The 56,248-nt window shown below is 73.1% G+C and carries 52 protein-coding genes and 1 riboswitch (2 of these 53 only partly in view); of the genes, 22 read left to right on the forward strand and 30 right to left on the reverse strand.

Annotated elements, in window-relative coordinates:
- The 3 genes from ACZ7LY_RS11665 to rsmH form a co-directional block, all read right to left on the reverse strand.
- Positions 1-706, reverse strand: the start of a protein-coding gene (locus tag ACZ7LY_RS11665; RefSeq protein ID WP_471624346.1) for a peptidoglycan D,D-transpeptidase FtsI family protein. It extends 1,259 nt beyond the left edge of the window; the window shows 706 of its 1,965 coding nt (coding positions 1-706); the start codon lies at positions 704-706; its stop codon lies beyond the left edge, outside the window.
- A gap of 4 nt (positions 707-710) precedes the next feature.
- Complete coding sequence (gene ftsL / locus ACZ7LY_RS11670) at positions 711-1,565, reverse strand: cell division protein FtsL (RefSeq protein ID WP_471624347.1); 855 nt, start codon at positions 1,563-1,565, stop codon at positions 711-713.
- Between the two features lie 111 nt (positions 1,566-1,676).
- Entirely contained in the window at positions 1,677-2,633 is a 957-nt protein-coding gene (rsmH, locus tag ACZ7LY_RS11675; RefSeq protein ID WP_471624348.1) for a 16S rRNA (cytosine(1402)-N(4))-methyltransferase RsmH, read from the reverse strand.
- A gap of 418 nt (positions 2,634-3,051) precedes the next feature.
- Between rsmH and ACZ7LY_RS11680 the strand changes: the two genes are divergently transcribed.
- The 4 genes from ACZ7LY_RS11680 (at position 3,052) to ACZ7LY_RS11695 (ending at position 8,661) form a co-directional block, all read left to right on the forward strand.
- Complete coding sequence (locus ACZ7LY_RS11680; RefSeq protein ID WP_471624349.1) at positions 3,052-3,624, forward strand: beta-class carbonic anhydrase; 573 nt, start codon at positions 3,052-3,054, stop codon at positions 3,622-3,624.
- Positions 3,625-3,845: 221 nt separating this feature from the next.
- Positions 3,846-4,892, forward strand: coding sequence for an AAA family ATPase (locus ACZ7LY_RS11685; protein ID WP_471624350.1), 1,047 nt, complete (start codon positions 3,846-3,848; stop codon positions 4,890-4,892).
- Positions 4,892-6,298: a DUF58 domain-containing protein gene (locus ACZ7LY_RS11690; RefSeq protein ID WP_471624351.1), complete on the forward strand. Its 1,407-nt coding sequence runs from the start codon at positions 4,892-4,894 to the stop codon at positions 6,296-6,298. Before ACZ7LY_RS11685 ends, ACZ7LY_RS11690 begins: the two co-directional genes overlap by 1 nt.
- Positions 6,298-8,661, forward strand: coding sequence for a transglutaminase TgpA family protein (locus ACZ7LY_RS11695; RefSeq protein WP_471624352.1), 2,364 nt, complete (start codon positions 6,298-6,300; stop codon positions 8,659-8,661). Before ACZ7LY_RS11690 ends, ACZ7LY_RS11695 begins: the two co-directional genes overlap by 1 nt.
- 202 nt (positions 8,662-8,863) lie before the next feature.
- Here ACZ7LY_RS11695 and ACZ7LY_RS11700 read toward each other — a convergent pair whose 3' ends face one another.
- From ACZ7LY_RS11700 to ACZ7LY_RS11710, 3 genes are all read right to left on the reverse strand, one after another.
- Positions 8,864-9,277: a DUF3040 domain-containing protein gene (locus tag ACZ7LY_RS11700; RefSeq protein WP_471624353.1), complete on the reverse strand. Its 414-nt coding sequence runs from the start codon at positions 9,275-9,277 to the stop codon at positions 8,864-8,866.
- Between the two features lie 347 nt (positions 9,278-9,624).
- Positions 9,625-10,395 carry a methyltransferase gene (locus ACZ7LY_RS11705; RefSeq protein ID WP_471624354.1) on the reverse strand — a complete coding sequence of 257 codons (771 nt, stop codon included), beginning with the start codon at positions 10,393-10,395 and terminating at the stop codon, positions 9,625-9,627.
- 123 nt (positions 10,396-10,518) lie between these two features.
- Positions 10,519-11,085, reverse strand: coding sequence for an SAV_6107 family HEPN domain-containing protein (locus tag ACZ7LY_RS11710; protein WP_471624355.1), 567 nt, complete (start codon positions 11,083-11,085; stop codon positions 10,519-10,521).
- Positions 11,086-11,268: 183 nt separating this feature from the next.
- Here ACZ7LY_RS11710 and ACZ7LY_RS11715 point away from each other — a divergent pair, with 183 nt between their 5' ends.
- The 5 genes from ACZ7LY_RS11715 to ACZ7LY_RS11735 all read left to right on the forward strand — a co-directional run bounded on the left by ACZ7LY_RS11715 (position 11,269) and on the right by ACZ7LY_RS11735 (position 17,452).
- A complete protein-coding gene (locus ACZ7LY_RS11715) occupies positions 11,269-12,243 on the forward strand; it encodes an ATP-binding cassette domain-containing protein (protein WP_471624356.1) in 975 nt (324 codons plus the stop codon).
- Positions 12,215-14,299, forward strand: a complete 2,085-nt coding sequence (locus ACZ7LY_RS11720) for a YhgE/Pip family protein (RefSeq protein WP_471624357.1) — start codon at positions 12,215-12,217, stop codon at positions 14,297-14,299. The genes ACZ7LY_RS11715 and ACZ7LY_RS11720 overlap by 29 nt, the downstream gene beginning before the upstream one ends.
- Positions 14,300-14,334: 35 nt before the next feature.
- A complete protein-coding gene (locus tag ACZ7LY_RS11725) occupies positions 14,335-14,961 on the forward strand; it encodes a TetR/AcrR family transcriptional regulator (RefSeq protein WP_471624358.1) in 627 nt (208 codons plus the stop codon).
- A 342-nt stretch (positions 14,962-15,303) separates the two neighbouring features.
- Positions 15,304-15,912: a DUF4126 domain-containing protein gene (locus tag ACZ7LY_RS11730; RefSeq protein ID WP_471624359.1), complete on the forward strand. Its 609-nt coding sequence runs from the start codon at positions 15,304-15,306 to the stop codon at positions 15,910-15,912.
- Positions 15,913-15,955: 43 nt separating this feature from the next.
- The gene (locus tag ACZ7LY_RS11735) at positions 15,956-17,452 is read left to right on the forward strand and encodes a phytoene desaturase family protein (protein WP_471624360.1); all 1,497 of its coding nucleotides are present in this window, start codon (positions 15,956-15,958) and stop codon (positions 17,450-17,452) included.
- 7 nt (positions 17,453-17,459) lie between these two features.
- Here ACZ7LY_RS11735 and ACZ7LY_RS11740 read toward each other — a convergent pair whose 3' ends face one another.
- The 5 genes from ACZ7LY_RS11740 to ACZ7LY_RS11760 all read right to left on the reverse strand — a co-directional run bounded on the left by ACZ7LY_RS11740 (position 17,460) and on the right by ACZ7LY_RS11760 (position 21,918).
- Entirely contained in the window at positions 17,460-18,374 is a 915-nt protein-coding gene (locus ACZ7LY_RS11740; protein ID WP_471624361.1) for a hypothetical protein, read from the reverse strand.
- A 45-nt stretch (positions 18,375-18,419) separates the two neighbouring features.
- The gene (gene metF / locus ACZ7LY_RS11745) at positions 18,420-19,340 is read right to left on the reverse strand and encodes a methylenetetrahydrofolate reductase [NAD(P)H] (RefSeq protein ID WP_471624362.1); all 921 of its coding nucleotides are present in this window, start codon (positions 19,338-19,340) and stop codon (positions 18,420-18,422) included.
- Between the two features lie 144 nt (positions 19,341-19,484).
- The gene (gene thiE / locus ACZ7LY_RS11750) at positions 19,485-20,132 is read right to left on the reverse strand and encodes a thiamine phosphate synthase (RefSeq protein ID WP_471624363.1); all 648 of its coding nucleotides are present in this window, start codon (positions 20,130-20,132) and stop codon (positions 19,485-19,487) included.
- 81 nt (positions 20,133-20,213) lie between these two features.
- Positions 20,214-20,579 carry an Rv2175c family DNA-binding protein gene (locus tag ACZ7LY_RS11755; protein ID WP_471624364.1) on the reverse strand — a complete coding sequence of 122 codons (366 nt, stop codon included), beginning with the start codon at positions 20,577-20,579 and terminating at the stop codon, positions 20,214-20,216.
- Between the two features lie 97 nt (positions 20,580-20,676).
- Positions 20,677-21,918 carry an NAD(P)/FAD-dependent oxidoreductase gene (locus ACZ7LY_RS11760; RefSeq protein ID WP_471624365.1) on the reverse strand — a complete coding sequence of 414 codons (1,242 nt, stop codon included), beginning with the start codon at positions 21,916-21,918 and terminating at the stop codon, positions 20,677-20,679.
- 168 nt (positions 21,919-22,086) lie between these two features.
- Positions 22,087-22,200, forward strand: a riboswitch (TPP riboswitch).
- On the opposite strand from ACZ7LY_RS11760, the gene thiO reads away from it, so the two are divergent.
- The 6 genes from thiO to ACZ7LY_RS11790 all read left to right on the forward strand — a co-directional run bounded on the left by thiO (position 22,198) and on the right by ACZ7LY_RS11790 (position 28,352).
- Complete coding sequence (gene thiO / locus ACZ7LY_RS11765) at positions 22,198-23,376, forward strand: glycine oxidase ThiO (protein WP_471624366.1); 1,179 nt, start codon at positions 22,198-22,200, stop codon at positions 23,374-23,376. (Overlaps the previous riboswitch by 3 nt.)
- Positions 23,373-23,588 (forward strand): sulfur carrier protein ThiS, encoded by a 216-nt coding sequence (gene thiS / locus ACZ7LY_RS11770; RefSeq protein ID WP_471624367.1) that lies wholly within the window; start codon positions 23,373-23,375, stop codon positions 23,586-23,588. Before thiO ends, thiS begins: the two co-directional genes overlap by 4 nt.
- A 3-nt stretch (positions 23,589-23,591) precedes the next feature.
- On the forward strand, positions 23,592-24,386 hold the full coding sequence (locus ACZ7LY_RS11775; RefSeq protein WP_471624368.1) for a thiazole synthase: 795 nt from the start codon (positions 23,592-23,594) through the stop codon (positions 24,384-24,386).
- Positions 24,387-24,469: 83 nt separating this feature from the next.
- On the forward strand, positions 24,470-26,455 hold the full coding sequence (pknB, locus tag ACZ7LY_RS11780) for a Stk1 family PASTA domain-containing Ser/Thr kinase (protein ID WP_471624369.1): 1,986 nt from the start codon (positions 24,470-24,472) through the stop codon (positions 26,453-26,455).
- Positions 26,456-26,795: 340 nt separating this feature from the next.
- On the forward strand, positions 26,796-27,665 hold the full coding sequence (locus tag ACZ7LY_RS11785) for a deoxyribonuclease IV (RefSeq protein ID WP_471624457.1): 870 nt from the start codon (positions 26,796-26,798) through the stop codon (positions 27,663-27,665).
- A gap of 75 nt (positions 27,666-27,740) precedes the next feature.
- On the forward strand, positions 27,741-28,352 hold the full coding sequence (locus ACZ7LY_RS11790; RefSeq protein ID WP_471624370.1) for a DUF4396 domain-containing protein: 612 nt from the start codon (positions 27,741-27,743) through the stop codon (positions 28,350-28,352).
- Positions 28,353-28,442: 90 nt separating this feature from the next.
- Here the strand turns inward: ACZ7LY_RS11790 and ACZ7LY_RS11795 are convergent, their stop codons facing one another.
- The gene (locus ACZ7LY_RS11795) at positions 28,443-29,075 is read right to left on the reverse strand and encodes a sulfite oxidase-like oxidoreductase (RefSeq protein ID WP_471624371.1); all 633 of its coding nucleotides are present in this window, start codon (positions 29,073-29,075) and stop codon (positions 28,443-28,445) included.
- A gap of 174 nt (positions 29,076-29,249) precedes the next feature.
- On the opposite strand from ACZ7LY_RS11795, the gene bfr reads away from it, so the two are divergent.
- Positions 29,250-29,729, forward strand: a complete 480-nt coding sequence (gene bfr, locus ACZ7LY_RS11800) for a bacterioferritin (protein WP_471624372.1) — start codon at positions 29,250-29,252, stop codon at positions 29,727-29,729.
- Between the two features lie 16 nt (positions 29,730-29,745).
- Here the strand turns inward: bfr and ACZ7LY_RS11805 are convergent, their stop codons facing one another.
- Complete coding sequence (locus tag ACZ7LY_RS11805; RefSeq protein WP_471624373.1) at positions 29,746-29,991, reverse strand: (2Fe-2S)-binding protein; 246 nt, start codon at positions 29,989-29,991, stop codon at positions 29,746-29,748.
- 186 nt (positions 29,992-30,177) lie between these two features.
- Positions 30,178-31,530, reverse strand: coding sequence for a class II 3-deoxy-7-phosphoheptulonate synthase (locus ACZ7LY_RS11810; protein WP_471624374.1), 1,353 nt, complete (start codon positions 31,528-31,530; stop codon positions 30,178-30,180).
- 274 nt (positions 31,531-31,804) lie between these two features.
- Here ACZ7LY_RS11810 and ACZ7LY_RS11815 point away from each other — a divergent pair, with 274 nt between their 5' ends.
- Positions 31,805-33,733 carry an anthranilate synthase family protein gene (locus tag ACZ7LY_RS11815; RefSeq protein ID WP_471624375.1) on the forward strand — a complete coding sequence of 643 codons (1,929 nt, stop codon included), beginning with the start codon at positions 31,805-31,807 and terminating at the stop codon, positions 33,731-33,733.
- Here ACZ7LY_RS11815 and ACZ7LY_RS11820 read toward each other — a convergent pair.
- The 4 genes from ACZ7LY_RS11820 to ACZ7LY_RS11835 all read right to left on the reverse strand — a co-directional run bounded on the left by ACZ7LY_RS11820 (position 33,658) and on the right by ACZ7LY_RS11835 (position 38,057).
- Positions 33,658-34,680: a 2-hydroxyacid dehydrogenase gene (locus ACZ7LY_RS11820; RefSeq protein ID WP_471624376.1), complete on the reverse strand. Its 1,023-nt coding sequence runs from the start codon at positions 34,678-34,680 to the stop codon at positions 33,658-33,660. The genes ACZ7LY_RS11815 and ACZ7LY_RS11820 overlap by 76 nt on opposite strands.
- 513 nt (positions 34,681-35,193) lie before the next feature.
- Complete coding sequence (locus ACZ7LY_RS11825) at positions 35,194-35,910, reverse strand: response regulator (RefSeq protein WP_471624377.1); 717 nt, start codon at positions 35,908-35,910, stop codon at positions 35,194-35,196.
- Between the two features lie 38 nt (positions 35,911-35,948).
- The gene (gene macS / locus ACZ7LY_RS11830; RefSeq protein WP_471624378.1) at positions 35,949-37,268 is read right to left on the reverse strand and encodes a MacS family sensor histidine kinase; all 1,320 of its coding nucleotides are present in this window, start codon (positions 37,266-37,268) and stop codon (positions 35,949-35,951) included.
- A 42-nt stretch (positions 37,269-37,310) separates the two neighbouring features.
- Positions 37,311-38,057, reverse strand: a complete 747-nt coding sequence (locus ACZ7LY_RS11835; RefSeq protein ID WP_471624458.1) for a lysophospholipid acyltransferase family protein — start codon at positions 38,055-38,057, stop codon at positions 37,311-37,313.
- A 169-nt stretch (positions 38,058-38,226) separates the two neighbouring features.
- Here ACZ7LY_RS11835 and ACZ7LY_RS11840 point away from each other — a divergent pair, with 169 nt between their 5' ends.
- On the forward strand, positions 38,227-39,024 hold the full coding sequence (locus ACZ7LY_RS11840; protein ID WP_471624379.1) for an alpha/beta hydrolase: 798 nt from the start codon (positions 38,227-38,229) through the stop codon (positions 39,022-39,024).
- Positions 39,017-39,661 (forward strand): hypothetical protein, encoded by a 645-nt coding sequence (locus ACZ7LY_RS11845; protein WP_471624380.1) that lies wholly within the window; start codon positions 39,017-39,019, stop codon positions 39,659-39,661. Before ACZ7LY_RS11840 ends, ACZ7LY_RS11845 begins: the two co-directional genes overlap by 8 nt.
- Before the next feature lie 132 nt (positions 39,662-39,793).
- Here the strand turns inward: ACZ7LY_RS11845 and ACZ7LY_RS11850 are convergent, their stop codons facing one another.
- From ACZ7LY_RS11850 to ACZ7LY_RS11875, 6 genes are all read right to left on the reverse strand, one after another.
- Complete coding sequence (locus tag ACZ7LY_RS11850; protein ID WP_471624381.1) at positions 39,794-40,555, reverse strand: endonuclease/exonuclease/phosphatase family protein; 762 nt, start codon at positions 40,553-40,555, stop codon at positions 39,794-39,796.
- A 72-nt stretch (positions 40,556-40,627) separates the two neighbouring features.
- Positions 40,628-41,581, reverse strand: coding sequence for an ROK family glucokinase (locus ACZ7LY_RS11855; RefSeq protein ID WP_471624382.1), 954 nt, complete (start codon positions 41,579-41,581; stop codon positions 40,628-40,630).
- Positions 41,582-41,634: 53 nt separating this feature from the next.
- Positions 41,635-42,126, reverse strand: a complete 492-nt coding sequence (locus tag ACZ7LY_RS11860) for a DUF5304 domain-containing protein (protein ID WP_471624383.1) — start codon at positions 42,124-42,126, stop codon at positions 41,635-41,637.
- Positions 42,127-42,200: 74 nt separating this feature from the next.
- Positions 42,201-43,331, reverse strand: coding sequence for an ArsA family ATPase (locus ACZ7LY_RS11865; protein ID WP_471624384.1), 1,131 nt, complete (start codon positions 43,329-43,331; stop codon positions 42,201-42,203).
- Between the two features lie 105 nt (positions 43,332-43,436).
- Positions 43,437-43,874: an SRPBCC family protein gene (locus tag ACZ7LY_RS11870; protein ID WP_471624385.1), complete on the reverse strand. Its 438-nt coding sequence runs from the start codon at positions 43,872-43,874 to the stop codon at positions 43,437-43,439.
- 91 nt (positions 43,875-43,965) lie between these two features.
- Positions 43,966-44,727 carry a metallophosphoesterase family protein gene (locus ACZ7LY_RS11875; RefSeq protein ID WP_471624386.1) on the reverse strand — a complete coding sequence of 254 codons (762 nt, stop codon included), beginning with the start codon at positions 44,725-44,727 and terminating at the stop codon, positions 43,966-43,968.
- A gap of 291 nt (positions 44,728-45,018) precedes the next feature.
- On the opposite strand from ACZ7LY_RS11875, the gene ACZ7LY_RS11880 reads away from it, so the two are divergent.
- Positions 45,019-46,815 (forward strand): AMP-dependent synthetase/ligase, encoded by a 1,797-nt coding sequence (locus tag ACZ7LY_RS11880; protein WP_471624387.1) that lies wholly within the window; start codon positions 45,019-45,021, stop codon positions 46,813-46,815.
- Between the two features lie 328 nt (positions 46,816-47,143).
- On the opposite strand, the gene ACZ7LY_RS11885 is transcribed toward ACZ7LY_RS11880, so the two are convergent.
- Entirely contained in the window at positions 47,144-48,286 is a 1,143-nt protein-coding gene (locus tag ACZ7LY_RS11885) for a glycosyltransferase family 4 protein (protein ID WP_471624388.1), read from the reverse strand.
- A gap of 97 nt (positions 48,287-48,383) precedes the next feature.
- Here ACZ7LY_RS11885 and ACZ7LY_RS11890 point away from each other — a divergent pair, with 97 nt between their 5' ends.
- A complete protein-coding gene (locus ACZ7LY_RS11890; RefSeq protein ID WP_471624389.1) occupies positions 48,384-49,628 on the forward strand; it encodes a glycosyltransferase 87 family protein in 1,245 nt (414 codons plus the stop codon).
- Here the strand turns inward: ACZ7LY_RS11890 and ACZ7LY_RS11895 are convergent.
- Positions 49,589-50,917 carry an MATE family efflux transporter gene (locus tag ACZ7LY_RS11895; RefSeq protein ID WP_471624390.1) on the reverse strand — a complete coding sequence of 443 codons (1,329 nt, stop codon included), beginning with the start codon at positions 50,915-50,917 and terminating at the stop codon, positions 49,589-49,591. The genes ACZ7LY_RS11890 and ACZ7LY_RS11895 overlap by 40 nt on opposite strands.
- Positions 50,918-51,022: 105 nt before the next feature.
- Here ACZ7LY_RS11895 and ACZ7LY_RS11900 point away from each other — a divergent pair, with 105 nt between their 5' ends.
- Positions 51,023-51,553, forward strand: a complete 531-nt coding sequence (locus ACZ7LY_RS11900) for a PadR family transcriptional regulator (protein ID WP_471624391.1) — start codon at positions 51,023-51,025, stop codon at positions 51,551-51,553.
- 52 nt (positions 51,554-51,605) lie between these two features.
- Here ACZ7LY_RS11900 and ACZ7LY_RS11905 read toward each other — a convergent pair whose 3' ends face one another.
- The 4 genes from ACZ7LY_RS11905 to ACZ7LY_RS11920 form a co-directional block, all read right to left on the reverse strand.
- Complete coding sequence (locus ACZ7LY_RS11905) at positions 51,606-52,826, reverse strand: hypothetical protein (protein ID WP_471624392.1); 1,221 nt, start codon at positions 52,824-52,826, stop codon at positions 51,606-51,608.
- A gap of 35 nt (positions 52,827-52,861) precedes the next feature.
- Positions 52,862-53,896 carry a C40 family peptidase gene (locus ACZ7LY_RS11910; RefSeq protein WP_471624393.1) on the reverse strand — a complete coding sequence of 345 codons (1,035 nt, stop codon included), beginning with the start codon at positions 53,894-53,896 and terminating at the stop codon, positions 52,862-52,864.
- 257 nt (positions 53,897-54,153) lie between these two features.
- Positions 54,154-55,179: a C40 family peptidase gene (locus ACZ7LY_RS11915; RefSeq protein WP_471624394.1), complete on the reverse strand. Its 1,026-nt coding sequence runs from the start codon at positions 55,177-55,179 to the stop codon at positions 54,154-54,156.
- Between the two features lie 308 nt (positions 55,180-55,487).
- Positions 55,488-56,248, reverse strand: the 3' portion of a protein-coding gene (locus ACZ7LY_RS11920) for an NYN domain-containing protein (protein ID WP_471624395.1). The gene runs 598 nt beyond the window's last position; only the last 761 of its 1,359 coding nucleotides appear in the window; the start codon falls outside the window, past its right edge; the stop codon is at positions 55,488-55,490.

Here is a 56,248-nt window from a genome sequence, read left to right on the forward strand (position 1 = left end):
CCCAGCCCAGTATCCCGGCGGCGAGGTCCTTGTTGGGGTACACGCGCTTGCTGCTGGGGTCGGCGAGCACGCCGGAGAGCACGCTCGCGGTGCGGCCCTGCGCGTTGGCCTTGTCGTTGAGGGTGGTGCGCAGGTCCTTGATCTGCTTCCACACCTGCGGCGTCTGGCGCGAGGCCAGCCGCACGTACCGAGTGTCCTTCGTCCGCAGCTTCTTGGCCAGCGTGTCCGCGTCGACCCCGATGATCGGCGAGAGCAGCGCGGCGGCCTGCTCGGGCGCGTCGGCGACCTTGGTGGCCTTCTTGGTGAACATCGTGGGGTCGGCCGTGATGTCGTACGCGTCCACGCTCGTCGCCAGCGCCACACCGCTGCGGTCGGTGACGTCCCCGCGCTCGGCGGCGATGGTGTGGCTGACGTAGCGGTTCAGCTCGGCCTTGGCGGCGTACGCGCTCGCGTCGACGCCCTGCACCTGGAAGAGGCGTACGACGAAGACGAGCAGGACGAGGGTGAGGCCGAGGCTCACCATCCGCAGCCGGGGCCGCGGGCTGCCCAGGCGCAGCGGCGCCGACCCCTTCGGGCGGCCCGGGCGGGGGCGCCGGGCGGCGGGGCGCGGGGCGGACGCGGGGCGCCGCTGGGGCGCGGGCCGGCCGGTCCGCGCGGGGCGCGCGGGTCCGGGAACGCGCCGGCGTGGAGGCTCCCTGTCGGTCATCACGTCACCTGCCGGAGGTCGAGGGGGCGGGGGTCGCGGGCGTGGCCGGGGTGCCGGAGGGCGTCGGCTCCCCGCTCGCGCCGGTGCTCGGGCCGCCGCTCGGGCCCGGGCCGGCGCTGCGGCTCGGTTCGTCGCTCGGGCTCGGGCTCGGGGAGGGGGTGGCGGTCGCGGTGGGCGCGGGGTCGGGCGGCGGGGCGAGCTGGGTCGCGGGGCCGGGGACGCCGCGTACGGTGCCGTTCGGCAGGAGGAACGCGGGGACGCCGCCGGGGACCATGCCGAGGTCGCGGGCGCGGCGCTGGAGGGCGTCGGGGGCGGAGTAGGCGTCGACGTCGCGCTGGAGTTCCTGCTCGTCGTCGGTCAGCTCGGTGGTCTGCTTGCGGAGCTTCGTGAGCTGGAACGATCCTTCGTTGAGCGAGGAGTTCAGCAGCAGCAGCGTGATGAGTCCGCCGCCGAGCAGCACCACGACCAGCAGCACGAACGGGGTGCGGGCGGCCTGCGTCGATCCGGCGGAGGGGCCCATCGGCACGAGCCGGGCGAGCCGGGCGGCCGGTCCGCGCAGCAGGCCCGCGAGCCGGCCCGGCCGCTGCCCGCCGCCGCGCGGGGCGCCGGTGCGGGGGGCCGCTTTGGCGCCGGGCGCCTTGGCGGCGGGAGATTTGGCGCCGGGGCCCGCCTGGGCGCCCTGCCCGGGCTTCGCCGTTCGCCCCGCCTGCGCGCTCCGGCCGGGCGTGCCGCCCTGGCCGGCTTTCGCGCCGCGGCCCGGCTTGCCGCTCGGCCCGGACGTCGCGCCCGGCGGCGCCGGGTCGGCGCTCCGGCCGCCGCGAGGGCTCCGGGAGCCTTTCGAGTCACTCGTGGCGCTCATGACCACCCCTTCACGCGCGCGTGAATCACTGGACCCTCATCCGTGGGACCTCCGTCCGCCGGACGCCCGTCCCCCGGACCCGCATCGGCCGGACCCGCATCCGCCGGGCCCTCATCCGTCGACGTCCTCGCGGATGCGCTGCGCACCCCGCAGCCGTGCCGGGGCCGCGCGGCGGTTCTCGGCGACCTCTTCCTCCGTGGGGAGTTCCGCGCCGCGCGTGAGCAGCTTGAGCCGCGGCTGATAGCGCTCGGGGACGACGGGCAGGCCGGGCGGCGCGGTCGTGGCGGCGCCGGCCGCGAACACCTGCTTGACGAGCCGGTCCTCCAGCGAGTGGTACGACAGGACCGCGATCCGGCCGCCGACCGCGAGGGCCTTCACCGCCGCCGGGATCGCCCGCTCCAGGACGCTCAGTTCGCCGTTGACCTCGATGCGCAGGGCCTGGAAGGTGCGCTTGGCCGGGTTGCCGCCGGTGCGCTTGGCGGCCTGCGGCAGCGCGTCGCGGATCAGTTCGACGAGCCGGGCGCTGTTGCTGAACGGCTCCTTCTCGCGCTCGCGCACGATCGCCGAGACGATGCGCTTGGCCTGCTTCTCCTCGCCGTACTGGCGCAGGATGCGCACCAGTTCGCCCGGCGGGTACGTGTTGAGGACCTCGGCGGCGCTCATGCCCGCGCTCTGGTCCATGCGCATGTCGAGCGGCGCGTCCTGCGCGTACGCGAAGCCGCGGTCGGCCTCGTCGAGCTGCATGGAGGAGACGCCGAGGTCGAACAGGACGCCCTGCACGCGCGGGATGCCCAACCGGTCCAGAACCTCGGGCAGTTCGTCGTACACGGCGTGCACGAGGGTGGCGCGCTCGCCGAAGGGCGCGAGCCGCTCGCCGGACAGCCGCAGCGCTTCCTTGTCGCGGTCGAGGGCGACCAGGCGGCACGAGGGGAACGTGCTGAGCAGCGCCTCGCTGTGGCCGCCGAGGCCGAGCGTGCAGTCGACGACGACCGCGCCCGGCTCCGCGAGCGCCGGAGCCAACATGTCCAAGCAGCGCTGGAGCATGACCGGGACGTGTCGCTGACTCAAGAGGCCCTCTCAGGTCCGGCGGGCGGCGTCGACGCACCGCCGGGTCCCCGCCCGCTCATGAAGGGGAGGGTGGTCCGTCGGCGCCGGGGAAGTGACGCCGGCCGACCGGAGCGGGAGGAGGCCGAGCCGTACGTGCGCGCCGCGCACGCGGTGAGCGTTCCGGCGGCGGGTGCCGGGATCGCCGTGTTGCTTCGTCATTGGGGTGGTTCGGCGTCACTTTAGTCCACCGCTCCCCCCGGTCAATCAACCGGCCTGCGCGTCGCGGAACGGGTTCGGGACAAGCGCGCCGCCCGCCGGATCCACCCGTCCGGCCAGGTCCGCATCACTCTTGTGGGGCAGCTCACAACAAGGCGGGGCGGCGATCTTTGTCCCCTCTCACAGCGGGCCGCGGGCGCCCGCGCGCACTAACGTCATAGGTATGACGACTTCCGCATCCCTTCCGTCCGACGACGCCATAACCGCGGACGCCACCGTCACGCACGCCGCCGTCACGGACGCCACCGTCACGGATCGCCTGGTCGACGCGAACGAGCGGTACGCCGCCGCGTTCACCGACCCCGGCATGGACGCCCGGCCGGTGCTGAAGGTCGCGGTCGTCGCCTGCATGGACGCCCGGCTCGACCTGCACGCGGCCCTCGGCCTCGAACTCGGCGACTGCCACACCATCCGCAACGCGGGCGGCGTGGTGACCGACGACGTGATCCGCTCGCTCACGATCAGCCAGCGCGCCCTCGGCACCCGCAGCGTGGTCCTCATCCACCACACGAACTGCGGTCTGGAATCGCTCACCGAGGAGTTCCGGCACGAGCTGGAGATGGAGGTCGGCCAGCGCCCGAACTGGGCCGTCGAGGGCTTCCGCGACGTGGACCAGGATGTGCGCCAGTCGATCGAGAAGGTCCGCACCTCGCCGTTCCTCCTCCACGCCGACGACGTGCGCGGATTTGTGTTCGACGTGAAGACCGGATTGCTGCGGGAGATCACTCCCGCCTGAGTTCCCGTTCGGCCGCCGGTCCACTCAAAAGGTTGTAAGACCTGACATATCGCGGCCAGTTATCCACAGGCGAGTGACACGCACCGGTCACGGCAACAAGAATGCGGGTGCGACACCTCGCAGGAGCGGCCCGTCCCCTCGTGCGCGGTGTCCGTGTTTCGGGGTGGGCCGGTCCGCATCGCAGAGCGTCGGCCCGGAAAGTACGGGCCGAGGAGGGCCGGGTGACGACCTATGACGATCGAGCGAGCCTCACTGATCTGACCACCACCGCGGAGCGTGTGCGCGAGTCGGTGGAGGCTGTGATCGAGGGCAAGCCGGAGGTCGTACGGCTTTCGCTGACGGTGCTCCTGGCCGAGGGGCACCTGCTCATCGAGGATGTGCCGGGCGTCGGCAAGACGATGCTCGCCAAGGCGCTCGCGCGCTCCATCGACTGCTCGGTGCGACGCATCCAGTTCACGCCCGACCTGCTGCCCTCGGACATCACCGGCGTGTCCATATGGGACCAGCAGCGCCGCGACTTCGAGTTCAAGCCCGGCGCGATCTTCGCGCAGATCGTCATCGGCGACGAGATCAACCGCGCGTCCCCGAAGACCCAGTCCGCCCTCCTGGAGTCCATGGAGGAGCGCCAGGTCACCATCGACGGGCAGTCGTACGAGCTGCCGAGCCCGTTCATGGTGGTGGCCACGCAGAACCCGGTGGAGATGGAGGGCACGTACCCGCTGCCCGAGGCGCAGCGCGACCGTTTCATGGCCCGGGTCTCCATCGGCTACCCGAGCCCCGAGGCCGAGTTGCAGATGCTGGACGTGCACGGCGGGATCTCCCCGCTCGACGACCTCCAGCCGGTGGCCCACGCGCACGACATCGTCAAGCTGGTCGACGCGGTGCGCACCGTGCACGTCGCCGACGCCGTACGGCGCTACGCGGTGGACCTGGTCGCCGCCACGCGCGCCCACCCGGAACTCAGACTCGGCGCGTCGCCGCGCGCGACGCTGCACCTGGTGCGGGCCGCGAAGGCGTCGGCGGCCCTCAGCGGCCGCGACTACGCCCTCCCCGACGACGTGCAGGCGCTCGCCGTGGCGGTCCTGGCGCACCGTCTGCTGCCCACCGCGCAGGCCCAGTTGAACCGCAGGACCGCCGAGCAGGTCGTCCTCGACATCCTCCAGCGCACCCCGGTCCCGGCCACGGACATCCCGGCGCAGCCCCGGCCCTTCGACGGCGCGCCCGCGCCGCTGTACGGCCGGCAGCCGCCCGGCACGCGGGGCATGTGATGACCGCCGGGGGGCGACACACGGCGGTGCCGGGCGCCGCGCGGAGCGGCGACGCGGCCGACGCCGCGGACGGCGAGGGCGAGCGCGGCGGTGTGCGCACGGCGCTGGCCGGGCTGACCACGCGCGGGCGTTCGTTCCTCGCGGCCGGGATCGCCGCGGCGGTCTGCGCGTACGTGCTCGGACAGCCCGACCTGCTGCGTGTCGGGCTGCTGCTCGCCGCGCTGCCGCTGGTGTGCGCGGGTGTCCTGTACCGCACCCGCTACCGGGTCGCGGGCAGCCGCCGTCTCTCCCCCGGGCGCGTCCCGGCGGGCTCCGAGGCCCGGGTGCATCTGCGGATGGACAACATCTCGCGGCTGCCGACGGGCCTGCTCATGCTCCAGGACCGCGTGCCGTACGTGCTCGGGCCCCGGCCCCGCTTCGTCCTCGACCGGGTCGAGGCGGGCGGGCGGCGCGAGGTGTCCTACCGCGTCCGCTCCGACCTGCGCGGCCGCTATCCGCTCGGCCCGCTCCAGCTGCGCCTGTCCGACCCGTTCGGCATGTGCGAGCTGACCCGGTCCTTCGCCACGTACGACACGCTGACGGTGATCCCGCGCGTGGAGGCGCTGCCCCCGGTGCGTCTCGCGGGCGAGGCCAAAGGGTACGGGGACGGCCGGCAGCGCTCGCTGGCCCTGGCCGGCGAGGACGACGTGATCCCGCGCGGGTACCGCTACGGCGACGACCTGCGCCGCGTCCACTGGCGCTCGACGGCCCGCTACGGCGAGCTGATGGTGCGCCGCGAGGAGCAGCCGCAGCGGGCCCGCTGCACGGTGCTGCTCGACACGCGCGGGTCCGCCTACCGGGGCGCCGGCCCCGACTCGGCGTTCGAGTGGGCGGTCTCGGGCACCGCGTCGGCCCTGACGCATCTGCTCGAACGAGGCTTCTCCGTACGCCTGTTGACGGACACGGGCAGCGCGGTGCCGGGCGAGTCCGGCGACGGGTTCGCGGGGGTGGGCCAGGAGTCGGCGGACGCGGCGGGCCTGATGATGGACACCCTCGCGGTCGTCGACCACTCCGCCGGCCACACCCTGTCGGGCGCGTACGACGTGATGCGCGGGGGGAACGAGGGGCTGCTGGTCGCCTTCTTCGGCGACCTCGACGAGGAACAGGCCGCGGTGGCCGCCCGGATGCGGCGGCGCAGCGGGGTGGCCGTCGCGTTCCTGCTGGACAGCGAGACCTGGGCGCGGGGCCCGGGCGGGGAGTCCTCGCCGGCCCGCGCGCGGAGCGTGCGGCGGCTCCAGGAGGCGGGCTGGACGGCGCTCGCGGTGGCGCCGGGTACTCCGCTGGTGGAGCTGTGGCGGCAGGCGGACCGGGAGCGTTCGGGGCTCGCGGCCCCGGCCGCCCCTTCGGACATGGTGGGGGGTCGGTGATGAGCGGCGGAGCCCGCCTGTCGATCTGCGCGACGCTGGCCACGTTCTTGGCCACGTGCGCGCTGTTGCCGCTGGTGGACCGGTCGACGTGGATCGTGCAGGCGGCGATCCTGCTGGTGATCCAAGCGGCGGTGGGCGCGGCGGCGCGGCGGGTGCCGCTCGCGCGTCCGCTGACCGTGCTGGCGCAGGCCGTCGTGTCGCTGCTGCTGCTCACGCTGGTGTTCGCGCACGATCAGGCGCTCGGCGCGGTGCTGCCGGGACCCGACGCGTTCCGGCACTTCGGTGAGCTGCTCTCGGCCGGCGGCGACGACGTCTCCCGGTACATGATCCCGGCGCCGCTCTCGGACGGGATCCGGCTGATGCTGGTGGGCGGCGCGCTGGCGGTGGGCCTCGCGGTGGACGCGCTGGCGGTGACGTTCCGCAGCGCCGCCCCGGCCGGGCTGCCGCTGCTCGCGCTGTACTCGGTGGCGGCGGGGCTGTCGCGGGGCAGCGCGGACTGGCTGTGGTTCCTGCTGGCGGCGGCGGGCTATCTGCTGTTGCTGCTGGCCGAGGGCCGCGACCGGCTCTCGCAGTGGGGCCGGGTCTTCGGCGGTACGGGGCAGTCCGCCGAGAGCGTGCCCGGGCGTGGCGGGGAGAGCACGGCACTCGCCCCCGTGCGCACCGGGCGGCGGATCGGCGCGGTCGCGCTCGGCATCGCCCTGGTCGTGCCGCTGGCGCTGCCCGCGCTCGACGGCGGTCTGCTGGGCGGCTCGGGCACGGGCGTGGGGGACGGGAGGGGCGGCGGGGGCACGATCTCCGCGGTCAACCCGCTGGTCTCGCTCCAGAACAGCCTGAACCAGCCGGAGGACCGGGAGGTGTTGTCGTACACGACGAGCACCGAGCAGAACTCCGACATGTACATGCGAATAGTGTCGCTCGACGAGTTCGACGGGACGACGTGGCGGCCGTCGGTACGCAGCATCACGGATGTGCCGGACAAGCTGCCGGACCCGTCGGGGCTGGCGGCGGACGTGCGCAGGACCGAGGTCCGTACGACGGTCACGGCGGCCGACTGGTACGCGCAGGACTGGCTGCCGCTGCCCTATCCGGCGACGCAGGTCGACATCGGCGGCCGCTGGCGGTTCGAGCAGGTCGGGCGGACGCTGGTGGGCGACCACGGGCAGACGACGCGCGGCAAGCGGTACGCGGTCAAGAGCCTGATCGTGCAGCCGACACCGGACCAGTTGGCGAACGCGGGCACGCCCCCGCAGGAGCTGCGGCGCGAGTTCACGAAGGTGCCGGCGTCGCTGCCGGACGTGGTCGCCGCGACGGCCCGGCACGTGACGCGGGGCGCGGCGAACGACTACGAGCGCGCGGTGAGGCTCCAGGACTACTTCGCGGTGAACGGCGGCTTCACGTACAACACGCAGGTGCAGGCGGGCAGCGGCTCGTCGGCCATAGCGCGGTTCCTGAAACAGAAGGAGGGCTTCTGCGTCCATTTCTCCTTCTCGATGGCGGCGATGGCCCGCACGCTCGGCATACCGGCGCGGGTCGCGGTCGGTTTCACGCCGGGCTCGCCCGCGGGCGACGGCCGCTACTCGGTGGGGCTGCGGGACGCGCACGCCTGGCCGGAGCTGTATTTCGAGGGGGTCGGCTGGACGCGGTTCGAGCCGACGCCGAACCGGGGTTCGGTCCCTGACTACACGCTGGACGAGACGCCCTCGGCGACCTCCTCCAGCTCCGCGGCGCCCTCGGAGTCGGCGTCGGCCGAACCGTCGGCGGCCCAGCCTTCCACCTCGCAGAGCTGCTCGCTGGCCGAGCGCAAGGACGGCAGTTGCGGCAACTCCGCGGCGGCGGTAGTCGGCGGCCCCACGGACAAGGGCACACCGCTCGGCACGGTCGTCGGGGTGACGCTGGCGGTCCTGGTGCTGCTTCTGCTGCCGATGCTGCCGATGCTGTGGCGGATCAGGGCGCGGGCCCGCCGGCTGGGCGCGCCCGGCCGCACGGACGGCGACGTGACCGCGCGGACGCTGGCGGTGTGGCGCGAGATGACGGACACGGCGTGGGACCTCGGCATCCCGCCGGACGAGTCGCTGACCCCGCGCAAGGCGGTGGCGCGGATCGTGCGGCTCGGGGAGCTGGACGCGGCGGCCTCGGCGGCGGCGCACCGGGTCGCGGGGGCGGTGGAGCAGGTGCTCTACGCCCCGCGTCCGCAGCCCTCGGCGGGCATCGGCGAGGACGTCCGGCTCGTACGGGCGGCACTGCGCGCCCACGTCAGCCGCACGACGCGCCTACGCGCGACACTCGCCCCCCGCTCAGCCATCCGAGTGACCCAAGCCCTAAGAACGCCCCCCTTCCCCCGCCCCCGCCGCACAACCCCCTGACCCCCGCCCCCCCAGGGGCGCGAGGAACCGCGCACGACACCTACAAGGGGCCCGAGCCCACAAACCCCGGGCCACAGGCCCGCGCCCAAAAACCCCGGGCCAGACCCCAACAAACCCCCGGCAAGGGGCTACGCAAAAAGGGTGACCGCACCAGCGATCACCCTCATGCCAAACTCACGACGAACGTCAGTACATCAGTACGTCAACGCCCACCCTGCTCATCACGCCGCCGCTGCCACCGCTCCTCGATGCGATCCATGACGGACCGCTTCGATCTGGCTGGGCGCCGAGCCCCGGACGGACCGCCACCCGCGACGGCTCCCGCCTGCGGCTGCTCACCCGGTTTAGGCGCCTTGCGCCAACCGGTGACCGCGAGCACCGCACAGCCCAGCATGACGAGGAACCCCACCACACTGATCCAGATCTGCTGCGCGACCATTCCTGCCATGAGGAGCGCGATACCCACCAGGAAGCCGGCGACCGCCTGATACACCCGACGCCGGGTGTACGTACGCAGCCCGCTTCCCTCAAGCGCTGTCGCGAACTTGGGATCTTCGGCGTACAGCGCTCGCTCCATCTGCTCGAGCATGCGCTGCTCGTGCTCCGAGAGCGGCACGGAGTCCTCCTCATCGTGCAGTCGCCGGGGCGACCGGGGGTCCCCTTCAGGATAGGCAGGGAATCGCCCCCGTGAAACCCGCCCCTCTACGCCAACTTCACCATTCCGGACCGTGTCACGCCGCTCCGGCTCACTGGAGGCGTCATTCCCCAGCGGCCGACCCGTCATGCCGGACGGTCTCCTTCGATCATACGGGGCCGGGCGCCCGATCGGGGGGCCTGTGGTGTACTCCATCCGCCGCTGCGCCGCTGATCAGCGGCGGATCACGCCGCCCCCGGCCGCCACCTCACCCGGCAACTCGGCCGCCGCCCCAACCGGCACCTCGGCGGGCACCCCACCCGGCACCGTCAGCCGGCGTCGGCCGCCCGCTTCTCGCCGAGCACGTGCAACTGGGTGGCGACGGAGTGGAACGCGGGCAGTTCCGCCGCCGCGGCCTCCAGCTTCAGCAGTTCCTGGAGCGCGCCCGGCTCGGTGTCCACGAGGACACCGGGGACGAGGTCGGAGAAGACCCGCACCCCGTGCACGGCGCCGACGGCGACGCCCGCCCCGCTCACGAGCCCGGAGAGCTGCTCCCCGGTGAACCGGCGCGGCACCGGGTCGCCGTCGCCCCAGCGCCCGGCCGGGTCGTCGAGCGCGTGCCGGGCCTCCTTGAAGTGGCCGGCGAGGGCGCGGGCGAGGACGGCGCCGCCCAGGCCCGCGGCGAGCAGGCTGAGCACGCCGCCGGAGCGCAGGGCGCCCACCGCGTTGCGCACGCCTTCCTCGGGCTCGTCGACGTACTCCAGGACCCCGTGGCAGAGCACGGCGTCGTACGCGTCGCGCTCCACGACGTCGAACAGGCCGGAGACATCGCCCTGGACGCCGCGCACGCGGTCGGCGACGCCCGCCTCGGCGGCCCGGCGCTCCAGCGCGAACAGTGCGTTGGGGCTCGGGTCGACGACGGTGACGCGGTGGCCCAGCTCGGCCACCGGCACCGCGAAGTTGCCGCTGCCGCCGCCGGTGTCGAGGACGTCCAGCGCCGCGCTCCCGGTGGCCTTGGCGCGACGCTCCAGGGCGTCTTTGAGGACGTCCCAGACGACGGCGGTACGGAGGGCGGCGCGGGGGCGGCTGGGGTCCGACACTGCAGGTGACTCCTCGGCGCGGCTCCGGTCGGGGGGACGGGAGCGTGAACAGGTTCGGGCGCCTCCACCCTAATGGGCGCGGATGGGGGCCCGGGACACCCCGGGGACGCGCCGAGCCGCCGGTCAGCCCGCGTCCGGCACCTCCCTGTCCGCCACCCTCACGCCGTCCTCCGCGCGGGGCTGCGGAAGCACCGGCTGGAGGACGAGCAGGCGCTCGACGAGGCGCAGGAACATCGCCACGTCCCGCAGCAGATCGTCGGCGTCGCGGGCGCTGGCCGCGTCGCGTATGCCGGCCTCGGCGCGGGCCCGCTTGGTGGCACCGGAGGCGAAGAGGGCGCTCCACTCCTCCAGTTCGGGCGCTATCTCGGGCAGGACTTCCCAGGCGCTGCGGATCCTGGCCCGGCGCCGGGCCGTGGCCTCGGGGCGGCCGCGGGCGGCGAGTACGGCGGCGGCGGTGCGCAGTGCGGCGAGGTGGGCGGTCGCGTACCGCTCGTTGGGAGCGTCGAGGCGGGCCGCCTCGTCGAGCCCGGCGCGGGCCTGGGCGAGCAGGTCGAGGGCGGCGGGCGGGGCTCCGGTCCGGCGCAGCACCGGGTGGATGTCGCTCGGCGGCCCGGCCGGTGAGGGGATCGGGCCGGTGGTGGCAGGGCGGCGTGCGGCGGTGGACGCGGTGGATGCGCGGTGTCCAGCCATGACGAACCTCCTGTCGTCTGTGTGACGGCGCAGTGGCCGTATGTGCCCATCGTGGGGCACCCCACTGACAATCGGCTCTGACCTGGGCTTTTGCCTCGATCGAAGGTTCGGGTTACTTTTTGCACTGACCAGTCAGTTCAAAAGACGGCGAGGAGTGGCCGGGTGTCGCGTGGGGGTGGGGCCATGAGCGGTCCGCAGGAAGGCGGGGCGAGCGTCGCCGCCGCGGGGTTCGGGCTGAAGGGCCCGCGCGGCTGGGCGTTCCGGGGCGTGGACCTCGACGCGCCCGCCGGTTCCCTCATCGCGGTGGAGGGACCGTCCGGCACCGGCCGTACGAGTCTTCTGCTCGCGCTGACGGGACGTATGCGCCCGGCGGAAGGGCAGGCCCGCGTCGCCGGGCTGCGGCTGCCGAAGCAGATGACGGCCGTCCGCCGGATCAGCGCCCTCGCGCAGGTCCCCGGCGTCAGCGAGCTGGACCCGGCGTACACCGTGGCGGAGCACCTGCGGGAGCGGGCGCTGTTGCAGCGCCGGTACGACGGTTCCCTGCGCGCGCTGCTGCGCCCTCGCAAGGAGCGGGTGGCGGAGGCGAAGCTGCGGATCGACACCGCGCTGGCCGCCGCGGGCCTCGACGTCGACAGCCTGCCGAAGGGGTCCCGTACGTCCGTGCGCGACCTGGAGCGGATCGAGGCGCTGCGCCTCTCGCTGGCCCTCGCGCTCATCGGGCGGCCGCGCCTGATCGCGGTGGACGACACGGACATGAAGCTGTCGGACACCGAACGGGACGCGATCTGGGACCAGTTGCGGTCGATCGCGGACGCGGGCACGACCGTCCTCGCGGTGTGCAGCGAGGCCCCGCCCGGCGCGGTCGTCGTCTCCACGGCCCCCCGGCGGACCGCGGCCCCGGACGGACCCGCCGGGCCCGCCACCCCAAAGCACGCCACCCCGAAGCACGCCACCACCGGGCACGCCGCGGACGCTCCCCCGGACAGCGCCGGAGCCGTCCCCGAGGCGGGCACCAGGACCGGCCCAGAAGCCGGTGCCGAGACCGGCCCCGAAGCAGACCCCACCGCCCCCACGGGCACCGCCACTCCCACCGCCACTCCCACCGCCACCGACAAGGAGACCTCCGCCGATGCGCTCGCCGAAGCTCGCCGCGCTTGAGCTCAAGCGGTTCGGCAGGGGGAAGCTGCCGCGCGCCGCGCTCGTCGCCCTCCTGCTGCTGCCCCTGCTGTACGGCGCGCTGTACCTGTGGTCCTTCTGGGACCCGTACGGGCGCCTCGACAAGATCCCCGTGGCGCTCGTGAACGACGACAAGGGCGCGACCGCCGGCGGCAAGAAGATCGCGGCGGGCGACCAGATCACCAAGGGCCTGCTCGACAGCAAGACCTTCCAGTGGCACGAGGTCAGCTCCGCCGAGGCCAAGAAGGGCGTCGAGGACGGCACGTACTACCTGTCGCTGACGATGCCGCGCGACTTCAGCACGCGCATCGCCTCCAGCTCCGGCGCCTCCCCCGAGACGGGCGCGCTCCAGGTGCGTACGAACGACGCCAACAACTACATCGTCGGGCAGATATCCCGCACGGTGTTCTCCGAGGTGCGCTCGGCGGCCTCGAAGAACGCTTCGCGCTCCTTCCTGGACAAGATCTTCATCTCGTTCTCCGACATCCACGACGCCACCAAGAAGGCCGCCAAGGGCGCCGACGACCTCAAGGGCGGCATCGGCAAGGCCAAGAAGGGCTCCAAGGACCTCGCGGACGGGCTCACCGACGCCAAGAAGGGCAGCGGGGACCTCGCCAAGGGCCTGACGAAGCTCGACACGGGCTCCGGCGATCTGGAGACGGGCGCGCGGCAGGTGTCTGCGGGCACCCAGACGCTCGCCGACAAGGTGAACGGCGCCGCCCACGAGGTGCTGCCGTTCCTCAAGGGCAACAAGAAGCAGATCGGCGACACCGCGCGCCTGGTGGCCGATTCCGCGAAGGGCATCCGGCACAACCTCGACACCCTGGTGAAGATCGCGCCGACGGCCCGCACGGGCGCGCACGCGGGCTCCGAGATCCTGGGCGACATCTACGCGCGCCGGTGCGAGCAGGGAGCCATCGACGACCCGGCCTGCCCGGATCTGAAGAAGGCGAAGACGGCCGCGGCGGACGTGGCGACCGTCTCCGACGACCTGAACACGCTCATCAAGGACGAGCACGGCAGCCTCGCCCTCATGGACAGCCATCTGGCGACGCTCCAGAAGCAGTCCGAGGCGCTGGCCCGGCGGGCGCCGACGCTCGACAAGGACGTCGAGACGGCCGTCGCGCAGATCAACAAGCTCAACAAGGGCGCGGGCCAGGTCGCCGCCGGCGCCGAGAAGCTGCACAGCGGGCTCGGCACCGCCAAGGACGGCTCGACGACCCTCGACACGGGTGTCGGCAAGCTGAAGACCGGCGCGAACGACCTCAATGGCGGCATGTTCAAGCTCGCCGACGGCTCCGGCAAGCTCGCGGGCGGGCTGCACGACGGCGTCTCGAAGATCCCCGACTACGACAAGAAGGACCGCGACCAGCGCACCGACGTGATGGCCGACCCGGTCAAGCTCGCCTCGCAGTCGATGCACAAGGCGCCCAACTACGGCACAGGGTTCGCCCCGTACTTCATCCCGCTGTCCCTGTGGGTCGGCGCGATGGTCGCGTACATGCTGATCCAGCCGCTCAACCGGCGGGCGCTCGCCATGGGCGCCGGTTCTTGGCGGGTGGCGCTAGCGGGCTGGCTGCCGGTGGCCGCGCTCGGCGTGCTCCAGGTGGCGGCGCTGATGTCCGTGCTGCACTGGGCGCTCGGTCTGCAGATGCTGCGCGCGGGCGGCACGATCGCCTTCCTGTGCCTGGTCACCGCGTGCTTCGCGGCGATCGTGCAATGGCTGAACGCCCAGTTCGGGGCGGCGGGCCGCATCCTCGTCCTCGCCGTCTTGATGCTGCAACTGACGTCGGCGGGCGGCACGTACCCCGTGCAGACGAGCCCCGGCTTCTTCAACGCGATCCACCCGTTCCTGCCGATGAGTTACGTGGTGGACGCGCTGCGGCGGCTCATCACGGGCGGCGGCCTCGGGCCGGTGTGGCACGCGTGCGTGGTGCTCGCCGCGTTCACCGTGGGCGCCCTCGCGCTGACCGCGCTGACGGCCCGCCGCAAGCAGGTGTGGACGCTGGACCGGCTGCACCCGGAGCTGAGCCTGTGAGCGCGCCCACATCACGGCCTGTGAGAATCAAGGGCATGGACAGCAGCACACGGCGCCAGGCCACCCGGCAGAAGCTCTACGAGGCGGCGGTCACGCTCATCGCGGAGCAGGGGTTCTCCGCGACGACCGTCGACGAGATCGCCGAGCGCGCCGGGGTGGCCAAGGGCACGGTCTACTACAACTTCGCCAGCAAGTCCGTCCTCTTCGAGGAGCTTCTGCGGCACGGCGTCGGGCTGCTCACCGCGTCCCTGCGCGACGCGGCGCGGAAGGCGGACGAGCGGAGCGGCAGCAAGATCGACGCCCTGGACGCGATGATCCGCGCCGGCCTGGTCTTCATCCAGCAATACCCGGCTTTCACGCAGCTGTACGTCGCCGAACTGTGGCGCACCAACAGGGCCTGGCAGTCGACGCTGGCCGTCGTGCGCCAGGAGGCGGTGGCCGTGGTGGAGGGCGTGCTGCGCGGTGCCGTGGAGTCCGGCGAGCTGAGCGAGGAGATCGACGTACCGCTGACGGCGGCGGCCCTGGTGGGCATGGTGCTGGTCGCGGCACTCGACTGGCAGGCGTTCCAGCCGCAGCGCTCGCTCGACGACGTGCACGCGGCGCTGTCGCTGCTGCTCCAGGGGCGGGTGGGCGGCGGTCAGCCGCTGACAGGGCCCGCGTGATGGTCGCCGTGCGCTGAGGCGCCGTCCGGCGCGGCCCGTGGTCACCCACCGGCCGCGCCGAAGCGACGTATCCCCCGTGCTCCCCCGTGCTTCCCCCGTACTCCCCCGTGCCTCGCCCTCACCCTGACGGGTGAGAGGAGCGGCCAAGGGCGCCACGTCCGTTCCGCCGCCCCGTGTCGGCGGTGCCGGGGCGGCGCCCCTCTCCGTGGCCTCCACTCTTCCGTCCCCGCAGGTCACAGCCCATCCGCGTACCTACTCATCTGCGTGCCTAGGTACGCGTACTCAGACGCACGCGCGCGTGCCCACCCGCTCCGGGCCCCCGACCGGCTTACGCTCATGTCCGTGTCCGTACTCCCCCTGGTCTTCACCAGCGGCTGGGCGAGCGGCATCAACGCGTACGCGGTGGTCCTGCTGCTCGGCGTCTTCGGCGCGAGCGGACTCAGCGACGACGTGCCTGCCGCCCTCCAGCGCCCCGACGTGCTGATCGCCGCCGCGCTGCTGTTCCTGTGCGACACGGTCGCCGACAAGATCCCGTACGTGGACTCCGTGTGGGACACCGTGCACACCGTGATCCGGCCGGTGTCGGGGGCCGTCGTCGGGGCGCTGCTCGCCGGGCAGAGCGGGTCACTGTCCGATCTGGCGGCGGGCGCGATCGGCGGCTCCACGGCGCTGGCCAGCCACTCGGTGAAGGCCGGCACCCGGATGGCGATCAACACCTCGCCCGAGCCGCTGTCGAACATCGTGATGAGCACGGCCGAGGACCTCGGGGTCGCGGGCGTCGTCACGTTCGCCATGTTCCACCCGGTGGCGGCGGCCGTCGTCGCGGCGGTCCTGCTCGTCCTCGGCCTGGTGCTGCTGTTCTTCCTGATGCGCCGCATCCGCCGGTTCCTCCGGCGCCGCGCACAGCGCCGCGAGGAGAAGCGGCTCCTGCGCGCGGAGCCGCCGCCCTGACCTGCGGGCGGGATTGTCAGTGGGGGTCGCTAAAGTCGCTCGCATGGCACGGATTGCGGTGATCGGCGCGGGACTGGGCGCCATGGCTGCCGCCGCTCGGCTGGCCGTCGCGGGCCACCGACCGGTGGTCTTCGAGCGCGGGGCCACGTACGGCGGGGCCGTGGGCCTCTTCGAGCGGGACGGCTTCGCGTTCGACACGGGCCCGGGGCTGCTCCCGCTGCCCGCGGTCTACCGCGACCTGTTCCTGAAGACGGGCAAGGAGCCGCTGGAGGACCTCGCCGGGCTCACCCAGGTCGAGCCGGCCGTACGCCACGTCTTCGCGGACGGCACGACGACGGACCTGCCGAACGCGCGCAGGGCGGGCGTCGCCGAGGCGCTGGACGCGGCGATCGGCGCGGGCGCGGGGGCGCGCTGGTCGGCGTTCATGAACCGCGCGCGGGAAGCATGGGACCGCTCCCGGCGCCCGCTCCTGGAGGAGCCCCTGTGGCCGAACTGGGAGGTGCTGGCCGCCCGTGAGCCCTACCCGGCCGAGGTCCGCAAGCGCCTCCTGCGCAAGGACCTCAAGGCGACCACCCTCGCCGAGATCGGCGCTTTCGAACTGGGCGGCGAGCCCCGCCTGACGGCCCTCCTGGAGAGTTACGCGCTGGCCTGCGGCCTCGATCCGCGGACGGCGCCGGCGAGCGCGGCGGTGCTGCCGTACATGGAGCAGACGTTCGGCACCTGGGCGGTCACGGGCGGCATGCGGGCGCTGGCGGACGCGCTCCACGCGCGGTGCGTGCGGCGCAAGGTGGAGTTCCGGTTCGGGGCGCCGGTGGTGCGGATCGTGGAGAAGGACGGGCGCGCGGCGGGCGTGGAGCTGGCCGACGGCTCGGTGGAGGAAGCCGCGTTCGTGGTGGCGGGCGTCGCGCCGTCCGTCCTGGAGCGGCTGGCGCCCGGGCGCGCGCTGCGCGACGGTGTGCCCGCGCAGGCGGAGGCGGGCGTGCCGAGCCGCCTCGTGGCGCATCTGGCGCTGCGCGGCGGACGTCCGGACGGCACACCGCACCGCACGGTCGTCCACGGCGCGGACCGGGACGCGGAGCACGCGTGGCTGTTCGACGGCGGGCCGTGGCCCGCGAGACCCACGGTGACCGTGCTGCGCCCGGGCGAGCGCGCCCAGGTGCCGGACGAGGAGCACGAGGCGGTCACCGTGACGGTGACGGTCCCGGCGGGCGCGCGCGTGGGGGACGCGGAGGCCGAGTCGGCCCTCGCGGCGGCGGAGCGGGCGGTGCCGGGACTGCGGGAGCGGCTGCTGTGGCACGAGGTGCGCACGCCCGCGGACATCGCCGAGGCGACCGGCGCCGAGGGCGGTGCGGTGCCCGCGCCCGCTCTGGCCGCGGCGGACGGCCGCCTGCTGCACCCGGCGAACGGGACGGCGATGGCGGGCCTGTTCGCGGTGGGCGGCTGGTCGCACCCGGGCGGCGGGCTGCCGCACGCGGGCATGTCGGGCGCGCTGGCGGCGGGCCTGATCGTGGAGGGACCGGAGTTCCGCGGCTCGCAGTGAGCCGCGGTCAGTAGCGGAACTGCTGCTCGTTGAAGCCCGCGTCGTACCCGGCGTTCGGGTCGTGCGGCGGATAGCCGGGGTAGCCCTGCTGCGGCTGCTCGGGCGGGAGTTCGCCGCCGTACTGCTGCTGCTCGTCCCCGTTGCGCTGCTGCGGGACCCAGACGCCGCCGGGCGGGGTGTCGGTGCCGTAGCCGCTGTCGGCATACGGGTCGTGGTACTGCTGGCCGGTGCCGTACGTGTCGCCGTACTGGGGCTGCGCGGGGTAGCTCTGCGCGCCGATGTACGGGTCGGAGTAGGGGGCCGCGTAGGGCTGTTGGCCCTGGTCGTAGCCGTAGCCGTACGAGGACTGCTGCCCCTGGTCGTGGCCGAAGGACGCGGTGTCGTGGCCGTAGCCGGCCTGGGTCTGCTCGCCGCCGTGGGCGTAGCCGGAGTCGCTCTGGGCGTAGGCGGAGTCGCTGTAGACGCCGTACTGGCCGGTGTCGTCGGGCATCGGCTCGGCGGCCGCGTACACGGCGGTCTGCTCGGCCGCCGACTCCGGGGCGTAGACGTCGGGGGCCCGCTGCGGCTCGTACTCCACGTCGGAGACCTGGAGCGTGGGTTCCTGGCGGGCCGGGGCCTCCTTGCGGCGGCGCTTGCTGCCGCCGCCTCGGCCGCTCTCGCCGGCCGGGGCGCCCTTGAGCGCCCAGCCCTCGGCGAAGCCGCGCCGGAAGGAGAGGGTGACGTACGTCTGTCCGACGGCGAACGCGATGGCGCCGATCCCGATGACGATCACCGACGGCATCAGGACGCCGACGACCACTAGGAGGAAGCCGCCGAAGGCGAGCAACCGCCAGCGCAGCCGCGCCTTGTACTGGAGCAGCACCTCACCGAGGAGCCAGAGTGCCACCAGTCCGAACGCGATGTAGAGGACCGCCCAGCCCATGTACGCCCCTCTCGTACGGCCGTGTCCCGGGGTGGGTACGGCCCCCTAGGCCCGCTGCTCGTGCAGGCCCAGGTTTTCGTAGATTTCCAGCGTCGCAGTGGAGTTGTTGAGCGTGATGAAGTGCAGACCCGGTACGCCTTCGTCAAGCAGCTTCGCGCAGAACTCCGTTGCGAACTCGATGCCAATGGAGCGTACAGCGGCGGGATCGTCTTTGGCTGTGAGGATGCGCTCTTTGAGGGCGGGCGGGAAGTCGGCGTTGCTCAGCTTCGGCAGCCGCTCCAGCATGCGCACGCTCGTGACCGGCATGCACTCCGGGATGATCGGCGTGTCGCAGCCGGCGGCGGCGACCTTGTCGCGCAGCCGCAGATATTCCTCCGGGTAGAAGAACATCTGCGTGATGGCGTAGTCGGCGCCCGCGCGGCACTTGTCGACGAAATGCCGCACGTCGGAGCCCCAGTCGGCGGAGCGCGGGTGCATCGCGGGGAACGCGGCGACGCCGACGCAGAAGTCCCCGGATTCCTTGATCAGTTCGACGAGTTCCGCCGCGTACCGCAGGCCCTGCGGGTGGGCGAGCCACTCGCCCATCGGGTCGCCGGGCGGGTCGCCGCGCACCGCGAGCATGTTCCGGATGCCGGCGTCCGCGTACTGGCCGATGATGTTGCGCAGTTCGGCGACGGAGTGTTCGACGGCCGTGATGTGCGCGACCGGCGTGAGCGTCGTGTCGGCGACGATCTGCTGGGTCTCCTTGACGGTCCCGGCCCGCGTGGAGCCGCCCGCGCCGTACGTCACGGAGACGAAGTCGGGCGCGACGGCCTCCACCCTGCGCAGCGCGTTCCACAGGTTCCGCTCGCCCTTCGGGGTCTTCGGCGCGGAGAACTCGAACGAGTACGTCGTCTTTCCGGGCGCGAGCATGTCGCGCACCGTGCGGGCGCGATCAGTCCTGGTGGAAGGGGTGCCAAGGGCCATACCGGCAGGTTACTGACGTGAGCGCCGAGCCCCTAATCCCCGTCCACCCTGCGGACAGGCATCCGTCGGGTACCGGCCACGGGGGTCGCGCGCGTGGCGGCGCGAGGGTGCGCCGGGGGCTCGCGCGGGCGCCTTCGGGCCGCGTCAGAGGGCGCGCAGCCGCTTGGCGAACTCGGCGGCGGCGGCGCCCGGGTCGTCGGCCTCGGTGATGGCCCGTACGACGACGACGCGGCGGGCGCCCGCCTCGACGACCTCGTCGAGGGTCGTCAGGTCGATGCCGCCGATGGCGAACCACGGGCGGTCGGTCCCGAGCGCGGCCGTGTGCCGGACCAGGCCGAGGCCCGGGGCGTGCCGGCCGGGCTTGGTGGGCGTGGGCCAGCAGGGGCCGGTGCAGAAGTAGTCCACGCCGTCCTGGACGGCGGCGGCGGACGCCTCCGCCTCGGAGTGCGTGGAGCGGCCGATGAGCACGTCGTCGCCGAGCAGCGCGCGGGCGGCGGGCACGGGCAGGTCGCCCTGGCCCAGGTGCAGCACGTCGGAGGCGGCGGCGTGGGCGACGTCCGCCCGGTCGTTCACCGCGAACAGTTTGCCGTGGCGGCGGGCCGCGTCGGCGAACACGGCGAGGTGTTCCAGTTCTTCGCCGGCCTCCATGCCCTTGTCGCGCAGTTGCACGATGTCCACCCCGGCCGCCAGGACGGCGTCGAGGAACTGCGGCAGGTCGCCCTGCCGCTTGCGCGCGTCGGTGCACAGGTAGAGCCGCGCGTCGGCGAGCCGGGCGCGCTGGGTGTCCGCCATGGAAGTCCCCCCGTGGGTGGTGCGTGTCGGTGGTGTGCGCGCCCCGCGCGGGCGGGGCGCGCACACCGGACGGTCGTCAGGTCACACGGCGAGCGCCTGGGCGCGACGCTTCACCTCCGTGCCGCGATTCTCGCTCAGGGCCTGCGCGGGCGTGCCCGGCAGGGTCGGGTCGGGGGTGAAGAGCCACTCCAGCATCTCTTCGTCACTGAAGCCGTCGTCCCTCAGGAGCGTCAGGGTCCCGGTGAGGCCCTTGACGACCTTGTCGCCGTCGATGAAGGCGGCGGGCACGTGCAGTGCCCTGTTCTCACCACGGCGTACGGCGATGAGCTGGCCTTCCTTCACCAGCTGCCGCACGCGGGTCACCTCGACACCGATCTGCTCGGCGATGTCGGGGAGGGTGAGCCAGGCGGGGACGAGAGCATCGATCTTTGCGTCAATCTCGGTCACGCCACAAGCCTGCCACCTCGCACTGACAGTCGGAAGCCGGGCCGGTCCGACCAGGGGTTCCGCGGTGTGCCATCGCGCCCGCGCGCGGGTGCCGCGCTCAGGCGACGGCGGCCTTCAGGGGGCGGGCGGGGTCGGCGAGGCGCTCGGGGTCCAGCGGGGCGGCGGACTCGATGAGCTTGCGGCCCTGGGCGAGGTCGCGGGGCTTGCCGACGGCGAGGACGGCGACGAGGGCGCCCTCGCGCAGCCAGCACACCGACCAGGCGGCGCCGGCCGGGTCGCCGCGCCAGACGGTGGTGTCGGCGGCCTGGTGGTGGCCCGCGTACTGCACGAAGCGGCCGAACTGCTCGGACCAGAAGTAGGGCACCGGGTCGTAGTCCACCGGCGTCTCGCCGATGATGTCGGCGGCGACCGTGCGGGGGCCCTGGAGGGCGTTGTCCCAGTGGTGGACGAGCAGGCGGCGGCTGTAGCGGCGCGAGGGGAAGGAGGCACAGTCCCCGACCGCGTACACATCAGGTACGGAGGTGCGCAGCCGCTCGTCGGCCAGGACCTCGCGGTGCTCTCCCAGCTCGATGCCGGAGCCGGTGAGCCAGCGCGTGGCGGGGCGGGCGCCGATGCCGACGACGACGGCCTCGGCGGGGAGCCGGCTGCCGTCGTCGAGGACGACCGTGCCGGGTTCGACGCGCTCCACGCGCGCGTGGGTGCGCAGTTCCGCGCCGGCGTCCGCGTACCAGTGGGCCATGGGCGCGGCGACCTCGGCGGGCAGCGCGCCGGTCAGCGGGCGGTCCGCTGCCTCCACGACGGTGACGCGGCAGCCCGCCTCGCGCGCGGCGGTGGCGAACTCGGCGCCGATCCAGCCGGCGCCGACGACCACGACGTCCCGCTGGCCGGCGAGGACGGGCCGCAGCCGCTCGGCGTCGTCGAGGGTGCGCAGGACGTGGACGCTCTCGGCGCCCGCGTCCTCGTCCGCGCCGGGCAGGCGCACCGGTTCGGCGCCGGTGGCGAGGACGAGGACGTCGTAGGCCACGGGACCGCGGTCGGTGTCGAGCGCGTGGTCGGCGGGGCGCAGGCCGGTGACCTCGCGGCCGAGTTCGAGGGTGACGCCGAGCGCGTCGAAGTCGACGTCGAAGGCGGAGCCGTCGGCCTTGCCGAGCAGGACGGCCTTGGACAGCGGCGGGCGGTCGTAGGGGCGGTGCGGTTCGGCGCCGATGAGCGTGACGGTGCCGGCGAAGCCCTGTTCGCGCAGGGCGACGGCGGTCTGGACGCCTGCCATGCCCGCGCCCACGACGACGACGTGCCGCTGCCTTGCAGGGGTCCCGGTTCCGCTCCGCTGATCGCTCACGGGTTCACCTTAGGCATCCGATCTTCGTCCAGTCAGCGTCGCGGGCCACTCCCGCCCCGTGACGTCCTGCACACGTGTCACCGGGTTTAGCGATCATGGCCGTCGGGGCGGTGACGGGCGCGGGTCCGCCTTACGGGGCGCCGGGCGGACGGGCTAGGGTGGCGGGCGCAGAGCACTCGCGGGAGCCCGTACGCAGCGGGCTGAGAGGAAGGCTGGAGCGGCCTTCGACCGTACGAACCTGATCCGGGTCATGCCGGCGAAGGGAGGGGCTGGACGCCCATGTCGCGTACGCCATCCAAGGAATCGGCCGCCGTCGACGTCCTCGTCGTCGGGGGCGGTGTCATCGGTCTGGTGACCGCCTGGCGGGCCGCGCAGCGCGGTCTGTCGGTCGCGGTCGTGGACCCCGAGCCGGGCGGCGGGGCCGCCCAGGTCGCGGCGGGCATGCTCGCCGCCGTCACGGAACTGCACTACGGCGAGCAGACGCTGCTCGGCCTCAATCTGGCGTCGGCGCGGCGCTATCCGGCGTTCGCGGCGGAGCTGGCGCAGGCGAGCGGGCGGGATCTCGGCTACCGCACCTGCGGCACGCTCGCGGTCGCCCTGGACACGGACGACCGGGCGCACCTGCGGGAGCTGCACGCGCTGCACACCCGCTCGGGCCTGGAGTCGGAGTGGCTGTCGGGCCGTGAGTGCCGCCGCCTGGAGCCGATGCTCGCGCCGGGCGTGCGCGGGGGGCTGCGGGTCGACGGTGACCACCAGATCGACCCGAGGAAGCTCTCCAGCGCCCTTCTGACGGCCTGTGAGCGCGCCGGGGTCGCCTTCCACCGGGCCTGGGCGCAGCGGCTGCGGACGGCCGGGGACCGGGCCTGCGGGGTGACGCTCACCGACGGGACCGCTCTCGCCGCCGGGCAGGTCGTCCTCGCGGGCGGCAGCCGCAGCGGGCGGCTCGACGGGGTGCCGCCCGAGGTGGCGCCGCCGGTGCGCCCGGTCAAGGGGCAGGTGCTGCGCCTGCGCGTGCCGCCCCGCTACGCGCCGTTCCTGAGCCGCACGGTGCGCGCGGTGGTGCGCGGCGGCGCCCTGTACCTCGTGCCGCGTGCCGACGGCGAGCTGGTCGTCGGCGCGACCTCCGAGGAGCTGGGCTGGGACACCACGGTCACGGCTGGCGGGGTGTACGAGCTTCTGCGCGACGCGCACGAACTGGTGCCCGGCATCACCGAACTGCCGCTGGTGGAGACGTGCGCGGGCCTGCGCCCCGGCTCGCCGGACAACGCGCCGCTGCTCGGTCCGACCGCGCTGGCGGGCCTGCATCTGGCGACCGGCCACCACCGCAACGGCGTGCTGCTGACCCCGGTCACCGGCGATGTCCTCGCGCACGCGCTGGTCACCGGCGAACTGCCCGAAGAGGCCCGCCCGTTCACCCCCCGGCGCTTCGCCGCCGTCCCCGAGGAGCTGCCCGTATGAGCGCGCCCGTGCTGACCGTGTCCGTGAACGGCGAGACCCGCGCGGTCGGCGCCGACACCACCCTCGACGCCCTCGTCGCCACGCTGACCGCCGCGCCCGCCGGAGTCGCGGCCGCGCTGAACGAGACGGTCGTCCCCCGTACGCGCTGGGCGCTGACCCCGCTGCGCGACGGCGACCGCGTCGAGGTCCTGACCGCCGTACAGGGAGGCTGAACCATGGCGGACGACGCTTTCGAGCTGGGCGGCTCGACCTACTCCTCGCGCCTGATCATGGGCACGGGCGGCGCCCCGAGCCTGGACGTGCTGGAACGTTCCCTCGTGGCGTCCGGCACGGAACTGACGACCGTGGCGATGCGCCGGGTGGACGCGAGCGTGCACGGCTCGGTGCTGTCGGTCCTGGAGCGGCTCGGCATCCGGGTGCTGCCGAACACGGCGGGCTGCTACACGGCCGGCGAGGCCGTGCTCACGGCCCGCCTCGCGCGCGAGGCGCTCGGCACGGACCTGGTGAAGCTGGAGGTCATCGCCGACGAGCGGACCCTGCTGCCCGACCCGGTCGAGCTGCTGGACGCGGCGGAGACGCTGGTCGACGACGGCTTCACCGTCCTGCCGTACACGAACGACGACCCGGTGCTCGCGCGGAAGCTGGAGGACGTGGGGTGCGCGGCCGTCATGCCGCTCGGCTCGCCCATCGGCTCCGGGCTCGGCATCCGCAACCCGCACAACTTCGAGCTGATCGTCGAGCACGCGCGCGTGCCGGTGATCCTCGACGCGGGCGCGGGCACCGCCTCGGACGTGGCGTTCGCCATGGAGCTGGGGTGCGCGGCCGTGATGCTGGCGTCGGCGGTGACGCGGGCGCAGGAGCCGGTGCTGATGGCGCAGGGCATGCGGCACGCGGTGGAGGCGGGCCGGCTGGCGCGCCGGGCGGGCCGCATCCCCAAGCGGCACTTCGCGCAGGCGTCATCGCCGGGCGCCGGGCTGGCCCGTCTGGACCCGGAGCGGCCGGCGTTCTGAGCGGGTCACAGCTCTGCTGCAGTGCGGGTTACCGGGGCCCGTACCGGGCGGCGGTGTCGGTGCCTCCTCGTACACTCGCCTGCGTGGACACGACCCTTCAGGACCCTCTGCTCGGGCAGGTGCTCGACGGCCGCTACCGCGTCGACGCCCGCATCGCGGTCGGCGGGATGGCCACGGTCTACCGGGCCGTGGACACCCGCCTCGACCGCGTGCTCGCGCTCAAGGTGATGCACCCCTCGCTGGCGGCCGACGCCTCGTTCGTCGACCGGTTCATCCGCGAGGCGAAGTCGGTCGCCCGCCTCTCCCATCCGAACGTGGTGGGGGTCTTCGACCAGGGCGCCGAGGGCGCGTACGTCTATCTGGCGATGGAGTACGTGGCGGGCTGCACCCTGCGGGACGTGCTGCGCGACCGGGGCGCGCTGCGCCCGCGCGCGGCGCTCGACATCCTGGAGCCGGTCCTCGCCGCGCTCGGGGCCGCGCACCGGGCGGGGTTCGTGCACCGCGACATGAAGCCGGAGAACGTCCTGATAGGCGACGACGGCCGAGTGAAGGTCGCGGACTTCGGCCTGGTCCGCTCGGTGGACACGGTGACGCAGACGACGGGCGCGGTGCTCGGCACGGTCTCGTATCTGGCGCCCGAGCAGATCGAGGACGGCACGGCGACGCCCAGCGTGGACGTGTACGCGTGCGGTGTCGTGCTGTACGAGATGCTGACCGGCGGCAAGCCGCACGCGGGCGACACTCCGGCGCAGGTTCTCTACAAGCATCTGAACGAGGACGTGCCGCCGCCGTCGGCCGCCGTCCCCGGGCTCCCCTTCGAGCTGGACGAGCTGGTCGCGTCGGCGACGGCCCGCAATCCGGCAGTACGCCCGCCGGACGCGGTCGCGCTGCTCGCCCAGGCGCGGACGGCGCGCGCCGCGCTCACCGACGCGCAGCTCGACGCGGTGCCGCCGCAGGCGCGCGAGGTGGAGCACGCGGGCGCCGACGACCGTACGAGCGTCATCCCGCGCGCGGTGCGCACGGCGGGGGTGCAGTTGCCGCTGCCGGTGTCGGCGGACGCGGGAGCCGGTTCAGGGGCCGGTGTCGGTGTGGGGGGCGTTCAGCACACGAGCCGGCTGGAGTCGCCGCCGCCTCCTCCCCCGGGGGCCCGGCGCGGGCTCGCGGGCCGGTTCGGGCGGGGCGCTCCGCGCCGGGGCACGTTCGCCGTCGTCGGTGCGCTGCTGCTCGCGCTGGGGCTGGGCGCGGGCGTCTGGTACATCAACTCGGGCCAGTTCACGAAGGTCCCCTCGCTGCTGACGAAGTCGCAGGCGGAGGCGGAGCGCCGGCTGTCCGAGGCGGGCCTCAAGCCCGGCAAGGTGACCCGGCGCTACAGCGACGCGTACGAGCGCGGCACGGTGATGGGCACGGCCCCGAAGGCCGGTGAGCGCATCCGCGACCACGGCACGGTCGCGCTGACGGTGTCGCGTGGCCCGGAGACGGTGAAGGTGCCGGATGTCGCGGGCCGGTCGCTGGCCGACGCGAAGGCGGCGCTCAAGGAGCGGGGGCTGGCGCCGGGCATGGTGACGCGGAAGTTCAGCGAGCAGATCGGCCGGGGGTCGGTCATCGGTACGGATCCGCCGTCCGGCAAGGTCCGCAGGGCCGGTTCCGCCGTCGCGCTGATCGTCTCCAAGGGGGCGCCGATCGATGTGCCCGACGTGACCGGCGAGAGCGAGCAGGACGCCGTGACCGAGCTGGAGGACGCGGGCTTCCAGGTGAAGATCGCGCCGCAGCGGGTCAACTCCGACGAGGACAAGGGCAGCGTGGCCCGGCAGTCGCCCCGCGAGGGCGGGAAGCTGGCCGAGGGGGACACGGTGACGCTCACGATCTCCAAGGGGCCGGTCATGGTGGAGGTGCCCGATGTCACCGGGATGAGCGTCTCGGATGCGCGGAACAAGTTGGAGGGGGCGGGGTTCCAGGTCGATGAGGATCGGGGGCTGCTCGGGTTGTTCGGCGACACGGTGAAGAGTCAGTCGGTCGAGGGTGGGGACGAGGCGCCCAAGGGGGCGACCATCAAGATCACCATTCGCTAGGTCTTGCGCCGATCCCCGCGCCGGGGGGGGGAGTTCTCGGGCGGAGGCCCATAGCACCTCAGGTTTTGCGCAGTTCCCCGCGCCCCTAAGCAGGTGGGTGGCTCCGGCCGGTGGGGATCCTCGGCTTTCGCCGTGGCTGGTCGCGCAGTTCCCCGCGCCCCTGAGGAGCGGGGCTTCGCCCCAGCTCCCCAGGGGAGGAGGTGGCGACGAAGTCGCCCCTCCTAGGGGCGCGGGGAACTGCGCGACCAGCCACCCACCGGGCAGAGGCCAGATGATCACCGCACCCCGACCCGCCCCCACCCCCGGAGGGCATGGCACGCTGGGCACAGTGAACAGCAGCATCCGTAACCCGATCGGCGGGCACGTCCCCGTCGCCGGCGGTCTCGCCACCGTCGGCCTCTCCTACGCCGAGGAACTGCGGGCCGAGACGGTCCAGGTCTTCGTCGCCAACCCCCGCGGCTGGGCCACCCCAGAGGGCAACCCGCGCCAGGACGAAGAGTTCCGCACCCGGTGCGCCGACGCGGCCCTCCCCGCGTACGTACACGCCCCGTACCTCATCAACTTCGGTTCGCACACCGAGGCCACCGTCGAGAAGTCCGTCCTCTCCCTGCGGCACTCGCTGCGCCGCGCCCGCGCGATCGGCGCGCTCGGCGTCGTCGTACACACCGGTTCCGCGACCGGCGGCCGCCCCCGCGACGTGGCGCTCGCGCAGGTACGGGAGCGGATGCTGCCGCTGCTGGACGAGCTGACGCACGAGGACGACCCGTTCCTGCTGCTGGAGTCGACCGCCGGCCAAGGCGCCTCGCTGTGCTCGCGGACCTGGGACTTCGGCCCGTACTTCGACGCACTGGACCGGCACCCCAAGCTGGGCGTCTGCCTCGACACCTGTCACATCTTCGCCGCCGGCCACGATCTGACGGGTCCTGCGGGGATGAAGCAGACCCTCGATCTGCTCGTGGAGACGGTCGGCGAGGGCCGGCTGAAGCTGATCCACGCCAACGACTCCAAGGACGTCGTCGGCGCCCACAAGGACCGGCACGAGAACATCGGCACCGGGCACATCGGAGCGGAACCGTTCGCCGAGCTGATGGCGCATCCGGCGACGGAGGGCGTGCCGCTGGTCATCGAGACCCCGGGCGGCAAGGAGGGGCACGCGGCGGACGTGGCCCGCCTCAAGGAACTGCGCGGACGGGCTCACGAACCCCGTTGAGGAATACCCCCCGGGGGCATACTGTTGGCACCCGGTGAGCCCGGCACGGGAACCACGCCTGACCCTGGGGGACACATGCGACACGAGAACCACGCCGACCACGTAGATCACGTAGATCACGCGGTTCACAACACCGGCCAGCCAGATCACGCGAATCACGCAGGCCACTCCAGCCACGGAGATCACACCGGACACGCCGGCCACACCAGCCACTCCGGGCACGGCGACCACGCCGGCCACTCCCCCGGCAAGGTCTCCTGGGCGATGGCCGCGCAGGCCACCCTGCACTGCCTGACCGGCTGCGCCATCGGCGAGATCCTCGGCATGGTGATCGGCACCGCCCTCGGCTGGGGCAACGTACCGACGATGATCCTGGCGATCGTGCTCGCCTTCGTGTTCGGCTACTCGCTGACCCTGCGCGGAGTGCTCCGCGCCGGCGTCGACTTCAAGACGGGTTTCCGGGTCGCCCTGGCCGCCGACACCCTGTCCATCGCCGTGATGGAGCTGATCGACAACGGCGTGATCGCCGTCTGGCCCGCCGCGATGGACGCGCAGCTCGCGGACGCCCTGTTCTGGGGCTCGCTGGCGATCTCGCTGGCCCTGGCCTTCGTCGTGACGACGCCCGTCAACCGCTGGATGATCGGCCGCGGCAAGGGCCACGCGGTGGTCCACCAGTACCACCACTGACGGCCCGGCACCGCCCCCGGCACAGCGCCACCAGCGGCACCGTCACCGCCACACCCGCACCACGACACCCCGCACCCGGCGAGGCCCCCGCTACAGCTCGGGGCCCTCGCCGGGCTCCTCCTGGTACGAGTACCGCTGCTCGCGCCAGGGGTCGCCGACGTTGTGATACCCGCGCTCCTCCCAGAACCCGCGCCGGTCCGCCGTCATGTACTCGACGCCGCGCACCCACTTCGGGCCCTTCCAGGCGTACAGGTGCGGGACGACGAGCCGCAACGGGAACCCGTGTTCGGCGGTGAGGAGTTCGCCGTCCTTGTGCGTGGCGAAGATCGTGCGCTCGGAGGCGAAGTCGGCGAGGCGCAGATTGGAGCTGAAGCCGTACTCGGCCCAGACCATGACATGGGTGACGGCCGGGTCCGGCGGCGCCAGTTCCAGGATCGTGGCGGCGCGCACCCCGCCCCACTCGGCGCCGAGCATGCTGAACTTCGTGACGCAGTGCAGGTCGCCGACCACGGTGGCGTACGGCAGGGCCGAGAACTCCTCATGGTTCCAGCAGTGCTTCTCGCCGTCGGCGGTGGAGCCGAAGACCCTGAACTCCCAGCGCTCGGGCCGGAACCTGGGTACGGGTCCGTAGTGCGTGACCGGCCAGCCGCGCTGAAGGCGCTGGCCCGGCGGAAGCTCCGGCTGCGCTGCTCCCTCAGACTCTCGACCCACCGGATGACCCATGCCTCCATCCTGACAGACCCCGGGCGGTGGACGTGACCACGCGTCCGCCGACCGGCCGCAGTCGATCATGAATTCGGGCAACTCCTACTAAGCGTGCACTTACTGGACGCGTTCCCGTGCCGATGCGAGGATGCGCGGAACCTGCCCCCTCACCGCTTGGAAGGAGCCTCTGCGATGCAGGGCGACCCCGAGGTCATCGAGTTCCTCAACGAGCAGCTCACCGCCGAACTCACGGCGATCAACCAGTACTTCCTGCACGCCAAGATGCAGGAGAACTTCGGCTGGACGAAGCTCGCCAAGTACACCCGGTCCGAGTCGATCGACGAGATGAAGCACGCGGAGGTGCTCACCGACCGGATCCTCTTCCTGGACGGGCTGCCGAACTACCAGCGCCTCTTCCACGTACGGGTCGGGCAGACCGTCACCGAGATGTTCCAGGCGGACCGGCAGATCGAGGTCGAGGCCATCGACCGGTTGAAGCGGGGCGTCGAGGTGATGCGCGCGAAGGGCGACATCACGTCCGCGAACATCTTCGAGTCGATCCTGGAGGACGAGGAGCACCACATCGACTACCTCGACACCCAGCTCGAACTCGTGGACAAGCTCGGTGAGGCGCTCTACATCGCCCAGCTGGTCGAGCAGCCGGAGAGCTGACGGGCGGGCCGCGCGCTCAGGCGGCTTCGGGAAGCTCCGCGGGGGCGGCGGCCGGTGTGACGGCGGGCCGGTCCGTCTGGTCGGACAGTTCGCGGCGCGGGCACGCGCCACGGCCGAGCAGGGCCTGGATACGGCGGACGCACGACCCGCAGTCGGTGCCCGCCTTGCAGGCGGAGGCTATCTGGCGGGGGGTGCAGGCACCGTCCTCCGCGTGCTTCTTGACCTGCGCCTCGGTGACTCCGAAGCAGTTGCAGACGAACACGCGGTTCCACCTCCCGGCCGGGTCTGGTCGTGTGACACCCCCCGGTGACCGGTGAGGCCAACCTAACCTTACCCGGCGCGCCGGGAGCGCAAAAGAGCCGTGGGGCGCGGATCGCTGTGATCCGCGCCCCACGGCTCTTTCGTTCAGCAAACGCGGTCCGGCCGCCCGGCCAGCACCGGCCACCGGTCACTGGTCGCGGTACATCTCCGCGACCAGGAAGGCCAGGTCGAGCGACTGGCTGCGGTTCAGGCGCGGGTCGCAGGCCGTCTCGTAGCGCTGGTGCAGATCGTCGACGAAGATCTCGTCGCCGCCGCCCACGCACTCCGTGACGTCGTCGCCGGTCAGCTCCACGTGGATGCCGCCCGGGTGGGTGCCGAGCGCCTTGTGGACCTCGAAGAAGCCCTTGACCTCGTCGAGCACGTCGTCGAAGCGGCGCGTCTTGTGGCCGGAGGCCGCCTCGAACGTGTTGCCGTGCATCGGGTCGGTGACCCAGGCGACGGTCGCGCCGGACGCGGTGACCTTCTCCACCAGCTCGGGCAGCTTGTCGCGGACCTTGTCGGCACCCATGCGCACGATGAAGGTCAGCCGGCCCGGCTCGCGGTCCGGGTCGAGACGCTCGATGTACTGGAGCGCCTCCTCGGACGTCGTCGTCGGGCCGAGCTTGATGCCGATCGGGTTGCGGATCCGCGACGCGAACTCGATGTGCGCGCCGTCGAGCTGGCGGGTGCGCTCACCGATCCACACCATGTGGCCCGAGACGTCGTACAGGTCGCCCGTGCGCGAGTCGACGCGGGTCAGCGCCGACTCGTAGTCGAGCAGCAGCGCCTCGTGCGAGGCGTAGAACTCGACCGTCTGGAACTCGGCCGGGTCGGTGCCGCAGGCGCGCATGAAGTTGAGCGCGTTGTCGATCTCGCGGGCGAGCTGCTCGTAGCGCTGGCCCGAGGGCGAGGACTTCACGAAGTCCTGGTTCCAGGCGTGCACCTGGCGCAGGTCCGCGTAACCGCCGGTGGTGAAGGCGCGTACGAGGTTCAGCGTGGAGGCGGACGCGTGGTACATCCGCTTCAGGCGCTCGGGGTCCGGGACGCGGGCCGCCTCGGTGAACTCGAACCCGTTGACCGAGTCGCCGCGGTAGGTCGGCAGCGTCACGCCGTCGCGGGTCTCGACAGGCTTCGAGCGGGGCTTGGAGTACTGGCCGGCGATCCGGCCCACCTTCACGACCGGCACGGACGCCGCGTACGTGAGGATGGCGCCCATCTGGAGCAGCGTCTTCAGCTTGGCCCTGATGTGATCGGCGGACACCGCGTCGAATGCCTCGGCGCAGTCGCCGCCCTGGAGGAGGAACGCCTCGCCCTTGGCGACGGCCGCCATCCGGTCACGCAGCAGATCGCACTCGCCCGCGAAGACGAGCGGCGGATAGGTCTCGAGGTCCGCGATCACATCGCGCAGAGCCTCGGCATCGGGGTACTCGGGCTGCTGCGCCGCGGGCAGGTCTCGCCAGGTGTTGCCAGCGCTCGCGCTGGTCTTAGCGTTCACGGTCACCTCCCCCACATTACGGGGTCGGCCGGTACGTCCATTCCACCGCTCATCTTTTGAGACGGGCGGCGCGCGGAGGGGCTCGGGGGGCGGCGGCCGTGTACGGTGACGCTCATGTTCGCGCACCTTTCGCACCTCACCTGGTGGTGGACCGCACATCCGGCGGCCCACTGACTGCGTGTCTGCGACTGCGCGAAGGCCGCCCGAGGGGCGGCCTTCGGTGTTTGCGCACCCGGCTGTTCCTCCCTGAAGTCCCGGAAGTCCCGGAAGGAACAGCCCCATGATCATCGAGCGTCTGCTCACCGACGACCGCCCCTTCGCCCTGCTGCGCCGCCGTACGCCCGGCCGTGACCACGACACGGTCGAGGTGCTGGTGGGCCGGGTCGAGGACCACGGACGGCTCGCCGACCTGCCGGACGAGGGCCTGGCCCTGGTGCCGTTCCGGCAGATCGCCGAGCGCGGCTTCGACGTACGCGACGACGGCACCCCGCTCACCGTCCTCGTCCCCGAGGAGTCGTACGAGATCCCGCTCGGCGAGGCCCTGCGCGCGCTGCCCGCCCATGAGGTCGCGGTGCGCGGCGGCGGGTTCGACGTGGACGACGACACGTACGCGGAGATCGTCGGGCGGGTGCTGCGCGAGGAGATCGGGCGCGGCGAGGGCGCCAACTTCGTGATCCGCAGGACGTACGAGGGCACGGTCGACGGCTTCTCGCGGCGCGACGCGCTGGCGCTGTTCCGGCGGCTGCTGGCCGGGGAGCGGGGCGCGTACTGGACGTTCGTCGTGCACACCGGGGACGGCGAGGGGGGCGGGCGGGCGCTGATCGGCGCGAGCCCCGAGGTGCATGTGCGGATGTCCGGCGGGACCGTCGTGATGAACCCGATCAGCGGCACCTACCGCTATCCGGCGGAGGGCCCCACCCCCGAGCATCTGCTCGGCTTCCTCGCCGACGGCAAGGAGATCGAGGAGCTGTCGATGGTGGTGGACGAGGAGCTGAAGATGATGTGCACGGTCGGCGACCAGGGCGGGGTCGTCGTCGGGCCGCGCCTGAAGGAGATGGCGCACCTCGCGCACACCGAGTACGAGCTGCGCGGCCGTTCCACGCTGGACGCACGGGAGGTGCTGCGCGAGACGATGTTCGCGGCGACCGTCACCGGCTCGCCCGTGCAGAACGCGTGCCGGGTCATCGGCCGGCACGAGGTCGGCGGGCGCGGCTACTACGCGGGCGCGCTGGCCCTGCTCGGCCGGGACGCGGGCGGCGCGCAGACCCTCGACTCCCCCATCCTGATCCGCACGGCCGACGTGAACACGGCGAGCGGCCGGCTGCGGGTGCCGGTCGGCGCGACGCTCGTACGGGGTTCGGACCCGGCCGGTGAGGTCGCCGAGACGCACGCGAAGGCGGCCGGGGTGCTGACCGCGCTCGGGGTGCGCCCGGGGCGGCCGCGTACGGAGGCCACGCGGCCGGCGCTCGCCGACGATCCGCGGGTGCGGGCGGCGCTCGACGGGCGGCGGGCGGCGCTCGCGCCGTTCTGGCTGCGGATGCGGGAGCGGGCCGGTGAGCCGGCCGGGCACGCGCTGGTGGTGGACGGCGAGGACACGTTCACGGCGATGCTGGCGCATGTGCTGCGCTCGTCGGGGCTCGACGTGAGCGTGCGGCGGTACGACGAGGAGGGGCTGCGGGAGGCGGCGCTCGCGCACGAGGGCCCGCTCGTCCTCGGGCCGGGCCCCGGCGATCCCACGGACGCCGCCGATCCGAAGATGCGGTTCCTGCGGGCGCTGACCGCCGACGCGCTGCGTACGCACCGGCACGGGGTGCTCGGGGTGTGCCTCGGCCATGAGCTGATCGCGGCCGAACTGGGCCTGGACCTCGTGCGCAAGCAGGTCCCGTACCAGGGGGCGCAGACCGACATCGAGCTGTTCGGGCGCGTCGAGACGGTCGGGTTCTACAACAGCTTCGTGGCGCGCTGCGACGACGAGGCCGCCCTCGAACTGGCCGCGCACGGCGTCGAGGTCGCCCGGGACGCGGCGAGCGGCGAGGTGCACGCGCTGCGCGGGCCCGGGTTCGCGTCCGTGCAGTTCCACCCGGAGTCGGTGCTGACGCTGCGCGGCGCGGACCTCGTACGGGAGCTGACGGGTCAGCTCGTCGCGGGCGGCGCGGCGGGGACCTCGGCGGGGACGAGGACGTTCTCGGAGCGGCGGCCGGCTCGGTAGTCGAGGACGTTGCGCACGGTGGTGTCGATGATCTGTCCGACGGCGTCCACCGTGTAGTACGCCTGGTGCGAGGTGACCAGCACGTTCGGGAAGGTGACGAGGCGGGCCAGGGTGTCGTCCTCGACGACGTCGAGCGACTTGTCGAGGAAGAACAGGCCCGCCTCGGCCTCGTACACGTCGAGGCCGACCCCGGCGAAGCGGCCCTCGCGCAACTCGGTGACCAGCGCCTTGGTGTCGACGAGGCCGCCGCGGCTGGAGTTGATGAGGATCGCGTCGTCCTTCATCGTGCGCAGCGCGGCCGCGTCCACGATGTGCTCGGTGGACGGCAGCAGCGGTACGTGGAGGCTGATGAGGTCGGCCTCGGCGAACAGTTCTTCCTTGTCGACGTACTTCATGCCCAGCTCCACGCAGTTCGGGTTCTGGGCGACGTCCCAGCCGAGCAGCTTCATGCCGAAGCCGTGCGCGATACGGGTGAACGCCTCGCCGATCTTGCCGGTGCCGAGGACACCGACCGTGCGGCCGCGCATGTCCCGGCCCATGAGTCCGTCGAGGCGGAAGTCGAAGTCGCGGGTGCGGTTGGAGGCGCGGACGATGCGGCGGTTGACGGCCATCGCCAGGGACCAGGCGAACTCGGCGACCGAGTAGGGCGAGTAGTACGAGACGCGGGCGACGGTCAGCCCGAGGCGCTCCGCTACTTGCAGGTCGATGTTGTTGAAGCCCGTGGAGCGCTGGGCGATCATCTGCGTGCCGCCGGCCGCGAGGGTCTGCAGGACGCGGTTGTTGAGGGTGGCGTTGACGCTGGTGGAGATGATCTCGTAGCCGGCGGCGATGGGGGCGGTGTCCTCATTGAGGAAGACGTCCAGGCAGCGGACGTCGTGGTGGCCTTGGAAGGCCTTCTCGATGAGGGGCTTTTCGTCCGATTGCACGCCGAATGCGAGGATTTCCATGGCAGGAGTCTATGTACCCCCCGCTGCCACGGCACGCCGGGGTTCTTGGACGGGCCCTCTCGCGTCCCTGGGGGGGGGGCTGGTCGTTGTGCGTTCAGTTCAGCCCGGTGGGACGTCTCGCGCAGTTCCCCGCGCCCCTTACGGGGCTGCCAACCCCGGTGCCTCTTCGGCGCCCCCGCCTTGGGCAATCTGCCTCCCCCAGACTTCGTCCGGGGGGACCCCCAGGGCGGCAGGGTGGGCAAGGCGGCACCCAGCGCCGGGTGCGTGATCGTTGTGCCTCGGGTTCAGCCCCGGTGGGGCTTCTCGCGCAGTTCCCCGCGCCCCTTACGGGGCTTATCTCAGCGCCGGTCGATCAAGCCCCTCCGGCGATTGAGGAGCGGGAGCTGGGGCAGGGCCCCAGAGTGCCGGGTGCGTCGTGGCTGGGCGCGCAGTTCCCCGCGCCCCTTGCGGGGCTGGCCTCGGCGCAGGCTTCCTTGCTCGGGGCGGGGCTGGGCTCAGCGCCTGCTCTCAGGGTTACGGGGTGTCGTCCAGGCCCTGTTCTATGGCGTAGCGGACCAGTTCTACCCGGTTGTGGAGCTGGAGCTTGCCGAGCGTGTTCTGGACGTGGTTCTGGACGGTACGGTGCGAGATCACCAGCCGCTCGGCGATCTGCTTGTAGCTCAGCCCCTTGGCGACGAGCCGCAAGACTTCCGTCTCCCGCTCGGTGAGCCGCGGAGCGTCCGATTCGTGCGCCCCGGCGACGGCAACCGGCTCGGAGGCCAGCCGCCGGTACTCCCCGAGGACGAGCCCGGCCAGCCCCGGCGTGAACACCGGATCCCCCGCCGCCGTACGGCGCACCGCGTCGAGCAGCTCCCCGGTGGACGCCGACTTCAACAGATAGCCCGTGGCGCCGGACTTCACGGCCTCCAGCACATCGGCGTGCTCCCCGCTCGCGGACAGCACGAGCACCCGCAGCGCGGGATCGGCGCCGACGAGTTCCTTGCAGACCTGCACCCCGGGCTTGGCGGGCAGGTTCAGGTCGAGGACGAGGACCTGCGGGCGCGCGGCACGGGCCCGGCGTACGGCCTGGTCACCGTCGCCGGCCGTGGCGACGACGTCGAATCCGGCGGCGGCCAGATCGCGGGCGACCGCGTCCCGCCACATCGGATGGTCGTCGACGACCATCACCCTGATCGCGGCGGACGCCGCCGCCTCCTCCGCGTCCCGCTGTCCCTGCGCGCTGTCGCTCATGGCCTCGCTCCTGCCTTCCCCCGTGCCGCTGTCGGCGGTCACTTCTTCGGTACGTTCATCTCGACCTCGGTGCCCTGACCCGGGACCGAGAGCAGTTCGGCGGTGCCGCCTATGTCGCGCAGCCGCCCCCTGATGGACTGGGCCACGCCGAGCCGGCCCTCGCCCTCCGCCTGCGCGAGCCGGCCCTCGGGGATGCCGGGGCCGTCGTCGCGGACGGTGACGATCACCGCGTCCGGCTCGTCCTCGACCAGCACCCAGGCGTGCGCGTCCTCGCCCGCGTGCCGCCGTACGTTGTCCAGCGTGGCGGCGACGGCGGCGGCCACCTCGCGGACGGCGGCGGGCGGCAGCAGCACCGGCGCGCCCGGTTCGGCGAAGGTGACGCGGGACCCGGCGTGCCGGGCGAGCAGGGGGCGCAGATCGCGCGGGGCGCCGTCCTCGTCGGCGTACGGCTCGTCGACCGCGCGGACGACCGCGCCGAGCGCCGCGTCCTCGGAGGCGCGGGAGGCGGGGCTGAGGCCGCCGGCGACGAGGGTGCGCAGGGCGACCTCCTGCTCCCCCGCCAGCCGCCCGATCTCGGCCGCCTCGCCGCCGAGGGCGGTACCGCGCCGCTGGACCATGGCGAGGACCTGGAGGACGCTGTCGTGGATGTCGCGGGCCAGCCGCTCGCGCTCACGGGTCGCCGCCTCGATCTCCAGGGCGCGGGCGAGGGTGCGCTCGGAGGCGCGGGCGACCTCGACGACGTACCCGATCGCTATGGAGGCGATGCAGACCAGCAGGACGTTGTGCAGGGTGCTGCGGCTGAGGCTGCCGCGCTGGACGACGTTGGCGACGCCGATCAGCAGTGACGCGGACGCGGCCCAGCGCCAGCCGCCCTTGAGCGCCCAGGCGAGGACCGCGCCGGCTGTCCAGATCGAGGGCAGCGTCGTCCCGCCGGTGACGGCGCGCTCGTGCCCGGCGACCGGGGAGAGCAGGATACCGGCGACCGCGACGGTGAGGTCGGCGACGAGGAACCGCTTGGTGCAGCGCCGGGCGCCGGAGACCTGCGGCAGCGTGGCGAACGTCCAGCCGGCGAGTACGGCGTAGTAGGCGATGCCGACCCAGGGCCGCTCGTAGTGCTCGTACGCGGAGACGAACAGGCCGATCGCGTAGAGCAGGGTCAGGACGCGGTACCCGGTGAGGGCGCGCCACAGCGGCTGCTCCACCGACATCCGCACGACCCGCTCCCGGCGCACGGTACGTCCCTTCGCGGCAGCCGGCGCGTCACCGCCCGCGTCCGCCGGGGCCCCTGCCGCTGTCGCCGTGCCCGTCGCCTCGGCGTCCGGCGCAGCCGTGTCCGCTGTCCCGCGCGTGTGGCCCATCTGGTTCCCCCGCCCCCTCGGCGCCCGGCCCGCGAAGGCCGCCTACTGCTCGCGTTCCTTCTCGCGCTCCTTCTCCAGCGCCTTCTTCGCTTCCTTCTCGGCCTTCTCCGCGTCCGCGATCTGCCGCTTGGCGGCCGTCGCGTACATGTCCACGTACTCCTGGCCGGAGAGCTTCATGATCTCGTACATGACCTCGTCGGTCACCGCCCGCAGCACGAACCGGTCGCCCTCCATGCCCTGGTAGCGGGTGAAGTCGAGCGGCTTGCCGATGCGGATGCCCGGGCGCATCAGCTTGGGCAGGACCTTGCCGGGCGGCTGGATCTTCTCCGTGTCGATCATCGCCACGGGGATCACGGGCGCGCCGGTGGCGAGGGCGACCCGCGCGAGGCCGCCGGGCTTGCCCCGGTAGAGGCGGCCGTCGGGCGAGCGCGTGCCCTCGGGGTAGATGCCGAACAGCTCGCCGCGCTCCAGGACCTCGATGCCGCTCTTGATGGCGGCCTCGCCCGCGCCGCGCGAACCGGAGCGGTCCACGGGGAGCTGCCCCACGCCCTTGAAGAAGGCGGCCGTCAGCTTGCCCTTGACCCCGGGGGTGGTGAAGTACTCGGCCTTGGCGATGAACGTGACCTTGCGGTCGAGGACGGCCGGCAGGAAGAACGAGTCGGAGAAGGAGAGGTGGTTGCTCGCCAGAATGGCGGGTCCGTCGGCCGGAATGTTCTCCAGGCCCTCCACCCACGGTCGGAAGCCGAGCTTGAGCGGCCCCCCGATCGCCACCTTCATTGCGCCGTAGATCAACCCACTGCCTTCCCTCGTACCCGGACCCTCGTGCTCGGATCAGTCCGAGGGTCAGACCTTAACCCGCGGCGCCCTCCGGGGGCCCGACGACCCTGGTCGGTGTCAGTCCGGTCGCGTACGGTGAAGTTCTCGTCCCGATGCCACTTTGATGAACAGGAGACCGAAGGTGCCGGTCCTTCCTGGAGCCGAGCCGTACCGCCACGAAGGCGGCGAGGTCGGCGTCCTCCTCTGTCACGGTTTCACCGGAACTCCGCAGTCGATGCGGCCCTGGGCCACCTACCTGGCGGAGCGGGGGCTGACCGTCTCGCTGCCGCTGCTGCCCGGGCACGGCACGCGCTGGGAGGACCTGGCCGTCACCTCCTGGCAGGACTGGTACGCGGAGGTGGACCGGGCGCTGCGGGAGCTGACCGACCGCTGTTCCCAGGTCTTCGTGTGCGGCCTGTCGATGGGGGGCGCCCTCGCGCTGCGGCTCGCGGCCCGGCACGGCGACGACATCGCGGGCCTCGTCCTGGTCAACCCGGGGAACAAGGTGCATGGCCTCGCCGCCCACGCCCTGCCGGTGGCCCGGCACTTCGTCCGGACGATCCCCGGCATCGCCAGCGACATAGCGAAGGAGGGCTCCGTCGAGGTGGCCTACGCGCGCGTGCCGCTGCACTCCGCGCACCGGCTGCGCACCTTCTTCAAGCTGGTGGACCGCGAGCTGCCGCAGGTCACGCAGCCGCTGATGGTGCTGCACAGCCCGGAGGACCATGTCGTGCCGCCCGCCGACTCGGCCCGCGTCCTCAGCCGCGTCTCCTCCACGGACGTCACCGAGATCCTGCTGGAACAGAGCTACCACGTGGCGACGTTGGACCATGACGCGGACCGGATCTTCGAGGAGAGCCTCGCGTTCATCGGCCGGATCGCCCCGAGTGTCGGCAAGACCCCCAGCGAGGGCGTGGAAGGGACGGCCAGCGGTGGCTGAGCAGGAGCGGCGGGACCCCGAGCCGCACGAGCGGGACGAACCGCACGGGCGGGACGAGCAGGGCGGGCGGGGAGACGGCGAGCCGGACCGTGACCCGCTGCTGCCCGTCGACGAGGACGCGCTGTGGGCGCAGATCGTCGCGGGGTACGGGGAGGAGCCGCCGGACCCGCCGGGCGCGAAGCCGTTCAAGTCGGTGGAGGACCTGGCCCTGCTGGAACCCGAGACGAACGGCAAGGACGGCGACGCCCCCGACGACGCGTCCCCCGCCGGGCGCCCCGCGAGCCCGCTCGGCTCGTCGGTGTCGTTCGCGCCCGGCGTCGCCCAGGCCCCGGGCCCGCGCGACTACCGGGCCCCCGATCCTTCCGACGACGACTTCGACGGGGACGACGAGGGCCACTTCGTACCGCCGGAGCCGCCGCCGCTGCCGGACGCGGACGTGACGGCGAAGTTCGCGTGGCTGGCCGTCATAGGCGGTCCGGTGCTGCTGCTCGTGTCGGTGCTGCTGGGCTGGCCGATGACGTGGTGGCTGGCGACGCTGTGCATCGGCGGCTTCCTCGGCGGGTTCGCCACGCTGGTCGCCCGGATGCGCCCGGACGACGAGGACGGCGACGACCCGGGGCGCGGCGCGGTCGTCTGACCCCGCGCCCGTGACAAGGGCCCGGCCGGGAGCTTCCCGCGCCGGGCTTTGTCGTACGCGCGAAGGGCGCAGCGCGGGGTGCTCGTCGTACGCGGGGATGCCGGAGCGCGGGGCGCTCGTCGTACGGGCGGGTCAGAGCGCCGGGACGCGGAGGGCGGCGAGGACCGGGAGGTGGTCGGTGGCCGCCCGCAGCTCGGCCGGGTCGAGGAAGGGCGGCACCCCGCAGCCCAGCACCTCGATGTTCTTCGTCGCCAGGATCGCGTCGATGCGCTGATGCGGGTCCTTTGGCGTGGAGGTGTGCTCGCCGCCCCAGGGAGCCGTCGCCCAGCAGTCCTGGAGGGCGCCGGACAGGCGCCGGAAGGTGCGTCCGTCGGGCCGCTCGTTGAGGTCGCCGCCGGCCACGACGTGCTCGACGCCCATCGCCGCGATCCGGTCGAGCAGCAGGCCGCCCTGCGCGTACCGCTCGTCCTTCTGCAGGCTCAGATGGCAGCTCACGACGCCGAGCCTGGCCCCGCCCAGCCGTACGACGGCGGTCGAGAAGCCGCGCCGGTGCAGGCCGGGGGTGAGCGGGAGCAGCACGTCCTCGGTCCGCTCGACCGTGGCCCGCAGCGAGCACAGCAGCGCAGGTCCGGCCGCGCTGCCCCCGCCCGCCAGCAGTACGAGGTCGGCGGCGCGGGCGAGGCGGGCGAGCTGCTTGCGCCAGCGGAAGAAGCGGGGCGCCTCCTGGATCAGCACGAGGTCGGGGGCGCAGCGCTTCATGACGCGGGCGACGGCGACGGGGCTGTCGCGCAGCGAGCGGATGTTGTAGCTGAGGACGCGGACGACGGCCGAACCGTCGGCTTCGGTGCGGGAGTCGGGGAGTTCGCTGGGGTCGGTGAGCGAGCCGGAGTCCATGGCGATCAAGATACGCCGGTGCCCGCCGCCCCCGAGGGGAACGACGGGCACCGGTGCGCGCTCGCGCCCGCGTCACATGATGGGGTCGGGCTCCCGGGCCAGGTCGGCGGCGCCGACCATGCCCGCCTTGTTGCCCAGTTGGGCGGCGATGACGTCGGCGACGGGCCGCCAGTTGCCGCCGACGAGCCAGCGCTTGTACGACTTGCGGATCGGGTCGAGGACCAGCTCGCCCTCGTCCGAGAGGCCGCCGCCGACGATGAACGCCGACGGGTCGAACAGGGAGGCCAGGTCCGCGAGCCCGGCGCCCGCCCAGCGGGCCAGCTCACGGTAGGAGTCGACGGCCACCGGGTCGCCCTCGCGGGCGGCGCTGGAGATGTGCTTGCCCTCGATGCCGTCGGGGGTGCCGTCGCCGAGGGAGAGCAGGTACGCCGCGTTCTCCGGGGTGGCGTTGGCGCGCTGCTTGGCGTAGCGCACGAGGGCGCGGCCGGACGCGTACTGCTCCCAGCAGCCCTGCGAGCCGCAGCCGCACAGCAGCCCGTCCGGGACCATGCGGATGTGGCCGAACTCGGCGGCCACGCCGAAGTGTCCGCGGCGCAGCTTGTTGCCGATGATGATGCCGCCGCCGAGGCCGGTGCCGAGGGTGATGCAGATGACGTTGCGGTGGCCCTTGCCCGCGCCGAACTTGTACTCGCCCCACGCCGCCGCGTTCGCGTCGTTCTCCACGACGACGGGGAGGCCGACGCGCTGCTCGACCTTCTCCTTCAGCGGCTCCTGGCGCCAGTCGATGTTCGGCGCGAAGTAGACGGTGGAGCGCTGCCGGTTGACGTATCCGGCGGCGCCGATGCCGACACCGACGATCTCGTGTCCGGCCCGGGCACCTTCCACGGCCGAGGCGATCGCGTCCACGATCCCGTCGGGCGTGGAAGGCGTCGGCACCTTGAACGTGGAGAGGATCGTGCCTTCCTCGTCGACCACGCCGGCCGCGATCTTCGTGCCGCCGATGTCGACGCCGATGGTGAGTCCCATGAATCCCTCAGTTCGGTCGAGCCCCGCTACGGCCCACCGTACCCGAGCAGGGTTCAGTCCAGGTCGATGTGCTGCGCGCCCGGGCCCTCGTCGTCGCCCTTGCGGGGCCCGGGGGCCGGGCCCTCGGCGGGGCCGGGCGCGGGGGCGTCGGCGGAGCGGGTCCAGCGCCGCTCCTGGCCCTCGACGGCGGTGCGGTAGGCGGCGAGGAGTTCGCTGCCGGCGGCGGCCAGGTGGTCGAGAACACCGGAGTTGCGCTCGATGACGGGCTCGACGGCGGCGCGGGCCTGGCGCACGGCCTGCCGGACGGCCTGCTCGGCGGTGCCCTGCGCGACGGCCCCGAGGAAGGGGGCCTGGCCGCCGGTGAGCCCGGAGAGCTTGTCGGCGACGGCGTCGACGAGCTTCTTCAGCTCCTCGGCGGCGGTGCCGGGGGGCGGTCCGCCGCGCTCGCGGCGGCGGGCCCGCTCGGCGGCGAGGTCCTCGGCGCAGGCCCTCTCCCACGCGTCGGCGTCGGCCTGGGGGGCGGTGTGCTCGGTGGCGTCGCTCATGACGGCTGACTCCTGCGGGGAGCGGAACTGACCGGGTCGGTGTCTTCGACGTTACCCGAACGGGCGCACCCGGTTCACCGGGTCTTCGGCCACAGATCGGGGTCCGGCGCGAAGCGCACCCGCAGCTCCCCCTCGACGAGGCCCGCTCCGGCGACCGTGCAGCGGCGCGGGGCGGAGGGCAGGGGCACGATCCGGCGCAGGCCGCCGGCGCCGATGACGAGTTCGTCGCCGCGCCGGATCAGGGTCAGCTCCTCCCGGCGGGCGCCGGGCAGCGGGATGCGCCAGACCAGGACGCCGTCCTCGGCGAGCCGGTCCTCCACGGGCCAGGGCGCGCGCGGGGCGGGCGCGGCGGGCGGCGGCACGTCGAGGTCGCCGGGGCGGGGGTCGTGGCCGAGGTGGGGCAGTTCGTGGGCGCCGGGCCACTGGCCGGTGACCTTGCGCTGCCGGGCGGCGGCGTCGGCGAGCCAGGGGTCGGCGGAGCCCTCGGGCAGCATCCGGTTGGCGAGCACGGATTCGACGGGCAGGCCCTGGAGGGCGAGCGCGGCGGTGGCGGTACGCAGGGTCTCGGCGGCGCCGCTGGTGGGTTCCGCGACGAGCCGTACGGAGGTGGAGTCGGCGTCGACGACGGCCTGCGCGGCGGCGAGTTCCGCGTCCCAGCGGGCGGCGCTCTCGTACAGCCACTCGGCGGGCATGGGGACGCCGGCGAGGCGGCCGAGGACGGGGCGCAGGGCGCGGGCTGCCTGCCGTTCGGCGGGGAGCAGGCGGCGCAGGTAGCGGCGCAGTTGTTCGGGCAGGGCGAGGGCGGCGACGGCGGCGGGCGCGGCGGGCAGGTCGACGACGACGAGGTCGTGGGGGCCTTCGGCGCTGTCGCGCAGGGCGCGGAGCAGGGCGAGTTCGGTGCTGCCGGGCAGCGGGGTCAGCTCGTCGGCGTCGAGGCGGGCGGCGCCGAGCAGGTCGAGGGCGGCGGAGGCGCGGTCCTGGAGGGCGAGGAGGTCGTCGCGGAGCCGGTCCTGCGGTATGAGCCGGGCGATGTCGAGCCCGGCCGGTGCATCGGGTCCGCCGAGGCCGTCGAGGGCGGGCGCGGTCGCGGGCTCCGCGGTGATCAGCAGGGTGCGCGTCCCCTGCCGGGCGGCCCCGAGGGCGGTGGCGGCGGCGACGGTGGTCTTTCCGGAGCCACCGGGGCCGGTGACGAGAAGGGTGCGCATGGTGCGTGAGGCTACTGTGCCGGGCGCCCCCGGCGGCGCCCCAGGCCCCGCGGCCGGCCTGCGGCGGGGGCCCGGGCGGGCGCTGCTTGCCGGACTCGGCGGGCGCTACTTGCCGGACTCGACGCGCTTCTTCAGGCCCGCGAGGGCGCGGTCGATGATGACCTTCTCGGCCTTGCGCTTGATCATCCCGAGCATGGGGATCTTGACGTCGACGGTGAGCGAGTAGGTGACCTCGGTGCCCTGGCCTGCGGGGCGCAGCACGTACGTACCGTCCAGCGAGCGCAGCATCTGGGACTTGACCAGGGTCCAGGAGACCTCGGTGTCACTCGTCCAGGTGTACTTGAGGGTCTGGTCGTCCTTGATCGCGCCTGCGTCCATGACGAGGCGGACCTGCTCGGCCCGGCCGGCGTCGTCGGTGGCGAGTACCTCGGCCTCCTTCACCTCGCCGGTCCAGTCGGGGTAGCGCGCGAAGTCGGCGATCACCTCCATGACCTCGGCCGGTGCCGCGTCGATCGTGGTGCTCGAACTGGTGTGTTCCGCCATCGCCGTGGCTCCTCCAGATACCGGTCAGGGGTCGTCCGCCGTGCCGTGGTGTGTGTCGTGTGAAGGCTATCGCGCGCGGGCGGCGCCGCCGTCACCACTCCAGGACCCAGGGGCGCCCGGTGCCGGAGAAGTGGCCGACGTTGACGCATTCGGTGGCGCCGACGCGCATGCGCCGGGTGAGCGGCTGGTGGACGTGGCCGAACAGGGAGTAGCGGGGGCGGGTGCGGCGGATGGCGTCGAGCAGGGCGCGGCTGCCGCGTTCGAAGCGGCGGGCGACGGTGTCGTAGACGAGTTCGGGCACCTCGGGCGGGATGTGGGTGCACAGCACGTCGACCTCGCCGACGGCCTCGATCTTGGCGGCGTACTCCTCGTCGTCGATCTCGTACGGCGTACGCATCGGGGTGCGCAGGCCGCCGCCGACGAAGCCGAAGACGAGGCCGCCGATCTCGATCCGCTCGCCGTCGAGGACGGTGGTGCCGGGCCCCGCGTACTCCCGCCACAGGCCCGGTATGTCGACGTTGCCGTAGGTGGCGTACGTCGGGGCGGGGAACGCGGCGAACATCTCGGCGTACTGGCGGCGGACCGCCTTCTCGATGGCGGGGGCGCGGTCGATGCCGTCCCACAGGCGGTTGCCGAAGGCGCGGGCCTCCTCGAAGCGGCGGGCGGTGCGCAGCTCCACGATGCGGTCCGCGTTCTCGACGCCGAACAAGTCGGGAAAAATGCCGCGCGAGTGGTCGGCGTAGTCGAGGAAGAGGACGAGGTCGCCGAGGCAGATCAGGGCGTCGGCCCCGTCGCCCGCCCGTGCGAGGTCGGTGGAGTTTCCGTGCACATCGCTGACCACATGAACGCGCATGCGGTCACCCTAGGACCCCGTTCGGCCGGTGGGTAGAGCCCGCCGGACCTGCGGTTACTTCCGAGTCAGGAAGCACCTGGACTACTGTGCGCAGAGCACCGCCACGACGTGTGACGCAGCGAACATCTGGCCTGGACCCCCTACCGAAAAAGCAGTACTGGTGGGTAACGTCCGGGCAGTCCAGTCGTGCTCAGTTCAAGCATTCCCCCCGCTGAGCACCTGCCCGATCTTGGACCGCACCGACGCAGCACACAGAGTCGTGGCGCCGGCGCCCTATGAGGAGCAGCAGTCTTGCGCGAGTTCAGCCTTCCGGCTTTGTACGAGGTCCCTGCGGACGGCAATCTGACCGACATCGTCCGCAGAAACGCCGCGCAGCATCCCGATGTCGCGGTCCTCGGCCGCAAGGTCGCCGGCGTCTGGCAGGACGTCACCTCCGTGCAGTTCCTCGCCGAGGTGCGCACCGCCGCCAAGGGCCTGATCGCCTCGGGCGTCCAGCCCGGCGACCGCGTCGGCCTGATGTCCCGTACGCGCTACGAGTGGACGCTGCTCGACTTCGCCATCTGGAGCGCGGGCGCGGTGACCGTGCCGGTGTACGAGACCAGCTCCGCCGAGCAGATCCAGTGGATCCTGGGCGACTCCGGCGCGGTCGCCATCGTCGTGGAGTCCACCGCGCACGCCGAGGCCGTCGCCTCCGTGCACGGCGGGCTGCCGGAGCTGAAGCACGTCTGGCAGATCGACGCCGGCGGTGTCGAGGAGCTGAACCGGGCCGGGGCCGAGGTCGCGGACGAGACGGTCGCGGAGCGCAGCGCGGCCGCCAAGGCGGACGACCCGGCGACGATCGTGTACACGTCCGGTACGACGGGCCGCCCCAAGGGCTGTGTGCTGACCCACCGCAGCTTCTTCGCGGAGTGCGGCAACTTGGTCGAGCGGCTCAAGCCGCTGTTCCGTACGGGCGAGTGTTCGGTGCTGCTGTTCCTGCCCGTCGCGCACGTCTTCGGACGGCTGGTCGAGGTGGCCTCCCTGATGGCCCCGATCAAGCTCGGGCACGCCCCCGACATCAAGCACCTCACCGATGAACTCGCCGCGTTCCGGCCCACGCTGATCCTGGGCGTGCCGCGCGTGTTCGAGAAGGTGTACAACTCGGCGCGGGCCAAGGCGCAGGCCGACGGCAAGGGCAAGATCTTCGACAAGGCCGCCGACACGGCCATCGAGTACAGCCGCGCCCTCGACACGCCGAAGGGGCCCTCGTTCGCCCTGAAGCTCAAGTACAAGACGTTCGACAAGCTCGTCTACAGCAAGCTGCGCGCGGTGCTCGGCGGGCGCGGCGAGTTCGCCATCTCCGGCGGCGCGCCGCTCGGTGAGCGGCTCGGCCACTTCTTCCGCGGCATCGGCTTCACCGTCCTCGAGGGGTACGGGCTCACCGAGTCGTGCGCGGCGACCGCCTTCAACCCGTGGGACCGGCAGAAGATCGGCACGGTCGGGCAGCCGCTGCCCGGGTCCGTCGTGCGCATCGCCGACGACGGGGAGGTGCTGCTGCACGGCGAGCACCTGTTCACCGGGTACTGGAACAACGCCGGGGCGACGGAGGAGGCGCTGGCCGACGGGTGGTTCCACACCGGGGACATCGGCACGCTCGACGAGGACGGGTATCTGCGGATCACCGGGCGCAAGAAGGAGATCATCGTGACCGCCGGCGGCAAGAACGTCGCGCCGGCCGTCATCGAGGACCGCATCCGGGCGCATGCGCTGGTCGCGGAGTGCATGGTCGTCGGCGACGGGCGGCCGTTCGTCGGGGCGCTCATCACGATCGACGAGGAGTTCCTCGGGAAGTGGGCCTCCGACCACGACAAGCCGGCCGATGTGACGGTGGCCGCGCTGCGGGACGATCCTGATCTGCTGGCGGCGGTACAGGCGGCCGTCGATGACGGGAACGCGGCGGTGTCCAAGGCGGAGTCCGTACGGAAATTCCGGGTGCTCGGGGCGCAGTTCACTGAGGACTCGGGGCATTTGACTCCGTCGTTGAAGCTGAAGCGGAGTGTTGTGGCCAAGGATTATGCGGACGAGATCGAGGCGCTGTACCGCCCGTAGGGGGAGCGGGCCTCGACCTCACCCGGCGCCCTTGAGGTGAGCGGGTGGCTCCGGCCGGTGGGTTTCCTCGACTCTCGTCGTGGCTGCTCGCGCAGTTCCCCGCGCCCCTGAGGTGAGTGGGCGGCTCCGCCGGTGGGTTTCCTCGACTTTCGTCGTGGCTTGGCGCGCAGTTCCCCGCGCCCCTGGAGGCGGGGCTTCGCCCCTGCCTCCCCCGATGGAGGTGGCGACGCAGTCGCCCCTCCAGGGGCGCGGGGAACTGCGCGACCAGCCCCCACCGGGCCGCAGGTGAACGACAACCTAACGGCGCGAAGCGCTGGGCGGCGATGGGTCAGAGGAGGGTGCGGAGCGTGCCGGCCAGATGATCCCAGCGCCACTTCTCCTCGACCCAGGCCCGCCCCCGCCGCCCCATGCCCTCCCGCACCCCGCGATCCAGCAGCAACGTACAGACCCGCCCGGCGACGTCCTCGACGTCAGAGCCCCGCACGACCCACCCGGTCTCCCCGTCGAGAACCGCGTCCGGCGCCCCACCCGAGTCCCCGGCGACCACGGGCAGCCCCGTCGCGGAAGCCTCCAGGTAGACGATGCCGAGCCCCTCGACGTCCAGCCCCCGCCGCCGCGTCCGGCACGGCATGGCGAACACGTCCCCGGCGCCGTAGTGCGCGGGCAGTTCCTCCCACGGCACCGCCCCGGTGAACCGCACGCTGTCCTCGACCCCGGTCCGCCGCACCAGCTCCCGCAGTTCCTTCTCGTACGGCCCGCCCCCGACGATGAGCAGTACCGCGTCCGGCACCTGGGCCAGAATCCGCGGCATCGCACGGATGAGTGTGTCCTGCCCCTTGCGCGGCACGAGCCGCGAGACGCACACGACGACGGGCCGCTCGCTGAGCCCGAGCCGGGCCCGCACCGCGTCGCCGCCGGAGCCGGGGTGGAAGGTCTTCTCGTCGACGCCCGGCGGGAGTTGGACCATGCGGGCGGCGGCCTCTGGCGTGAGCGCGGCGGCGATCCGGGAGCGGGTGTACTCGCCGAGGTAGGTGATCGTGTCCGTGCCCTCGCCGATGCGCCGCAGCAACTGGCGGGCGACGGGCAGTTGGGCCCATCCCGCCTCGTGGCCGTGGGTCGTGGCGACGATCCGCCGGGCGCCCGCGCGGCGTAGCGCCGGGGCCATCAGGCCGAGCGGCGCGGCCGCCCCGAACCAGACGGACGTACAGCCGTGTTCGCGCAGCAGCGCGGTCGCGCGCCGGGTGACGCGCGGCGTCGGCAGCAGCATCGTCGTACGGTCGCGCACGACGGTGAACGGCTGTTCGGCGTCGAAGGCGGCGGTGGCCTCGGCGCCCTCGTGGCCGCGCTTCCACGTGGAGGCGTAGACGACGACCTGTTCGGGGTCCAGGCGCAGCGCCATGTTGTGCAGGAACGCCTGGATGCCACCGGGCCTGGGAGGGAAGTCGTTCGTGACGATCAGGGTCTTGTGCACGCCGCCGACAGTACCGAACGTGCCAGGTGGGGCGCGCGACACGGCGGGGTCATGGCGTGCGCGCACGCGCGAACGGCATGATGGCTCGATGGTTCGAATGAAGACGCGAAACCCGGCCGCGCCGCTCCTCGTCTGGGTGGTGACGAGGACGGTGCTGCTGCTGTGCGTCTTCAAGGTGCTGGTGGTGCCGGGCCCGGACGTGACGAGCGATGTGTCGGTCATCTACCACGGCTGGTTCGAGGTCCTGAGCGGCGGAACGTTCCCGCTGGACGATGTGACGTGGCAGTACCCGCCGGCCGCCGCCGTGGCGATCCTCTCCCCCGCGCTGCTGCCGTTCCTGTCGTACGCGTCGGCGTTCTTCCTGCTGGCGTTCGCGGCGGACGCGGTGGTGCTGCTGATGCTGCTGCGTGTCTCGGAGCGGCACGGCGGTTCGCGGCGCGGGGTGTGGGTGTGGGTCGCGGGCCTGCCGCTGCTGGGGCAGACGGTGTACGCGCGCTACGACGTGATGGTGACGGCGGTGGCGGTCGCGGCGCTGCTCGCGGCGGCCCGCAATCCGCGCGCGGCCGGGGTGTTCGCGGCGGTCGGCGCGATGCTGAAGGTGTGGCCCGCGCTGCTGCTGGTCGGTGTGCGGCGCGGCCGGCCGACGCGGGAGGCGTGGGGCATGGCGGCGGCGACCGGCGCCGGGATCGCGGCGGTGTGCGCGCTGGCGATGCCGGGGGCGTTCGCGTTCCTGACGTTCCAGCGGGACCGGGGCACGGAGGTGGAGTCGCTGGGCTCACTGGTGTTCCACGTGGCGCGCCAGTTCGGCTGGCCGGGCACGGTGCAGCTCAACTACGGCTCGGTGGAGTTCCTCGGCCCGTACGTGGACGTGGTCAGCGCCTGTGCGCAGGGGCTGACGGTGCTGGCGTTCGGCTGGCTGGTGCTGTGGCGGCTGCGGGCGCGGGTGTGGGGCACGGCGACGCTCGCGGACGCGGCGCTGACGGCGGTGCTGCTGTTCACGACGACGAGCCGGGTGATCAGCCCGCAGTACATGCTGTGGCTGGTGGGGCTCGCCGCCGTGTGCCTGCTGTTCCGGGAGAGCCGGATGACGCTGCCGGTGGGGCTGGTGCTCGCGGCGACGCTGGTGACGTTCCTGGAGTTCCCGATCTGGTTCTCGCACGTCGTGACCAGTGACGCCCTGGGCCTGACCCTGCTCCTCGTACGCAACGGCCTGCTGGTCGCCGCCTCCCTGTCCGCGTGCCGCCGGCTGTGGCGGGCGACGGTGACCGAGCCGCCCGCCGACGGCCTCGCCGCGCTCCCGTCTCAGCCCACCCACGAGAACCCGGTCACCGCCTCCTCCTGACGCGCGGCCCGGCGCGCGAGCAGGGCCAGCGCCGCGCACTGCACGGCCATGGACGCGCCGAGGGCCGCGCAGACCCCGGCGAGCCCCCAGCGCTCCGACAGCCACAGCGCGCACGGCAGTTGGAGCAGCGTGCCGAGGACGGTGACGCGCAGGGTGTGCCTGGCTCCCCCGCCGCCCTCGAAGACGCCGCCGAGCGCGATGAAGCAGGCGAGCAGCACGAGGTAGGGCCCGACGCAGCGCAGGAACGTCACGCCCTCGGCGCCGACGGCGGGTGACGCCCCGAAGGCCCGCATCAGCGACGGTGCCAGGACGAGGAACAGGGCGGCGGCGACCAGTGCGGCCGTCCCCGCCAGCAGCACCGCCTGCCGTCCGATCGCCCCGCGCTCGCGGTGCCCCGCGCCGAGCCGGTGGGCGGTGTGGATGGCGGCGGCCTGCCGGACGGCGTAGAAGGCCATCGTGGCGACGTAGAGCACCTTGTAGGCGACGGCGTACGCGGCGACGGCCGTCACCCCGAGCCGGGCGACGACGGCGACGAGGGCGAGCGCGCCGCCCTGCCGGACGGTGAAGTCGGCGGACATGGGCAGGCCGGTGCGCAGCGTGCGCCGCACGGAAGCGGCCCGTGACTCGGCGACCGGCACGCCGGCACAGGCGCGCAGCAGTGGGTCGCGGCGCACGGCGAGGCACCCGGTGCCGAGTGCGGCGAGGCGGGCGGCGACCGTGGCCACGGCGGCGCCCACCACCCCGTACGCGTGGATGAGCAGCGGGTCGAGGACGAGGATCAGGGCGTTGGTGAGCAGGGCGAGGCGCAGCGGGGTGCGGGTGTCGCCGGCGCCTTTGAGGAGGCCGTCGACGAGTTGCTGGGCGAAGAAGACCGCCATGCCGGGCAGGGAGACGGCGAAGTAGGCGGTGGCGAGGCCGAGGGCCGGTCCTTCGCCGCCGAGGACGAGCCGGGCGATGTCCTCGCGCAGCAGGAAGCCGCCGCCCGCGACCAGCGGCACGACGAGCGCGCACAGTCCGGCGCCGCCGCGTACGGCACGGCGGACCGCGCCCGCGTCCTCGGCACCGCGCGCGTGGGCGACGAGGACGGTGGTGCCGGAGCCGAAGACGAGGGCGACGCCGAGCAGCACGTTCTCGACGTTGGTGGCGACGGCGACGGCCGCGACGGCGTCGCCGCCGAGCCGCGCGACCCACACGGTGTTGACGATCCCGGCCGCCACGGAGGCGAGCAGCGAGAAGTACACGGGCCGCGCGAGCCCGGCGAGTGTCTTGCGGTGTGCGGCGGCCTGCACGGCGCCCGTCCCTTCCCCGACCCCTGTACCTCTTTTCGAGGTACCCTTACCTCGAAAAGAGGTACCATGGTGCGGTCCGGACCCGCAACCGCCCCTGGAGCGCGCATGCTGGAGCTGCCGATCCTCGGCTTCCTCTACGAACAGCCCTTGCACGGCTACGAGTTGAAGGAGCGCATCAAGGCGCTCAGCGGCCATGTCCGCCCGGTCAGCGACGGCGCGCTCTACCCCGCGATCAACCGGCTCGTCGCCTCCGGCCTGCTCTCCGAGCGCGCCGAACCCGGCGCCTCCGCGGCCCGTCGCCGCATGTTGTCCCTCACCGACGAGGGGCGCGCGGCCCTGTTCGCCCTGCTGCGCGCGCCGAAGGACATCGAGATCACGGACGGCACGCGGTTCAACACCGTCCTCGCGTTCCTGCGCCACCTGCCCGACCGCGCCGAACAGGCGGCCGTTCTCCGGCGCCGCCTCGCCTTCCTCGACACCCCGGCGAGTTTCTTCTACGACGACGAGGGCCGGCCGGTGCGCGCGGAGGAGCCGGACGACCTGTTCCGGCAGGGCATGCTGCGGGTGGCGCGGGCGACGGGCCGCGCGGAGAAGGAGTGGCTGCGCGAGGCACTGGCCGCGCTGGAGCGCCGCTAACCGCTGGAGCCCCGCCGGCCGGCCGGATGTCAGAGAGCCGGGGCCAAGGCCCTCAGCCCAGTTCGGAGCGGACGTACGCGCGCCAGCGGGCCGTGAACTCCTGTTCGTCGACGCCGAGCACGTCCCGCAGGGCGCCCTCGACCGCGCCCGCCCGCCGCTGATGGGCGCCGACCGCCCGGTAGAAGGCGCCCAGTTTCTCCTCGCCCCACCGCTCGGCGATCATCCGGCAGGCCAGCCAGCCGCTCTCGTACGCCCGCGCCAGCCGCCCCGCGTCGCCGCTGAAGCCGAACGCCGCGTCGTCGGGCAGGTCCGCCGGCGCCGTGCCGTCCCGTACCGCGCGCTGGAGTTCGGGCGCCGCCTGCCCGGGTGTGCGGTCGGTGTCGCGGTAGCCGACCCAGTCCGCGTACCCCTCCGACAGCCACAGCGGCGTCGCGGGCGAGGTCGCGGCGCGGGTCGCCACGTGCGTCGTCTCGTGGGTGAGGACGACCTGCTTGCCGAGCGAGCCAAGGACGCCGTACGCCTCCGGGTTGAGGATCACGCGGTCCGCCGGGGTCGGGGCGCCGCCGCCCGCCTCGCCGGTCGTGACGGCGGCGATGCCCTGGTAGCCGGAGGCGGGCGCGCCGAGCAACTGGCCCATCCCGTCGAGGGACTTGGGCACGAGGACGACGACCTTGCGCGCCCAAGGACCGCGCCACGCGCCGTCCACGGCGGGCACCGCGTCGTCGGCGAGCTTCGCGTACGCCCGCAGCACCGCCCGCTCCTGTCCGACCCCGAGGACCAGGCTGCGGGCGCCGCGCACGGCGGTGATCCGGCCCTCCTCCCACAGTTGCCGCCCGGCCTTCTTCGCGGGCTCGTCCCCGGTCACGCGCCAGCGCCCGCCGACGCGTTCGACGGACAGGGTGCGGGCGGCGACCACGGGCGCCTTGTCGTAGCCGCGGACGCGGTAGCTGAGGTCGGCGGAGACGGTGAGCCGCGAGCCGCCGCCCTCGACGCGGGTCACCTTGTACGCCCAGGACGCGAGCGGCACCTCGGCGAGGTCGAGCGGCAGATAGGGCTCGGCGCCGCCGGTCTCGCGGTAGGCGGCGCGGTCGCCGTCGAGGACCGCGGCGGCCCGCCGGTCGAGGAGCCGCTGCACGGTCGCGGTACGGGAGTCGGCGGGCGCGGGGCCGCCCCGGGCGCCGCAGCCGGTGAGCGCGGGCAGCCCGAGCAGCAGGACGCCGAGCGCCCCGAAGCACCCCGCCCTGCGCCGCACCGCACGCCGACGACCAGCCATCGAGCAGATCGTACGGGGTCGGCGGCGCCGGGTCCTCAGACGCGGGTGACGGACGAGACCGGCATCATGCCGACCGGGTCGTAGCGCACCCGGGCGCCGGGGTGGGGCGCGTGGATCACCTGGCCGTTGCCCGCGTAGATGGCGATGTGGTGGGCGTCGGACCCGTAGGCGACGAGATCGCCGGGGCGCGCCTGGGACAGCGGCACCTGGCGGCCCGCGTACCGCTGCTCCTGCGAGGTGCGCGGCAGCCCGACCCCGGCCTTGCCGTACGACCACTGCATGAGGCCCGAGCAGTCGAACCCGGAGGGGCCGCTGGCGCCCCACACGTACGGCTTGCCGAGCGCGGACCGGGCGGCGGCGAGGGCTGCGGCGGCCCGCGAGGAGGAGGCGGGGCCCGCGCCGGACAGGTCGGGGCGGGCCTCGCCCCGGGAGGCCGCGTCGAAGGCGGCACGGTCGGCGGTGGGCAGCGCGTTGAGCAGGCGGCGGGCGGCGGCGAGCTTCGTCTCCACGGTCCGCTTGTGCCGGGCGACCGCCTTGCGGGTGGTGACCAGCGCGTCGAGCTTGCGCTGCGCCTCGGCGCGCTCCTGGGCGAGGGCGCGCTGCGCGTCGCGCAGATCGGTCAGTTCGCCGGCCTGGCGGGCGCTGATCCGGTCGAGGGTGCTGGCCCGGTCGAGGTAGCCGGCCGGGTCGGAGGAGAGCATCAGGGCGAGCGAGGGGTCGAGACCGCCGGAGCGGTACTGGGCGCCCGCGACCATGCCGAGGCCCTGGCGCATCTTGTTGATCCGCTCCAGGCCGCGGGCCAGCTGGTCCTGGGAGGCGGCGAGTTCGGCGCGGAGCTTGCCGGCGCGCTCGTCGGCCTTGTTGAACGCCTCGGTGGCCTGCTCCGCCTGCTCGTACAGGCGGTCCACCTCGGCCTTGGTGGCCTTCGGCCGGTCCTGGGGCGCGGCCCCCGCGGGCACCGCGCCGAGGGCTGCCGCGGCCGATGCCGCGGCGACGGTCAGCACGGTGGTGCGCGTGCCGGGACCGGGACCGGAAAGCCGAGAGTGCGCGCTACGGCGATGGGACCCCACGGGAAACCGCTCTCCCTTCCGCTGACGGAACCCCCGCGATCGGGGGAATGCGCGCCGACAGTAGCCGTGTGACCACCCCCCGGCCAACGACCGAAGCCACCGCGCACAGCACGGCGCCCCGCCTATGACGCAGGTCATGGGCGGGGCGCGCGGTCAGTGAAGGGTGCCGTAATTCGCCCGAACGGGCGCGTTTTCGGCTCGTGTCGTTCCGTTCGTACGAGAAGTGAACGGACCCCCGGCGGACGGGAGTCGGCGGCTCAGATCCGGACGCCGAACTGGAACGACCCGATGGTGCTCATCGACTCGTAGCGCACGACGGCGCCGGGGTGCGGGGCGTGCAGCACCTGGCCGTTGCCCGCGTACAGGCCGACGTGCGCCAGGCTGTTGAAGAAGACCAGGTCACCGGGCTTGAGCTGGCTCATGCCGATCTTCGGGCCGTCGTTCTGCTGGGTGTACGTGGTGCGGGTGATGCCGACGCCGGCCTGGTTGTACGCCCACTGGGTCAGGCCCGAGCAGTCGTAGGAGTTGGGGCCGGTGCCGCCGGAGACGTACGGCTTGCCGATCTGGGTGGCGGCGGCGGCGAGGGCGGCGGCACCGCGCTTGGAGGCGGGCACCTCGTTGCCGAGGTCGACGCGGCTCGCGGACGAGCGGCTGGCGCGCTTCTCGTCCTGGGCCATCTTGGCCCGCTCCTGGGCGGTGAGCGTGTTGAGCAGCTTCTGCGCGGCGCTCAGCTTGCCCTGGACTTCCTGCTTCTTCTTGCCCAGTTCGGTGCGGGTGTCGGCGAGGTCCTTGAGCTTCTCGGACGCCTCGGCGCGCTCCTGCGCGAGGGTGCGCTGCTTCTCCTGGACCTTCTTCAGCGACTCGAGCTGCTGCGCGGAGAGCGAGTCGAGCGTGGACGCCTTGTCGAGGTAGTCGTCCGGGTCGGCGGAGAGGAACAGCTGCACGGAGGGGTCGATGCCACCGGAGCGGTACTGCTGGCTGGCGAGCGAACCGAGGCCCGAACGCAGCTCGTTCAGCTCCTCCTGGCCACGCGCGACCTTGTCCTGAAGCTCGCCGATCTCCTTGTTGAGCTTCTTCTGCTTCTCCTTGGCCCCGTTGTAGAGGTCGGTGGCCTTGCCCGCCTCTTCGTAGAGCTTGTCGACCTTGGCCTTGACCTCGCTCTTGTCTGGCTTGGGCGCGGCGTTGGCGGCCTGCGAAGTGAGGGCAACGGCAGCGGCGGCGGTCGCGGTGAGCACGGTCACGCGGGTGCGGCTCGGCTGCTTGGGTCGACGGTGGGACGCCACGAAGGCGAGCTCCTTCTTCCTTCAGCCGCCCACAGACACCCGGTGGGCGGTGTCCTCCACCGTCACTCACCTCTTGTGAGTGATCACCCGAGCGGAGGTTCGAGCCCTGACCCTAGTGACCTTCTTGTGATCAGTTCAAATCCTGACGAGAAAAATCTCGGCCACAACCTGCATTCTTTGCACACAACTCACGTGCAGTGATGCCCGTCTGACACTACGTTGTGTGAAGGTCTCGTCAATCCGGGCAATAGCCCTGCTTGTTGCGCATGTGACGTACGCGATAGAGCGGGACCGAAGCGACGTCACGGTCAGCCGCGCGAGAGCCGCTTGAGGAGCATCACCGACGCGACGGGCCGGGCGCCCGCCTTCGCCACGCCGTCGGCGACCTCGCGATCCGTGGAGACCACGATGACCGGCCGGCCCGGCGGCTCCGCCCGCACCAGCTGGCGGATCAGCTCGTCCGCCGTCACCCCCGGCTTGGAGAACAGCACCCGCACCCCGCGCGGCGGCGCGAGCAGCACCGGCGCGGCCAGTTCGGCGCCGTCGAAGACACAGGTGACCTCGGCGCCGGTCTGCGCGGCGAGCTGGGAGAGCGACCCGAGCAGCCGCAGCCGCTGCTTCTCCAGCGGCATCGTCGGATAGCCGGTCTTCGTCACGTTGTAGCCGTCGACGACGAGATGGGCCTGCGGCAGCGCCAGCAACTGGTCGAGGATCGCCGGGTCGTGCTCGTGCAGCGCCCGCGCCGCGATGTCCTTCGGCGTCATCCGTCCCGGCTCCACGGCGTCCACCGTGTCGGCGGGGCGCGCGGACACCGGCGGCAGGGCCAGCTCCCTGCGCAGCCCTTGAGCGGCGTCCAGGACCGTGTCGAGCAGCAGCCGCACCCGCATGTCCTCGACGCTGCGCCCCTCGCGGGCCGCCCGGCGGGAGGCTTCGAGCGCCGCCTCCGCCTCGCCGAGCCGCGCCTTGAGCCGCCGGCTCTCGCTCTCGGCGGCGGACACCTGGGCCTGCCCCTCGGCGCGGACGGCCTCCGTCTCGGCGCGTGCCTTACGGGCGGCTGCCTCCCCGCGCT

It is taken from the genome of Streptomyces sp. NPDC107550, assembly GCF_055639095.1.

Excerpts from the sequence above, each read along its gene's own strand:
- ftsL (WP_471624347.1), bottom strand. The coding sequence starts at position 1,565 with ATGAGCGCCACGAGTGACTCGAAAGGCTCCCGGAGCCCTCGCGGCGGC.
- ACZ7LY_RS11680 (WP_471624349.1), top strand. The coding sequence starts at position 3,052 with ATGACGACTTCCGCATCCCTTCCGTCCGACGACGCCATAACCGCGGAC.
- ACZ7LY_RS11690 (WP_471624351.1), top strand. The coding sequence starts at position 4,892 with ATGACCGCCGGGGGGCGACACACGGCGGTGCCGGGCGCCGCGCGGAGC.
- ACZ7LY_RS11695 (WP_471624352.1), top strand. The coding sequence starts at position 6,298 with ATGAGCGGCGGAGCCCGCCTGTCGATCTGCGCGACGCTGGCCACGTTC.
- ACZ7LY_RS11710 (WP_471624355.1), bottom strand. The coding sequence starts at position 11,085 with ATGGCTGGACACCGCGCATCCACCGCGTCCACCGCCGCACGCCGCCCT.
- ACZ7LY_RS11715 (WP_471624356.1), top strand. The coding sequence starts at position 11,269 with ATGAGCGGTCCGCAGGAAGGCGGGGCGAGCGTCGCCGCCGCGGGGTTC.
- ACZ7LY_RS11720 (WP_471624357.1), top strand. The coding sequence starts at position 12,215 with ATGCGCTCGCCGAAGCTCGCCGCGCTTGAGCTCAAGCGGTTCGGCAGG.
- ACZ7LY_RS11725 (WP_471624358.1), top strand. The coding sequence starts at position 14,335 with ATGGACAGCAGCACACGGCGCCAGGCCACCCGGCAGAAGCTCTACGAG.
- ACZ7LY_RS11735 (WP_471624360.1), top strand. The coding sequence starts at position 15,956 with ATGGCACGGATTGCGGTGATCGGCGCGGGACTGGGCGCCATGGCTGCC.
- ACZ7LY_RS11740 (WP_471624361.1), bottom strand. The coding sequence starts at position 18,374 with ATGGGCTGGGCGGTCCTCTACATCGCGTTCGGACTGGTGGCACTCTGG.
- metF (WP_471624362.1), bottom strand. The coding sequence starts at position 19,340 with ATGGCCCTTGGCACCCCTTCCACCAGGACTGATCGCGCCCGCACGGTG.
- thiE (WP_471624363.1), bottom strand. The coding sequence starts at position 20,132 with ATGGCGGACACCCAGCGCGCCCGGCTCGCCGACGCGCGGCTCTACCTG.
- thiO (WP_471624366.1), top strand. The coding sequence starts at position 22,198 with ATGTCGCGTACGCCATCCAAGGAATCGGCCGCCGTCGACGTCCTCGTC.
- thiS (WP_471624367.1), top strand. The coding sequence starts at position 23,373 with ATGAGCGCGCCCGTGCTGACCGTGTCCGTGAACGGCGAGACCCGCGCG.
- ACZ7LY_RS11775 (WP_471624368.1), top strand. The coding sequence starts at position 23,592 with ATGGCGGACGACGCTTTCGAGCTGGGCGGCTCGACCTACTCCTCGCGC.
- ACZ7LY_RS11790 (WP_471624370.1), top strand. The coding sequence starts at position 27,741 with ATGCGACACGAGAACCACGCCGACCACGTAGATCACGTAGATCACGCG.
- ACZ7LY_RS11795 (WP_471624371.1), bottom strand. The coding sequence starts at position 29,075 with ATGGGTCATCCGGTGGGTCGAGAGTCTGAGGGAGCAGCGCAGCCGGAG.
- bfr (WP_471624372.1), top strand. The coding sequence starts at position 29,250 with ATGCAGGGCGACCCCGAGGTCATCGAGTTCCTCAACGAGCAGCTCACC.
- ACZ7LY_RS11815 (WP_471624375.1), top strand. The coding sequence starts at position 31,805 with ATGATCATCGAGCGTCTGCTCACCGACGACCGCCCCTTCGCCCTGCTG.
- ACZ7LY_RS11820 (WP_471624376.1), bottom strand. The coding sequence starts at position 34,680 with ATGGAAATCCTCGCATTCGGCGTGCAATCGGACGAAAAGCCCCTCATC.
- ACZ7LY_RS11825 (WP_471624377.1), bottom strand. The coding sequence starts at position 35,910 with ATGAGCGACAGCGCGCAGGGACAGCGGGACGCGGAGGAGGCGGCGGCG.
- macS (WP_471624378.1), bottom strand. The coding sequence starts at position 37,268 with ATGGGCCACACGCGCGGGACAGCGGACACGGCTGCGCCGGACGCCGAG.
- ACZ7LY_RS11850 (WP_471624381.1), bottom strand. The coding sequence starts at position 40,555 with ATGGACTCCGGCTCGCTCACCGACCCCAGCGAACTCCCCGACTCCCGC.
- ACZ7LY_RS11855 (WP_471624382.1), bottom strand. The coding sequence starts at position 41,581 with ATGGGACTCACCATCGGCGTCGACATCGGCGGCACGAAGATCGCGGCC.
- ACZ7LY_RS11860 (WP_471624383.1), bottom strand. The coding sequence starts at position 42,126 with ATGAGCGACGCCACCGAGCACACCGCCCCCCAGGCCGACGCCGACGCG.
- ACZ7LY_RS11865 (WP_471624384.1), bottom strand. The coding sequence starts at position 43,331 with ATGCGCACCCTTCTCGTCACCGGCCCCGGTGGCTCCGGAAAGACCACC.
- ACZ7LY_RS11870 (WP_471624385.1), bottom strand. The coding sequence starts at position 43,874 with ATGGCGGAACACACCAGTTCGAGCACCACGATCGACGCGGCACCGGCC.
- ACZ7LY_RS11875 (WP_471624386.1), bottom strand. The coding sequence starts at position 44,727 with ATGCGCGTTCATGTGGTCAGCGATGTGCACGGAAACTCCACCGACCTC.
- ACZ7LY_RS11890 (WP_471624389.1), top strand. The coding sequence starts at position 48,384 with ATGAAGACGCGAAACCCGGCCGCGCCGCTCCTCGTCTGGGTGGTGACG.
- ACZ7LY_RS11900 (WP_471624391.1), top strand. The coding sequence starts at position 51,023 with ATGCTGGAGCTGCCGATCCTCGGCTTCCTCTACGAACAGCCCTTGCAC.
- ACZ7LY_RS11905 (WP_471624392.1), bottom strand. The coding sequence starts at position 52,826 with ATGGCTGGTCGTCGGCGTGCGGTGCGGCGCAGGGCGGGGTGCTTCGGG.